We start from the raw sequence: 57671 nt of genomic DNA on the forward strand, positions 1-57671 counted from the left end.
TAGAACTTCATCATTTAACGCTCTATACAGGTCATTTTCATTTTTTAAATTTGCACTTCGATATATATCATTCATAAATTGTTTTAATGATGGATCCTGAGCAGACTCATCTTTTGTTTTAGGCTTAATTTGAGTACTACTTTGTACCGGTGATTTATTATCATCAAGCCAAGGTTGTTGAACAATAAAAAATAACATTGTACAAGCCAAAACAACTACAATAGGCAATACTTTTCTACGAAATGGTCTTTTGTATGTTGCAGAATCTACTTCACTATTTTGGTCTATCGATTGCTTTATTTTATAAATAAATTCTTTTTCATCTTTACGATTCTCCATTGGACCGTTTTTTAATTTGCTATACCAGTCGGGATTTTTTTTACTGTTCATCACTTCTACCCTCCCCTATTAATTTTGAAACCTTACTTCTCGCTCGGCTTAATCTAGATTTGACTGTTCCAATTGATACACCTAAAGTTTCAGCCATTTCTTCATAAGATAATTCATATTTCGCGTCTAATATTATTATTTCACGATGTTTTTTAGGTAGTTTTAATACAACATCCCACACATCATTGATTTCCTCTTGATTAAAAAATTCTTGTTCTGCCGATGGAGATTGCTTATCGTCACTAGAAAATCCCACTAAAGATATCCTTTTAAAATAAGAGGATTTCAAATAGTTTATTGCCGTATTTCTTGTAATTTTTAATATCCACGTTTTAATAGATGACTCCTTTCGAAACGAATGCCAATGTTTAAAAACCTTTATAAATACATCTTGTGTGATGTCATCTGATAAGTGTGGATCTTTCGTAATAATAAAGGAATAATTCCATACATCTTGCCAATAGTCTTTTATAACATAGTCAAGCTCATCATGATTACATTTTTCAATAAACTTCTGTTCCATTTCCACACCTCAAACTTATTTGAATAAACATAAAACTGCCCTCACTTTTAATATGGTTTCAATATATAGACATGATACAAGTTTCATTTGTTCCATTGTTTATCTTTTTTTTGATAGAAGAACCCTCCTAAAAAATGTAAAGGTGTGCAATAATTTTCATTAGATAATCATTTATACATTCTCTTAAATGACAGGCTCCTACAAAACAAGTAAAGCATACAATGTCAAAAATACACTCATAAAAATCTGATTATTATTTTTGAATTTTACGCAACACTCCACTTGTATCACCTATTTTTCTAAGAGCATACTTATTTGTGTGCTCTATTTATTTTTTACTGAATAACTGTTTTGTTAAAGTTTAAAATCTGCCTCGCTTGTCCATTTCAATTTGTTCTTCTTTTATATTTACTATTAGCAACGCCAAGATTTCAGATATGAAAATAAAAATGAACAAGTTTTTTATCACCAGCTGCATTAGCGCCTGGACCAATCGGATCCGCACTCCCAGCTATGCAATTTTACACTTCCTCTGGTTTTAAATCAGTATTTAGGACAAACTACCAATCAGCCGGTACTTGCAAATATGATGAGGTATCAGCTTTCTAGAGCCACAACAAAATAAAAAAGCATTCTCGATTAGGAAGAATGCTTTTTTTGAAATTTAATTGTTCTTTATTTTGCCCAATTTATACCTTTGAGTTAAGCAAACATATAATAAATTTAGTAAAAGATTTCACCTTCTAATTAAGTATTATTTCTGAAAAACATGTTTTACTTTTTCGCCTGGAACATTGCTCCCTCCTCTTCCTTTTACATCTTCGATCATCATGGTAACAATCATGTCTGGCGCATTTGCATCAAAAGCTGCAAACCATCCAAGTTCTTTTCCGTCTGCTTCTTTCGACTCCTTCAGTTCTGCTGTACCGGTTTTACCAGCAAGAGTTACACCATCAACCTTAGCAATTCTCCCCGCGCCATCAGGGTCATTAATGACTTTTATTAATGCACTCTTTAATATCTCTTGATTCTTTTTAGAAACCACATTTTCTTTCCAATTCCCCGCTACTTTTGCTTCTTTTAAAAGATGAGGCGACGGAATATTCCCTTCATTCACAATCGGGGCATATGTTAATGCTAAATGAAGTGGTGTCATCAATACTTGTCCTTGTCCATATCCCGTGTCTGCTAGTTGAATATCATTTTTTATCCCATCTTTTGCAATTATTGAAATAGGAAATTCGTATTCGATTGGTAATTTTTCATGAAACCCGTACTTCTTAAATTCACTTACATACTGATCTTTTCCCATTTTCAAAGCTTGTTGAGCAAAATAAATATTATCAGAGTACTTCATTGCCTTATCAAAATCAATTGGACTAGCATCCTTCACACGTGTTACATAATAATTTCCCCAAGATGAATCTTTTGTCCACTTTAATCCTTGAATTTTAAATTCTTCCTTAGGATTTATTGTGTTTGTTTCCAAACCAATTGCACCTGTAATCGTTTTAAATACGGAACCTGGTACAAATGCTTGTGTGAAGCGATTCATCATTGGCAGTTTCGAGTCGTTATTCCATGCTTCTCGTTGGGCTTTTGATGCTCCTCTAACAATTATATTTGGATTATACGCGGGGCTACTTACAAGTGCGATTGTTTCACCCGTTTTAGGATTGACCGCTGCACTAGATCCTGCTTCATTTTTCATCTCATTAAAGATTTTTTCTTGAATTGCAGCATCAATTGTTAACGTAACATTTTCCCCTTCTTTTGCTTCTTTTTTTGCTACGTTTTTAATCTCTTTCCCATTCTCATCTTCCATAAATACGCGTCCACCCTTTTCACCACGCAATTTATTCTCTAATACTTTCTCTAAACCTGTCTTACCTACTAAATCATCTGCTTGATAACCTTTTTTTTGAAGCGATTTTAACTCCTCTGCATTCACCTTTCCTATATATCCAGTTAAGTGTGCCGCTGCTTCTCCTAATGGATACGTACGAATATTTACTGGGCGAGATGAGACTCCTTCTAATTCAATATAATCATTCTGTCTGGTTCCCTCTTTCAAAATACCAATTGGTACAAAGGAGTCTGGTTTTATCCATTTCGCTGCGAGCTTCTGATCGACCTCTTCTGTAGACATATCAAGTAATTGTGCTACTATTTCTTTTGTTTGCGCTGCCGTTTCGCCTAGTTTCTCTGGAATAATTCCAACCTCAGTCGCTTTACCATTCGTTGCAAGCCCTTTCCCATTTCGATCATATATTTCTCCGCGTTTTCCTTGCTCTGTTTGCATACGTACTTTGTAATCTTTTTTCATACCTGGGAAAATGAAGTCTGGTGTCCAATCTATTTTCCAAGATTCCTTTTCTTTCACGAGTTTTGCTTCATGGATGAATGAAACCGTTCCTCCATCCGTATCCATATTAACTTCAAAAAGAAAAAGTTCTTTATCTTTAGCATTCTCTCCCTTCATTTTAATTTTTAAATTCTTAACTCCAATACCCTCATAGATTTTTTGATATTTCTCTGTGAAATCCTTGTTAGAAATCGTTTTTTTTGCATGTTCTGATAAATGATCATACATATTTGTAAATTTTTTATCATTCCATAAATTGATATATTCTTCAAATGCTTGTTTTGGTGGTTCGTTTTTATTACATCCTACCAACATAATTCCGAAACAAAAGAAAAGCAGCATCCATATTTTTTTCAATTCAATCTTCTCCCTTAGTTATAAATGATTATTCCTTTCTTAATTTATTAAATAAAAAATGTTTTAACGCTTAATAGACAGTGTAAGTAATGAAATTGTTCCACATTTACAAAAAAATTAAATTTATGGTTAAGTTGCATTCGAAGGGGAAGATTTTAAGATTCTTACAAACAAAAGAAGCGAATCTATTTAGCAATCGGTATCATTATTAGTGTTGTTTTAACAATTTTATTTAAAATACCTTTTAGTTCGGGTTCGCTGCTCTCATCTTTTTTTGTAGATATTTGATACAAAAAAAGAATCCTTATACTAAGGATCCTGCAACATAAAATAACAAAAATATAAACAATAAAAAGAATTACTTAAAGTATAATTTATAGGCACTCTATATCCTTCTTTTTCGCATCAAAACCCCCTGCGCTGTATGCGACAGGGGGTTAGTTCATTCTACAGCTTATTTAGAAGAGTCATGTACAGGCAAACTACTCAAAATCAATTCAGCAACTTTTACATATCCTTTTGAGTTTGGATGAATTAAATCCGTAGACCAAAGCGTATTGTCATTAACTAAATGATGATTCCAAAAGTCAACATGATGAAGCTTATACTCTCTACTCAGTGAAAGTATAACTTCATTTGCCTCTAATAATTGTTCTCTTAATACTTGTTTTTTTTCAGAAGAAAGAGGAAGCCTAACTGTAAAATCTGGAAGGTTTGCTATAATAATATCAGCACCTGTTTTACTTAATGTATCTATCATAAATTCCATATCGTTCTTATATGCATGATGATTCCAACTTCCCTTTAAAACATCGTTTGCACCTGCAATTAGACTAACCAAATCTGGATTAAAAGTTAATGCCTTTCCCAATTGTTGCGAGCGAATTTCTTTAGTTACTAACCCACGTTTTGCAAAATTAGCATACTTTAAATCGTTTTCACACAGTTGAACAAAATGATCTACCCAGCTTTTTAATGCTATCCCCTCAACTTCATCCCCTATCCCCTCTGTAAAACTATCACCAATCGCTACAAATCGCTTCCACATATCTATTCCCCCTTTTTTATTATTCATATCTACACTATACAATAGCCCACAGCGTAATATAAGAAAATTCACGTTATTTTCTCGCGGAAATAGGTTGAGACCAACTATCTTTGTCATTATCATTTAATCGTACTTGAAAAACATATATAGGTTGAGAAAAGCCTTTTGTATCAGCGTAGTAACCTATATTATAATCTGTAATGACTAATGTATCACCTGCTTTGAAAGACATTATAGGATCAAAGTCTCCTTGTTTTAGTTTTTGAAATGCTTCTTTGGGAGACAGAATTTCGACATCTCGAATATGTAATTTTTTTGTAATTTGCTCATTGTCATCAGGCATTTTTGTAATTTGCTCTTTGTAAACAGGCATTTTTTTACCTTCGTCTTTTAACTCTATTGATGTTTTTATAGTGACATCAGACATATCTGTTTTTGTAATGGGATCAATAGGCGTATTCCCAAATTCCTTCATTTGATACGAAATAATTATTCCAAATGCAACGAAACTTACTGTAATCGGAAGGAATACATATTTGATCATTTGTGTATCCATTTCTTTTTTCTTCAACAATATAAGAACTATATTTAACATAGAATATCCTAGCATCATTCCTAAAGTATTATGAAGTAAATCGGCTAGTTCCATACTTCCACGTTGCATTGTAAATTCAAGGATTTCAATCAATAAACTTGCTATAATTGAACCGATTAACATCCATTTTGTTTTTTGAAAAACATTACTAAATAAAGGTAATAAAATTCCTAACGGAAAAAGCATACCTATATTTACAATGATATGGAAATAAGAAGAAAATGAAAAGGTATTCCATGCTTTTTTATAAATACTAAGTACATCAAAGTCAATTGTTCTTGCAAAGGTTATATCATCTGAACGGCCAAATGAAGTAGCTGATAATGCGAGGGAATAATATCCTATTATAAATATAAACAATATAATTTGTTGTACGGTAAATTCCCCCCCACCTTTACATACCTTTTTGTATACTACAAAGTAGCTAAAAACAAACATGAGTAGTAACAAGAATGTGAGTTGTATCGTAGGAATTGCAACGGTAACAAGTAGTTCGGAAATAAAGTTCATTTTACACCTCTGTTTTTACGAATAAAATATTCAATAGTTTTATATAACATTTTAGATATAGATAGCGATGTGTTGTTACCTCTAATAATTATTAATACAAAATTAAACCTGTATCCATTGAGCATTTCTTCCTCTTGAAACTAACGTTTTACAAGTTATACTTTCGGCTATGTCTGGATAAACGTTACGAAGATTCTCTTTAGTAAGAGGATTTTTGGAGTTAAGTATAAAATTAAAAATTTGTTCAATTTTAGTATGTTTACATTTAGAATCCAAAATTGACCGATTCCTAATATACTTAGGAACCGGTAATATTCGTATATTTACTAAAGAAATAAGATTCCTCCAAGTATTACACTTTTTTTTGACAATTTGCTGTTCTTTGTTTTGCCCAGTTGATACATTTCTTTTCAACTAAATGATACGAAACTATAGAAAAAAGTATTGTCATTGTAATACACAAAGTAAGAAGGAAAAAGATAGGTATCTTTGTATACAAAAGTTTAAATAGTACCATCATGATTGGAAAATGACACAAATAGATACTGTATGAAATTTCTCCTAAGTATACAAATACACTCTTATTTAAAAATGCTTTTACTTTTAGGTTACTCATGGCCATAATAATAAATATACTAACACCGATTACGACACCCCAATCTTTTAATAAGAAAGTAGTATCATTACGGGAAAAACCGTAAATTAAAATGGAATATAAATATAGAATAATCCCTAGTGCAATAAGAAATCCTTTATTAAATTTTTTCATATTCCTATATAAGTAGATAAGTTTTTCCTGATGCTTAAAAAGTAACATTCCAACCATAAACATAGATGTGAAATGCAATGTATCGGCATAGCCATTATAAAATCCCTCTGCTTTCCCAATATGCAACATATTAAGGAAAATACTAATTAAAGAAAAGCTTAAAGCAAATAATATCGTTTTCTTCCAACTCAGTTTATAAAAAAGAAGGAATAACAAAGGAAACACAATAGATATACGCATTTCTTGAGCCAATGACCAGATAACTGGATTATAATTTTCCGTAAAGAAGTTATTAAGAAGCACAAAGTGGTTTATAATATCTATTTTTGTTATAGACCCTTGCCACCTATCATAGAACCAATCCCGTAGTCCTGCCACTTCATACGACGAAAACAAAATAAATAAAGCAAAGGTAATGATTATCCAAAAATAATAAGGGATATAAATTCGTACAAATCGCTTAATTAAATATCCCCAATAATTTGTTTTTGAATGATAAAGTGCCATAGATAACACAAAACCACTTAGTACATAAAAAACGATTACAGCTTCTCCACCCGCCCATAAAAACCTAAGCGGGGAAAATTTAATAGAATTAGGCAACGATGGTAGCATTAAACAAAAATGTCCAAATACCACTGTAAGTGCCGCTAACCCTCGTATGGAATCTAATTCTTTTATTCTCTTACTCATAAAATGTTCTCCTTGTAAATTGTAGATTTTGCTGTTAATAAAGGCCACTATACTAGTGTAGTGGGAGAATTATACATAATGTTTCTTTAAATTCCTAATATAAGCAGTACAAAGTCAATCTATTTGTCTGTTTAAGGGAACTTTCATATTTAGGCATAAGTTATATAATAATAGAAAGAAAAAAGAAATTTCATTCTATAAAATCGTATTTTCGTTTAGAAAACATTTTAAAACTTTTTTCTAAACCCTCGTTATAGTCTGTCTGTTTATCTGTCCATTGAACACCCTTATTTCCAGGCCACCCTGAGGTATTAGCAACATGTTTTAATAGCTCTGGTCCTTTTAAATTTTGCTGTAAACCACGATTATATGCATTTATCATATTAGATATTGCAATTCGAGTATTTGTTTCTGCATTTTTCAAATCTTCGTTCGTTAAATCTTTAGGTGCTAGTCCACCTCGATGAAGCTGAAACAGTCCAAATGATGTGCCTTGATCTCCGACTGCATTTTGATCAAACTTACTTTCATGGAATGCAATCGATAATGGAATCCATGGTGGTATACCATGCTCTATTGATATTTGTTGAATCGTGTCTCTTACTTTAGCTCGGTTAGTATGATGGTCATATGCGTATTTTGTAAGATATAGCCCTACTGTTAAAACCAAAATAAATACTCCACTTTTTATTAATGTCCCTCTCATCGACGTCACCTCACTTGTCAGTATCAAAGATTGTCACTAGTAATCATATCTTTTTGGGATATGAACTCGTAATCATCTATCATTTTGTTATTCTTTGTTTCATTAATTACCGATTTTCAGGTGAGATTATTAGGGGGCCCTCCATATAACATTCGCTTTTATCACTTTCGGTACATTTACTTTTGTATGGGAGAGAGTTTTCTCTGTATGGTACCATCCATTAAAATCGTACTTTTTTCTCGAATACCTTATTTTTTATTCGATTGAAATTAAAGAATAACTATATAAATAGGGATAAACACTATAAAAAGATATTTAAATTTCTTTAAAATATTCATTTTTTGGCCTCCATTTCTTTATATAAATAATTTAAAACAAAATATTTAATACAAAGAAAAGATTTTATTAAATTTTTATAAAATTTAATAAAAGAAATGAGTACCAGATATTAATTTTTTATTGTCACATGATGGAATAATGAATGTTTTTCCATCACATAACTTTATTAAACTAACCTTGCACCAGAATCCTTTGAATCGAAAGATTCATAATAAACGCCATCCTTTCTGTATATTTCTACAAAAAGAATAGCGTTTTTTAATTATATGGATACAAATTTATCTTAGCTTGATAGCAATATCAAAAGTTCCGAAGAACCAAATTTGAGAATTAATGCAATCTTCCATTCCAAGCTATCCACATAAGAATCTATAATACCTTGAAACTCTTTGTTTCAGATTAATATTTAGTTTTATCCTATAAAGTTAGCTTTTTACTATATCAACCGTACTATCCCACATACCGCTAAAAAAAGATCCGATTTCGCGCATAAAACGTGTAAACCAATTTGCTTGTTCTACATCAGATTTTGTTACAAGGTCTACTTGTAATGATTTACCTGATAAAAAACCAGGATCTGTACTATCTTTAGGTGAGATAATCATTTTACTAATTGTTACATCTTTTTTAATAGGTGCTTCTTGTTCTTTATTCGATACTATAAATTCATTTGTATAAACATCTTTGTTGCCCTTCGGCATTGGAAGTGAAACAGCTTGCTTCGTTTGAACAACTACATCTTTGTCCTTTGCATTTGCTACTCGTACTGTTTCATACCCTTTTACTACTGAATCTTTTCCATAGACCTTCTTCACTTGAAAATTCGCAAATCCATAATCATATAATTTCTTTGTTTCATCAAAACGTGCTGTATGAGAGTTTGCTTTTATCACTACAGAGATTAGACGCATACCGTTTCTTTCTACTGTACCAGTAAAACAATCTCCAGCTTCTGGAGTAGTTCCTGTTTTCAAGCCATCTACACCTTCGTATTGCTTAATTAAACCTTTTAACATCCAGTTAAAGTTCGTCATATCAATCGGATACTTGCCACCATTTTGGAATGTTTTTTTAGGGATTTTTGCTGTATCTAATATTTTCGGGAAATCTTGAATAAGACGTTGTGCTAAAATTGCACAATCTCTTGCAGACATTTTATTTTTCTCGTCTGGAGTTGTCCCTTCTGGGTGATGTCCTTTTAAATCTTGGTTTGTTAAACCTGTAGAGTTTACAAATTTATAATTTTTCATTCCAAACTCTTTTGACTTATCGTTCATCATTTTTACGAAATCAACTTCTTTTCCAGCAATCTCTTCAGCTAAAGCAATTGTTGCACCGTTTGCAGAGTAAATTGCCATTGCCTCATATAACTCTTTGACCGTATAAGAGCCACCATTTTCTAATGGAACGTTTGATAATGAGCGATCTTGCGAAATCTTATATGCATATTCAGAAATTTTAACTTTTTGATCCCATTTAAGTTTTCCTTTATCCACCGCTTCATGAACTAAGTATTCACTCATCATTTTTGTCATACTAGCAATTGCTAATAATTCATCTGCATTTTTTTGATATAAAATTTTTCCGGAATTTGCTTCTACTAAAATTGCTGATCCTGCTTCTACGTCTAAAACAGGGACTGTTTCCGCTGATGCTCTTCCAGATGTAACAACCATGCTACAAAATAGTGTAAGCACTGTTACTATTGCAATAAATCTCTTGCAAAACATACCTTTCACTTCTGTTACCTCCAATATCTTTGTACTCAAAAAAACGTTATTTTAACATAATCTCCCAAAAATAGACAGTGTTATCAAATTCTATATACATATAAGACATTAGGATCACTTTCATATAGACCATCTCATTTCACCCTTTTAGGCGCACTGACACTTAGTATTCCCACACACATCCCTATTTTTAATACCTTTGTATTTTTCAAAATGATCCGTACTTTCATATTTTTTAGGATTACACTTAATAGACAATCTAAATAATGCATTTGTTCCGCATTTACCAAAAAATAAAACCAGTGTGCCCCGATTAAATATCGAGACACACTGGTAGCCTAGCATTAGTTTATTGGCTATCAAGGGTTTTAATTATTCAATCCAACTATTTGCTAGACTCATACCAGATATGAATTTTTCTTATTCTAAACTAGTAGTTTTTTATAATAAGAAAACTACATCCTATATTGAATGTAGTTTTTCTAGATAATTTATTTATATTTCACTTCATTTTTATAAAAAGCAAATAATGGTTCAATGGTCGGACTAGATAAAAGAGGAATTGCCTTCTCAATCAATTCTCTATCCCAATCAAACCAACGCATTTCCATTAGCATATTCATTTCTGTATCAGTGAATCGTTTCTTTATTTCCTTAGCAGGATTTCCACCAACTATTGTATACGGCGGAACATCTTTACATACGACAGATCCTGCTGCAACGATTGCACCTTCAGCGATTGTAACGCCAGGCATTATTATAGCATTCATTCCAATCCAAGCATCGCTTTTAATGACTGTGTCGCCCTTTGGTTCATATGATTGTTCTATTTGCTCAGCGAATGGATACACTGTAATCCATTCTGAGTGATGATTATGATTCCCACCCATTAAAATGATAACTCCACTTGCAATACAAACATAATTTCCAATTATGAGTTTATCAAGATGCCAACCCATCTGTTCAATTGGATTGAAAAGTGCTTGGGACTTAGCATCGCCCCATAAATATCTTACACAACCATCTTCAAAATTTTGATGTCCATAATATCCTGAATAATAGGAGTACTCTCCTACTTCAATAAGTGGATTTGTTACTATATCTTTTAAATACTTTGTTTCAGACCAATGATTAAATAATGGGTGCTTCATAACTATATTCCTCGCTTCTAAGTATTATAGATTTTTGCAATTCACTTAGAAGCTTAATACGACAGCGACATTTTTTAGCTTTCTCAAACGACGAATCATTATCTTCAAGCCTTTCTTTTATAATAAAAGCATCTTAACGTGATAAATTACATAAGTCAAATTGTAAAATTATGTACTCAAACTAAATAGTATTATACCGAAATATGAGCATTAAAACGATTAAGCTTTACATAAATCCCCTAATCAATTGATTAGGGGATTTATGAGTACCTATACAAAATTTCATAATCCTTAAATTAATATTTATGTATAAAATAATAAATTGTTCAACATTTTCCTTTTATTTTAAAGCTTTAAAACTAATTTCTTTCTCGATTTAATAACCTCGTATCTTATGTAAGGTGACTTTTCTTATTTTAAATTTTTTGGTTGGTTCCCTCTATTTGTAACAATTAAACAACGTGTGTTTATAATAAAAAAAGTCCCCTGAATGATAGAGGACTTTCTTTACAAGTATATTTTATTTTAAAAGATATTGCTGTAACTTCTTTATTAACAGTTCTGTTCCCTCTGGACTTACAACAATCTTCCCATTCGCTAACGATATATTCCTGTCTGAAATATCACCTGTGATTGCACAAGCTTGTGAAGATTGATATTTCCGCAAAATAATCTGATCCTCTTCCACAAACATTTCTAGAGCATCTTTTTCTACAATTCCTAAACTCCGTCTTATTTCCATTGGAATAACAATACGCCCCATGCTATCTGCTTTACGAGTAATCCCTCTTGATTTCATAAAATGCCACCCTTTATTTTTATCTACTATTACAGCAATTAGTTTAACAGTAAACCTCAATAAGGAATAGTTCGTATTACAGCAATTTTTTCAAAAAATAAATTATAATAAAGGATAGTTCATATCAAAGTTGTCTCTTTTTTATTCTTGTTTTTCAATATATTTATCTCTAATCATTTTTATATAATGTTCTTTTTCTGTTAGTTCAAAAATAAATAAAGCCTTATTAAGGCAATTAAACCCCTCTTTACTAGATTGCTCAAGTTTTAAAAAATTCCAACCTTTTTCAAAGTATAGTTCACCTAATAAGTATAAAGTATTTAAATTAATAGCTAATTTGATGCCCTTATCACTGCATTTTATTGCTTCTTCATGTTGATCTGTTAAGCCTAAAGATTTTGTTAAATTAAAAATGATTTTTAATTTAATTTCTTTATCTCTAGGAAAATCTAACTTATTAAAATTATTTAAACATCTTCTTAATATATTAATACTTTTTTCGTATTCTTTGTTTTCTGCATGAAAAATAGCCATTGTATGCATAATATCTATTTCTCTTTCTGATAAAAAATCAATATTGGTTAAAGTTAGTTGTAATGCATTATTTAAAAGATTTAAAGCAGTTTTTGTTGATTTTTTCACAGTAAATATAGCAATTGCTTCATGCCATATTAGAAATTGTTTATCTTCTTTTGACTGGAAATTATTTTCGTTTTTCTCTTTTTTCACTATTTCATAAAGTTCTTTATATTGTTTTTGCTTTATGCAATCTCTTATTACACATTTTACATTTTCTACATATTTTAATTTTTTGTTTTGAGTTAGCGCAAATATATAATTCGGATCAATACCAAGTCTTTCAGATAATTGATACAACAATATGCTAGATGGATAAATAATACCTTTTTCTATCTTACTGATTTGACTTTGTGAACATATTCCATGACATAATTCAGATTGTGATATATTTTTTTTCTTTCTAAGTTCTTTAATAATACTACCGAGATTGTAGAATTCCATTTCTCCCCCTCAAATGTAACAATTTATGAGTATAAGAATATTTTCTAACTTTTAATGTAATGTAAAATTAGTATAGTTGCAATTACTAATTATATTGATTTATAGTTTCTTTTACAAACTTGTATCGCAATGAGAGAAATTATTACACTTAAAAGGAATAAAGGGTATTGAATATGATTTTTAGCTTTATTTCAAATAATAGTTTCTTTTGATTTTTATTTTAATCATTTCGAAGGAGCTTATTTTATGAACAAAATGTTAACCGAAAGAGAGTTAGAAGTGGCTATTTATGTAGCACAAGGATTAACGGATGCAGAAATTTCCAGTAAAATATATGTTAGCCCTAGAAGAATTTCAACGATTATTAATCATATTAAAGAGAAATGGCATATTAATTCTAGAGTGGAATTAGGTATTTTAGTTTATCATTATGGGTTTATAGATGCACCTTTATTTTCAAATAAAGACAGTCGTTTATTCGAAAAGATTGCACAATAAATGGCGAAATATAATGAGTTTAAGTTATAAATAAAAATGGAAGAGCCGATAAACTTTTATTATTTGGGTAACTCCACCACTTTTAATATTTCAGGCATTAATATAAAAAGGTTAGAGAATTAGCTTCTCTAACCTTTTTATTTGCACTATAATGTTTCCAAAAGTAAAGATGAGATGCACTAATGCTACCATTAATCTTTTTGCTTGTTCCCTGTTCAACCTTGTATAAATAACAAAAAAGAATCAACAGATTCACCCCGTGCGCTTCAATTCCTGCGGAATGTACTTTCCACTTATCACCTAAATATTTTTTTCCCCAAGCTTAAATGATAATGGAAGGCAACATGCCGCACGACATGTACATAAATGTATTACATATCGAGCCGATGACGAAAACTGTGTATTGTACAGATGCATTTGAACTGAATACTGAGGTTAAGTTTGATGAATTAGTGAATATAAATTTAAAAAATCCGCCCATCAACCAGGACGGCTCTTGTTTTTACTTCACTTACACATAGGCTTCATTTGCTGTTATATAGTATGTTTTACACTTACTATTGTGTACTTTGTATTGATACGAACCATTCACCCTTACTTTCGCATCAGTTGCAAATCCCAACCCTGCATCTACAGAACCAGCGACATCTTTCCCCTGCCAAGCAGGGTATATTATTGAAACGTAGATTATTAACCTTAGCAACAACACGCTTACCTACAAAGGGACTACACAGTAATTTCTCCTATTATTTATATAAATCATGCTTAGTTAAATTGGTTTGATGTTATAAGGAGCAAAAAACCTCTAAATGTTTATTTTATAATTACATAAACAATCCCAACATCTCCAAAATTTGATATAATGATACAGTTATTAATAGCAATTAGGGAGATATATAGCATGAACGATACAAATATGCCAAAAGGAAAAGAAATGGTTAAGCGGACTCCATTCGCTTCGGTACCGAAGAAATTCATCGGTATTGGTAAGATTGTTAAAAAACAAACAAAAGTGGAGCGCCCTACATTAACCCAAGACGAACAAGAAATTATTGAAAACAAGTTATTATGTTCATTTCTTTCTGAAGAGAAGATATTGATTACTTATTATAGAGATGGTCATTTGCTTACTAGATATATGACTGTAACTGACATAAATCCGATAAAGAATTTAATAACTTGCACTGATGCATCTTATAACAGAATTTTTCTTAAATTTATAGATATAATTAATTTGAGATAAAAAACATACTATTTTTTCAAATATAGCCGGTAATAAAAATGAAAGAATTTTGTATTCTAGGTTAAATACAGATAGAGAAAGATTGAAAATTTCTTTGGTATTATTCAATCTAATTATTGTTTATTTAACAGCGTTTGAGAGTATAGAACACTTTAAACAAGAGTTTGAAAAATGTATCCATTATTATCACAATCGGGTTAAGTCAAAATTAAAAGGCATGAGTCGGTTGAATACCGAACTCATGCCCTAAAGGATGGCGAATGAAATACGCAGTCTAACGTTATGGAATTAGTTCATTTTTTATAGTCTGCTTTTCATTTCATCGTTTATTACTTAGCTAACTCTTTCGTCCCCTTCATTACATCAACGAAGAATCCCCAGTTATTCACAACAGAAGAAATACTAATATGTTCATCTGGAGTATGGACATTGAAAATATCCGGTCCAAATGAAATCGCATCTAATTCAGGCATTTTTTGAACGAATACACTACATTCAATTCCTGCATGTACAGCGAAGATTTCAGCATCTTTGTTGTATTTCTCTTTATGCACTTTTTCAAATAAATTGCGAATCTGTGAGTTTGGATTGTATGGCCATTCTGGATACTCTGACTCTTTTTCAAATCTTGCACCAACTAATTCGGCAATATATTTAATTTCATCTGCAATATGTTGTTTTAAACTACTTACAGAACTTCTTACTTCGTTTCGTAATTTAATTTCATCTTGCAATGTTTCAATTACTCCTAAATTTGTTGAACTTTCTACAAGACCTTTAATATCCATGCTCATACTTTGAATACCATTTGGAATTAAGAATAATGATGAAATAAGCTGCTTTTGTGTTTCTTTAGCAAATACTTTTTCTATTTTCTCATCCAATTTTGTAAGTGTAACATGAACATCTGGATCAACAGCACGCATTTCTTCTTGTAACACTCGTGTCCATGATTCTAGCTTTCCTTCTACTTGTTGCATATCTTCTGGACGTAATAAAATTGTAGCTACACTTTCACGCGGAATTGCGTTTGTTTTTAGGCCGCCGTGAATCTCACTTATATTAAATTGAATGTTAGTTGATAAATCACGTAAAACTCGTCCTAGTACTTTGTTCGCATTTCCGCGTTGTTTATCAATTTCCATACCAGAATGTCCGCCCTTAAGTCCTCCGACATATAGACGGTATGCGCCCATATCAATTGGTGCCTCATCCCAAATTACCGAAATTGTTTCAACCGCTTTCGCACCACCTGCGCTACTTACAAGTAATTTATGGTCTTCTTCAGAATCGATATTAATAAAAATCTTTCCATCAAAATGATTTGGATCAACAGCGAAAGCTCCACCCATTGTCGTTTCTTCTTCCGTTGTAATGACAACTTCTAAAGCTGGATGCGGAATATCTGCTGAATCTAATAAAGCTAATGCATATGCAACAGCGATACCGTTATCAGCACCTAAAGTTGTTTCGTTTGCATATAACATATCTCCAATAATTCTTAGTTCAATCGGATCTTTCTCAAAATCATGAACTGTTGCTTGGTTTTTTTCGCACACCATATCAGAATGCCCCTGAATGATAATAGCTGGAACATTTTCATAGCCAGCAGTTGCTTCTTTTTTAATAATGACATTTAATGCTTCATCTTGAATCACTTCTAAGTTACGCTCTTTCGCAAAACTCACTAAATAATCACTAATTTCCTTTTCATTACCTGACCCTCTAGGAATCTTTGAAATTTCTGCAAAATGATAAAATACAGGGTGCTTTGTTAATTGTTCTAAAGTAGAATACATTTTTCAAGCTCCTCTCCAAATGAAAAAATAATATGTAAGTCCTTTATCATTATAACATGATTCATTATTTTACCTTCCTTTTAACTTTTTAAAAATTTGTTATATTTTGTACACCTTATCCCCCTATACTCTTACAACATTGTAAGAGTGTTGTAATCTTAATCAATTTTTCTAATAAAAAAATAGTCGTATACTTTTTAAAGAAACAATTCGAAGGAGATAAAGAGTATGAAAAAGTTTTTTGCTGTTATTACACTATGTTTATTATTTTCTAGTTTTACGATTGGCTGTGAGAGAGCGTCATTAAATAGAATTGGCAAAGATGTATATTACGTGCAGATAAAAGGTGAAGGCGCTATCGAAAAAGTAGAAGGTAGAAGCTTACGGAATTACACGTTGCCCGCATATGATGAAGACGGAGTCAAAAAACAAATTACATTTAGAAGTACAAAAAAAGAAAACGACCATAAATTAAATGAAAACGCGTTTTTACGCCTTTATGTAGATCAAGAGGATAAAGATAAGAATGAAATATCATCTATTGAAGTGAAATCCTATGAGGAAATTCAGGAAGCAGATTTACCTAAAAAAGTAAAAGGAAAGTTTAATGTTAACTAAATTGAAACTAATCCACAAATAACGGAATAAAAAATAAAAGAAAATGCTCTATGCATTTTCTTTTATTTTTTTCACTTGTATATATTTCGAACTATTATTATTCATAAGCTTTTCTAACCGATTTATATTTTCCGTTAATGCACCTTTCACAAGAGAGAAATCTGTATTAGCTTCTTCTTTTTTTTCTTTAAAAAACGAAGATTTTTGTACATTTAATTCTGCCATCTCTTCTCCCCCTTTATAAAAAGATACAACCTTGTATTTATATTATATAGCAAATGCAGACAGAGTGTACACTTATGATTTTCTTTTTAATTCTTCTTCTAACTCTTCTACTTGTTGTAAAGTATCTCCTTTTATTAAAGAAAAATCTGTTGTATCTTCATTTTCTTCTTTAAAAAAATCATTGTCATAATCTTTTATCACTACAATCACCTCTACGTGCTAGTGTAGGAATGATTGTCCCATTTTATTCAACTTTGTCGGATTTTGTTCTAAATTTATGTATAGAAGAAAAGGACAGAAAACGATTCTGTCCTTACTTACTAAAATAACTATGATGTATTGTTAAATTATATACATTTTCAAAATCTCGATCTTGTAGATTATTCTTCTTCCCATCAATAACAATGAAAACATCACTAACTATTTTTGCTGGTATAATCCCAACGTTCTCTACTTGAACTGCTTTTTGTTCATTCAATTGCTCTATATATTCTAAAGGTATTGTAATACTAAATTGAGAGCGGATACCACGGAAATTCGTATTTAATTCATTCGCTGCTTCAAATACAACAATTTTCGCTCCAACCTTTTCCCCATATGAATCTAAAAATTCATTTAGACTTTTTGTATATGACTCTTCCGTATGCCATTCCATTGTACCGAATACTGCTGGATTTACATTTTGAATAATTGTCGTGTATATTTCTCCTCTCGCTTTTGAAGCAATTAATGACCGTTTAATTGATTGGACCGTCTTTCCGATATCGCTAAATTTCGCACCCCATATTTCTGAAATGTTAGGTGTCAAAATGAATGCAATATCAACGAAAATTACCATCGCGGTGAACATTAATAAGTTTTTCCAGAGGGTTAAATCGATTCCTTTTATCATGAAATAAACTGTGACTGATGTTATGAATAATCCATACCAAGTTTTTCGAATTCGTTGTTTCTTCTCCTCATACAATTCTTCATTTTTCCAATAAAAGAAAATAAGAACGACAAAGACGATTGCTAGAATAAATAAGCCGATTCGAATGTTAGAGATCGTCAATCACATCACCCTCCATTCAAAAACTACTCACGATATCATTACATGCGCAAGCAGCTCTCTTTATGACAAAAGACGTGGACAACCTTCTAAAATTAGCTACATCGCATATACATTAGAAAGAGGCCACGTCTTTTATCATGAATCTACATTGTATATGTAGACAAGCATGCGTTTCAAATTTTCATGTTAAAAAGAAATATGTTTCGGAATTTCTCCTTCAGGTACTTCTCCGTCCATACTTAAGTAATAATGACGAATCGGACGTAAATTTTCGTTTAGTTCATAAACGAGCGGAATGCTAGTCGGAATATTTAATGATACTACTCCATTACTTGAAAGATTATCTAAGTATTTTACTAGCGAACGAATTGTATTACCGTGTGATGAAATAATTACTTTTTCACCATTTTTTAATGACGGCGCAATTTCTGAATGCCAATAATCAAGTACTCTTTTTTCCGTATCCTCTAAACATTCAGTTAATGGAAATTCACCTTTTTTGAGTGTTTTATATCTTGGGTCAACCGCCTCATATCGAGGATCATCTTCAGTAAGAGCAGGTGGTCTCACATCAACACTTCTTCTCCATATATGAACTTGTTCTTCTCCATATTTCTTTGCAGTTTCTTCTTTATTCAATCCTTGTAGTGCTCCATAATGTCTTTCATTTAATTTCCATGATTTATGTATAGGCACCCAAGTAAGATCCATTTCATGCAGAACAATCCATAAAGTCCGGATTGCTCGTTTTAACACAGATGTATAAGCAACATCGAAAGTATATCCGTTTTCCTTTAATATTGCCCCTGCTTCTCTTGCTTCACTTAACCCATTCTCTGATAAATCTACATCTGTCCATCCTGTAAATCGATTTTCTAAATTCCATAAACTTTGTCCGTGACGAATAAGTACAAGTTTTATCATTATAATTCCCCTCTCGGAAATATGGATTTTTAATGTTCCAATACGTACACATATAAAGTTTTTGGCAATGTATTTTTTTTATCCATACATACTATGATTTATCCATATTTGCCAAATGCATGGATAAAATTTGTTCTTTTTCACACTATAAAAACAGATATTTTTTCTCGTTATTTTTGATCGACTGGTATTTCCCTTTTCGACATCCATGCATCAAAACCTGAACGACTATTCGCCATTTCATTCATAACTTGATGCCAATTGTCTTCACAAGCTCCGCCGAACTTTGAAAAAATAGCTCCCATTTGCTGTCTTTGAACATCGCTCAGCTTTCTCTCTAAATCTGCACCCTTTTCTGTTAAAGATAGCTGTTTCACACGACGATCATGTGTAGCTTCATTACTCTCAATCAGTCCCTTTTCTAACAGTTGGCGTAATGGTCCGTGAAGAGCTTGTTTACTTATTTCTAACAGCGATAGCAGCTCATTTACACTAATCCCTGGAAAACGAGCAATAAAAAACAGTATTCTATGATGTACACGCTGTATACCGTATTCTTTTATAATTTCATCTGGTTTTTCTGTGAAAGTTTTATATGCAAAGTAAAATAATGCTAATGCTTCATTCATCTGTTCTTCTTTATGTTGTGTCATCTACTTTCCCCCTACATGTAAATTATACCACAATTCAGTAATGAATATTTTAATCAAGGCACTTAACCTTTTTGAGTTTGTTTAATAGTTAATTACAATAACCTAAAACAACTAGGAGATGATTCACATGAAAATGCAATATACTGTAAGTACATATTTATTAGATCGACTACACGAATTAGGAATTGAGCATTTATTTGGTGTTCCTGGTGATTATAATCTTGCTTTTTTAGATGATGTGATTGCACATGAAAATTTAGAATGGATTGGAAATTGCAATGAATTAAATGCTGCATATGCAGCAGATGGATATTCCCGTATAAAAGGCATAGCTGCTCTTATTACCACTTTTGGTGTTGGAGAATTAAGCGCAATTAACGGCATTGCTGGTTCATATGCAGAAAACGTTCCTGTTATAAAAATAACTGGTACGCCAACAACAAAGGTAATGGAAAATGGAGAACTCGTTCATCATACTTTAGGTGATGGAAAGTTCGATCACTTTTCAAATATGTATCGTGAGATCACTGTAGCACAAACAAATTTAACCCCTGAACATGCCGCTGAGGAAATTGACCGTGTACTTCGTGCATGTTGGAATGAAAAACGTCCAGTTCATATTAATTTACCGATTGATGTATATAATAAACCAATTAATAAACCTACGGAACCAATTTTAAACAAACCCACTTTAAGTAATAAAGAAGCATTGGATAAAATGCTTCTACATGCCACTTCAAAAATAAATAGTGCAAAAAAACCTGTTATTTTAGCAGATTTTGAAGTGAACCGATTTCATGCTGAAGAAGATTTACAGCATTTCGTAGAAAAAACTGGGTTTCCTATCGCAACGTTAAGTATGGGAAAAGGTATATTCCCAGAAAAGCACCCGCAATTTATAGGGGTTTATACAGGTGATGTTAGTTCTCAGTACTTGCAAAAAAGAATAGATGAATCTGACTGTATTATTAGTATCGGTGTGAAATTGACTGATACTATTACTGGCGGATTTACACAAGGTTTTACGAAAGAGCAAGTTATTGAAATCCATCCCTATACTGTGAAAATTATAGATAAAAAATACGGGCCTGTTCTTATGCAAGATGTTTTACAACATTTAAGCGATTCAATCGAGCATCGTAATGAAGAAAATCTTGAAATTAAGCCATTTATCTCAGAATCGTCATCTATAACTGAAAATTTCAATCCAAAAGTACAAATGGTTACGCAAAAACGTTTTTGGCAACGAATGTATCATTTTTTAAAAGAAAACGATGTCTTAATTGCAGAACAAGGAACACCTTTCTTTGGTAGCGCCTCTATCCCTTTACCAAACAACACTACATACGTAGGGCAACCATTATGGGGATCCATTGGTTATACATTACCTGCTCTACTTGGAACACAGCTCGCTGATTTATCACGACGGAACATTTTAATTATTGGTGATGGCTCTTTTCAGTTAACTGTTCAAGAGCTATCTACTATACTACGTCACAATTTAAAACCAATTATATTTTTAATCAATAATAATGGATATACTGTTGAACGTGCGATTCACGGCCCAAATCAACCGTATAATGATATACAAATGTGGGATTATGATAAATTTCCAAATGTATTCGGATCAGAGGAAAAAAGTCTCACATTTAAAGTGAAAAATGAAACAGAGTTGGTAGAAGTCTTATCTAAAATAACTTTTAATATGGATCGACTTATCTTTATTGAAGTTGTAATGAGCCAAGGGGATCAACCTGAGCTGTTAGCTAAACTTGGAAAAAGATTCGGCAAGCAAAATTCTTAATATAAAAAAGCGTGGCCTATTTATATTACGGCTTCAGTTAAGAGGGATAAAACTTGTTTTGACACTTAAAATACACACGAAAAAGGATGGCAGGTGCCATCCTTTTTGACATATATTGAACTTTCACTGTTTTTAAGAACCTTCTTTGGCTAAAGCCCCGTGTAACAAGCAAAATTTTTAATCAACCTTTAACTTTATAGCTTTTGTAGCAATAAAAGTTTTAATATGCTTATCTAATAGCCTTGTTCCACCAAAATCATCCTCATAAAGACCCGTTATAACAAAGCCAGCTTCAATTTGACCTTGGATTTGGTCTTCTAGAGTATGTGCGTATTCTATTGTTTGATTTGAATTGATGTAATCTTGAACCTCATCCTCTGGTAAATAATCCAATGTTGATGAAGGTATTGAATGTTTAACATTAAGAATACCTTTTCGTTCTTGGTTGTCATCAAAAATCCATAGTAAAGGGTTTGTAAAACCAGAAATAAGAATACCTTTATTCTTTAAAACCCTTGAAACTTCATTCCATACAAGATGAACATCTTTTACAAACAAATTAGAAACAGGATTTACGACAATATCAAAATATTCATCTTCAAAATCACTAAGGTCTGACATATCTCCTTGTACTGTTTTTAAAGTCAAACCATCCCGTTTTGCTACCTTTTCATCTTGTTCCAATTGCTTCTTAGATATATCAGTAACTGTTACATCTGCTCCAGCAGCAGCCAGAACTGGTGCTTGTTGCCCTCCACCTGATGCTAAACAAAGTATCTTTAATCCCTCTAATGACTTTGGAAACCAATCTCTAGGAACTGATTTTTCCGTGGTGATCGTGATTTCCCATTCACCTGATTTACTTCTTTCAATAACCTCGCTACTTACAGGCTGAGTGTATCTAGAGCCTTCTTCAACCTTCTTATCCCATGCGTTACTATTTTGTTGTGTAGTATCCATTATGATTATTCCTCCTAACGATCTAGTTGCAATTTAAGTGTAAGATTATTAACTGTTTATACATTCCCTTTTTCTATTAACCTACCAGATAGTAAATACATAGTTGTCTATATTTATTTTAACAGATAAATGAAAGTAACTATAAAAAAATTCTAAATAGACACAAAATTCAACAACTATTCAATTTATTTAAAATAAACGATCTCTTTCACGGAAAACTTCTTATCAGTCAACCAATCCGTTGTTCAGGAGTCAATTTTTGACCATTCTTGGTTTTATAGATCATGCAAAAATTGTAATATATCCGAAGGTTGGTCAAGGTTTAATAGGCATACCTTGGGGTAAAGTTTTCATAAATGTAACTTTTCCCTAATGGACAGTCTTGCTGCATAAAGGCATTGGTGCAACAGTCATTAACCTTTAGAAACAAATTAGCGATATTTAATTGCCAATTTCAAAAAAAGATTGATATACCAACAAAAAAGCGTTCCATACCTGTTGACAGTTGGAACGCCTTTTCTAATGTTATTTTAATTTTCAACCTCTTAACTGAACCTATTAAATAAGCTACACTTTTTCTATTTTATTCAGCAAGAGTTAACTGCCAAGACACACCATACTTATCATTTAACCAGCCAAACTTTTTACTAAATGGATAGGAACCTAAAGGCATAAGAATTGCTCCATCTTGTGCTAACTTATTAAAAACCGTTTCAATTTCTTCTTCCGTTTCACAAGTTACATAAAGAGACATAGCTGGTGTGAATGTAAAATCATGCTTTACAAAACTATCAATACACATGAACTCTTGTCCATTTAACGTAAAAGTTGCATGAATTACAGTTCCCTCTTTACCAGATCCATTTGCATCGTAACGAGAGATACTTACAATTTCTGATTGATCGAATAGCGACGTGTAAAAATTCATCGCTTCCTCAGCATTGCCCTCAAACATTAAAAACGTAGTGATTTTTTGATTTGTGTTACTCATTTAGAGACATCCCCTTGTTATGTATTTATGCAAAACATACATCGGATAACAAAACCGAACATATATTCTTATAAGTGTATTGTCTATAAAAACGATGAGTTTGTCAATTATCTACTTTTTTATTTCTTCTTAAATAATGCTGTCCAAAGAAATGATTCTCCAAACAGTTCATTCGGTTGTTCAATTTGTTTCATCTTTCTTATTTCAATTACTTCAAATTCTTTAAATATCTCTCTTAATTTTTCTTCTGAATATGTAAGTCCACCTTGTAAACTCCATCCTCTATATACGTCCCAATCAGTTATTTCTGATCCATTTCGCTCATCTAAATCACCTGCTGCAAAACATGTTAATCCGAAATAACCACCCGATTTTAATGAGTTTTTAATTAAATCCACATAATTCATTCTTCTATGCGGCGGAATGTGATGCAAACAACCCGAATCGTATACAAAATCAAATTCATTTTGAGCATCTAAATTAAAAATTGAATCACAAATAAAGTGAATTTCTATTCCTTTTTCTAATGCCCTCTCTTTCGCCCAACTAATGCCTTCTATAGACAAATCCACCGCTGTTACATCAAATCCCTCAGTCGCTAAATAAATTGCATTTCTTCCTGGACCACATCCAAGCTCCAACACTTTCCCCTTGGAAACCCATTCTTTTTGTATATACGAAACTAGGTTCTCATCTGGAACATTTTCAAAAAACGGAACATCCTTTTCTCTATTCGCATAAAATTCATTCCAAAACGGTTCTGCAGGTCTTAATAATGAATCCAACATTTTAAAAATATCTTCTTGTGTGCGTAACGTTTCATTTTTCATTAAAACCACTCCTTTTAAATATTCAGAAAATTATTATATCTAATTTTAGACTTTTAGACAAAGAAAATACTCCTAATTACAATAGGAGCTAATGATACATATTCTTTTAAATTCATACTAAAAGATTATTAAAATCCCATTTCTGTCAACCATTTTAACAGCTTCTCTTCTCGCTCTTTCAAATCATTGTTCCTATACTTACCCATTCTTATTTCGCTAACAATTTCTCCGTCCACCATAAAAAGAACTCTTTCTGTTTTAGCTGCTACCTTTACATCATGAGTAACTAGCATAATTGTAGTTCCCGTACGATTTATATTTGCTAAAATATCCATTACTTCTTCTGTCGCTTTTAAATTCAAAGCACCCGTTGGTTCGTCAGCAAAAATAATATTAGGTTTATTTATGAGGGCTCTACAAATAGATACCCTTTGTAATTGTCCTCCTGATGCTTCAGTTATATTATTAGTTGCAATTTGACTAATTCCCGTTTTCTTCATCAACTCAAGTGCACGTTTATTTATTATTTTCCTACTCTCAACTTTTGCTAAATACGCAGGCAAAACTATATTATCAAAAAGATTCAAATTTCTAAGAAGATTGCTCTGCTGAAAAATAAATCCCATTTCGCTGAGCCGTAATTTTGCTAACGATTCCTCATTCATAAATGATATATCTTTACTAGCAACTTTCACACTTCCTGAAGTCATCCGATCCATACCACTAATATTATAAAGTAACGTCGATTTTCCAGAACCAGAAGGTCCCATGACCGATACAAACTCTCCTTCATTAATCTCTAAATCTATATTTTTAAGCACGTGGCAAAATCTATTTCCATCTATTGAATATATTTTATTTAATTGTTTTACTTCTAAATTTTTTTTCAATTTACACACCTCCTATTCTCCATTTACTTTTAAATCATTTGTTTGTTTCACAGTAAAACTACTGAAAAGTGTTGTTGCGGATACTGCTATAAACAGAATAGCTGGACATATTACATAAGAAACGACCGGATTGACTACAAACTTTATGTGAGCAGCTCCCATAAAGGAACCTAACAAACTTACTAGCATTTCTCCAAACGTAGCAGCTATAAATGTTCCTGTTACGATACCAATTAATACAATGGCAATAGAACGAGTTACATATTGCATACGAATATCTTTGTAAGAAAACCCGATACTTCTCATAATTAAAATTTGTGAGGAGTCTTTTGCCAATAACATTTTAAAAAACATTGCAGTAATTAAAATAGATATCGTTATAGCAATCATAATTGCAACTTGAGTCACAAGTTGTAATTGTTTAATTGTCTCTCCTAAAGTTTGAGACAAATATTCATTCGTATCTGTTATTTTCGCGAAATAAAAACTTTGTTTATATTCTTCCATTTTTTCTTGCATATTCACTGTAGACTTTATATCTATATTTACAATAAACCATAATATATTTTCCTTGTTATATGGTAAGTTCGCCTTAGCTGTTTTTCCACCATTCGTCACATCTTGATATATCCCACTTACAGTTAGCTCTTTTTCTTTTCCTTCTACCATTAGAACTAACTCATCACCTACATTCTTTTTTAATTCATTTGCGTTCATATAAGAAAGAGCAATCTCATTTTCATTTTTTGGTTCCATACCTTCAACATACTCTAGTGGAAATTTAGTAAAATCTCCAACTTCTACATTTATATTTTCATATGCCCTCTCATCGTTCACCAATTTAAATGCACTCGTCACAAATGCTGCGTATTTTTTCACATCATCATCGTTTCGTATATACGATAATACGTCTTTAAATCGTTTCTCTATATCTTCTGATTGCTGTAAATCTATTCGTATATCACTTTTTCCTGTCCCCATATAATTCACAAACTGCGGTGACTTAATTGTATACAAAAAGTTAACTGGAACAATAATCATAAACACCGCTATTATTAAAACAACACTTAATACTCGATATAACTTAAATCGCTTCACTACATCTTGTATACCAAGAAATATATTTACATTTGAAATGTTAGTTTGATAGAGCGAAAAAGATTTACTATACTTTGTTATTCCTATCCTATCTCTAGTTCTTAAAGCATCCATCGCTGTAATTCTCCTGAAATTCCGCAAAATAAGTCGGCAGAACAGTATAACAGCTACAAACATTAATAATGTAGCTATCATGGGCACGATATGATGTAAAATACCTTTATCTGTCACACCCATATAAAGTACGATATTAGTGGTAAAGACTTTTGTAACAAATAGTGAAAGAATATATCCACATATGCAGCCGCTAGCAGAAATAACAACATATTTTGTTACATACAGTTTTTGAATATCTTTATTTTGAATCCCGATCGCTTTCATAACACCTATTTCACGATAATCTTCTTCCATAGACGTAATAATCGTAAATCTAATACATAAAATTGCGATTAGCATTAATAATGCACTTATTAACATAAGTACTGCTGCTATTATTCCATCAGTTAACAAATTGAGAGTTTTAAAGAGAGAATAAGTAATAGATGGTCCTTTTTGAGGTAAGTTCGATGACTGGTATATATTTTCAAATTCGTTTATTTTATTTAAATCTGTTAGCTGAAATTCAATAAGATATTCACTTTCTCCAACATTTCTTTTTACTCTTTCTAAGTCTTCATCACTTATTACGAATCGCTTCGAACTAACAATTGATGGGTTCATTTGAGCATCACGAACAAATGTTGAAATTGTAAATTCCAGTTCAATATTATTTTTTACAATCCATATTTTATCTCCAATATGCAAATCATACTTTTGCATATAATAAATCGGCACACCAATTTCACCTTTTGAAACATCTATTACTTTGTTATTTAAATCTAATAGAAAATCAAAAGAAGTGTTTTGTTTAACGAAACTTATATCCATTACACTATTTTGTTCTGCATGCTCTTTACTTTTTATGAAAACATTAGATCCATTCACTAGGATTGTTTCAGCCGTTTGCTGTTCTTTTACAAATGGTGTTTTCGCTACAAAAGAATCAATTGATTTTTGATTTATTTCTCCAGCGTGCATTTGTACGAAGTGAGGTGCATTTGATTGTTTAAATAATTGATCCATTGAACTGAACAGGTTTACAACCATACTTGAAGCACTAGCCATTAAAAGAGACGATAGTATTATAAACGTAAATAAAATAACGAAAATCATTTTATTTTGAGAGAAATCCCTTTTTAACATTCGCCTAATCATATCAAACTAGTTCCCCTCATTCCGTAATATTTTCTTAGTTACAAAAGCTAATATTATCAATATGAAACTAATACATAATATAGGTAAATAAATTTTCAAACTAAACCCTTCAAACATAAAACCATATACAATTTGCCCAATTGGTGCCATACATTGAGACACTGCTGTTATGATTGCCATTACTTTCCCTAAATTTTCATTCGGTGTTTTCTTTTGTACAACGGTAATTACATAAATGGAGACGATTGTCATAATCATTGCGATAAAAATAGAACAAAGTATAAAGAGGATAAATGGTGGATAGTTTCCCATACTAAGGATAAATGGTGTAACTGATAACGCCATTGGTAGAACTAATAAAGCAATAACGAACATCCAATAATACAGTGTTTTCATCTGCAGCTTTTTAGCAAAGAAACCGATTGACAATGCACCTAATATTGTAGCAAAATCGATTAATCCCATCCCAATTCCGTACATCGTATCACTACTTTGCATAGTTACTCGTAATATAATCGGTCCCCCAATAACAAATAATGGTGTCAAAATTAAGTTTAGTAGAGCTGCAAGTAACATAGCCTTCAAAATAAAAGGTTGCTTTAAAACGTAAAGAAATCCCTCTTTCATATCTTTTACAATTGTCGGTACGATATGATCTTCTTGTATTCTTTTTATAAATGGTATTTTAATAAACATTTCTAATATTGCTGATAGAAAAAATGCAAGGCCACTTATTAAGACAAGCACTTTCAAACCAATTATGCCATATAATACTCCTCCTAATACGGGTGCAACAATATTTGATAATGCTTGCACACCATTTACGATACCGTTCGATTGCTCTAGCTTTTTTTCTGGTACTAATTGCGGAATACTTGCCATTACAACTGGAGCGTACATCGCACTAACAACCGCTAATAGAAACATAACAATTCCAATCCACATAATAGATACAGTGCCATTAAATAATAAAGCAATAAAACCTAATACAATCGCAGCGTTTATAAAATCAAAGATAACCATTAAATTACGACGATTAAAGCGATCTGCAATTGCCCCGCCGAGAGGTGCCAACAAAAATGGAATACTCGTTATTGCATATAATCCCGCAAATATATCTGCACGCCCTGTAATATCTAGCACATATAAAGACAACGCAAAGCGCAAGAGCATCGACCCTAAAATTGTTATAATTTGCCCGGTAACCATTAAATGAAAATCTTTCATAGAAGATTTTGTGCTAATTGACATCATACCCACACCTTTCATTCAATTTAGACCGACTGTCGGTCTATAGTAATCAAACAGAAAATTACTATTTCTGTTTGATTAAAACCTCCAACATATAATCAAAAGATCCTTCCTTCGCTCCAACAGATGCTTCCATCATTTTAATATAAGCTATAGCTCTCCTCATCATTTCTTCAGGCTTCCACTGAAATAATCCATCATCAAATATGACTTGCGCTGAGGAAATTAATAATTCAATCGTTTCTTGAGGATATGGGGTAGAAAATATTCCCTCTTCGATTCCTTGCTTTAAAACCTCTGTTAACACAGGAGATAAGTATATAATTGATTGCACCAAACTTTTTTGATGCATTTCCGCATTATTTGGTTGATGAAATTGTTCAATCATTTTCTCTTTTATATCCCCTGATTTTGGTGATTGTTCCATTAAAATTCGAAATAACTTATCTAAAACTGGAATATTGGGATTAGAGACGATTGCTTTCGCTTTAGCAACATCCGCTTTAATAATCCTCATTATGATTTCATCCATCACTTCTTCTTTCGACTTAAAATAGTGATAGAATGTTCCTTTCGCTATACCGATTTCTTTTAAAATGTCATTTACTGTTGTTTTCGTATAGCCTTTTGTAACGAATAATTTTTCAGCTGTTTCTAAAATCTCGTTTCTACGCTCTTCATACTCCTTTACAATTCTCATTCATGTTCTCCTTCTTAATTGACCGACTGTCGGTCTAATTGAATTATATGCTTAGTTGGTAAAAAGTTTCCTCTTACAGCACATATACGACACCCTACTTTATATTTCCTTTATGAATTTTAAAATTTATTTTTAATACGGTGAATGAAATTTTTAAATTTGCTCATTAAAATCACCCTTGTACTTATATCGACTTCGTTATAAAAATACAAAAAAGAGCCGCAATTTTTTGCGACTCTTTTTTTATTTAAGAAATGTAACGATTTACGAATGCATATGAAATTTTATCGGTGATTTTTCGAATATATCGACCACAACTCGAAATATATCGGCGATTGTCATTATTTAACGACCGCGTCTTTGCTGACCTTGCTTTGTACTACTTTTCTTATTGCTTGGCTTATTAAATGATCGGTTGTTATCATTTCTCGAACTATTTCTTGTATCATTTCTTGAGCTATTTCTTGAACCTTCACGGCTATCTCTTTGACGATATTGACCTGTTTTCTTCGGTTTTTGAGCCGGCTTTTGTATCGGCTTTCCATTTTCATCTACATGTTTTATCTTCGGTTGTTCAATTACTTGTCTTTGCAACGGTGCACCTAGTACTTTTTCAATCTCTTCTAAAAATCTTTCATCTTTCGCTGCAACAAACGTAATTGCAAGACCTGAACCACCAGCACGTCCTGTTCGGCCAATACGGTGAATATAGCTTTCTACATCTTCAGGAATATCATAGTTAAATACGTGAGTCACACCATCTACATCCAGTCCACGAGCTGCTACATCAGTCGCAATTAAGTACTGAATTTTCGCTTCGCGGAAACTCTTCATGACTCTTTCACGTTTCCCTTGAGGTATATCACCATGAAGTTCAGCACAATTATAACCAAATCCCTTTAAATCATCATAAAGCTTACTTGCTCTAACCTTTGTACGACAGAAAATAACTGCTAAAAATGGCTGATCACGATCCATAACAAAACGAAGTGCATCTTGCTTTGCGCGGTCTGTCGTTTCAATGACACGCTGCTCTATTGTATTTACCGTTACTTCTTCACTTTGCACTTGAATCATTTGTGGCTCTTCCATATAACGTTTCGCCAATTTTTTAATATCTTTTGGCATCGTTGCTGAGAATAGCATCGTTTGTTTACTGTCAGGTGTCTCATCTAAAATATCTTCAATATCATATAAGAAACCGAAATAAAGCATTTGATCCGCTTCATCTAGTACAATCATTGAAAGATTACTTAAATCAATTGTTTCACGTCGTATATGATCTAATAATCGTCCTGGTGTCGCAACAACAATATGTGTATTACCTTTTAATTTTCTCAATTGTTGCGCTACATCTTGTCCACCATAAATCGCTAATACATTAATATCTTCTCTTTGAACAAGCATTTTTTTAATTTCAGCTGTAATTTGCAGTGCTAGTTCTCTTGTTGGTGCAACAATTAAAGCCTGAACATCACTAGACTCTGGATCGATTTTTTCTAAAATCGGTAAAACGAACGCAAGTGTTTTACCTGTTCCAGTTTTTGCTTGACCAATAATATCTTTACCAGACAGTATAACCGGAATCGCTTTCTCCTGAATCGGTGTTGCTTCCGCAATTCCATTTTCACGTAATGTATGATTAAAAGTTTCACTAATTCCTAATTCTAAAAAGTTTTTCAAATAGACCACTTCTTTTCCTTATTTTTCACATTAGCTTTCATTGTACCATTTGTTTCGCCAAATATGAAAAATAAAAAAATTCTTATCTTCTTTTTTTATATTCATCGTGTACAAGATAGACAAATTCCTTTTGTTTTTGCTCGGATCTAATTAATTCTTCCATGTTAGCAGTAGATAAAATGTACTTCTTAATCTTTCTATTACTCCAAATTAAACTTGTATACTTCGTATCTTCATGTAGATTTCGAAACCACTCTAATTCGCTTAACTTCGCAATATGATGTTTTAATTTCAAATCATTTCTGGGATAGAATAAAATAATATCCGCTATTACATCAAAGAAAGAGCTCATATTCTCCCCTCCTATAACTTTTTTTAAACATATAAGTTCCCATACATATATATATTACAAATGTCCGGAAATATAGTTACAGGGTGATAAAAGTGAACACTAATTTAATTTGGTAAGTTTCCCTCCGTGATAACAATAATAACTTTCCGCTTTAAGATCTTTAATCTTCTTTAAAGACTGTTCCGCTTTTTCTATATCTAAACAAAAGTTCGGATTCGCAATTACTAATTCTCGATTATCTTGAACAGCTGCGTCTCCCGTAATTACACAGTCCAAATTTGGGAAATATAATGAAATATGCCCCGAAGTATGTCCTGGCGTCGCCACTATTTGACATTCATTATTCAAAATCATTTGACCATCATATACCTTTTCATCAACAGAAATATGTCTTACATTTTTCAACTGCTGTATAAACCATTCACCAAATTCTTTTTCTTCATTTGGCATACGTTCTAGCATTTCTTCAGCTTGAACCAACCTCTCTGATTTTATATCACCACTAATATAGTTAGATTCAATTTCACTAGCAATAATATTAATTTGAGGATATTTCACTTTGAAATCGTATAAAGACCCTATATGATCGTCATCATAATGAGTAATAATTATATTTTTTAAGTTTTTCATCTCATATCCATGTTTTAAAATTGCATCTTCAATTAAAGGTGAAAAATTTGTATAACCTGTATCTACTAAAGTTAATTTATTGTTTAATATAATTAAGCTCGGATAAATACATTGTTTTCTCCCGTTAAATTCGAATTCAATTGGTAGTTCTATTATCTTCATTTCCCTTCCCCCATACCGTTTATCTTATTAAATGTTTAATAATAACTGAATCATCCACATACATTTTACTATACATACTATGTAACAAAACACTGTGAGTCGTTGCGTAACAAACATTATATTATTTTGAACACGTATTTGCTTATACTTATGGAAATATACAATAGGAAAAAATGATAAAATTGATTATTCTTTCGCTTCTTTGTCCATCCTTTTAAAAAATCTATGTTTTTTGTAAAAGGAGTGTTTATATGAAGAAACAGACACTTTGGAAAAAATTCAAAAAAAGCTCAGTAAACCTCGGTAAATCCAGCGTATATGAAAGTATTATTTTATTCTACACAATGAAAAAGAAAGAGTTACCTACTAAAGCGAAACTCATAATATTAGCAGCTTTGTCCTATTACGTATTAACAATCGATTTCATTCCAGATATAGCTGCTATTATTGGAATTGGCCTATTAGATGATGTTTTAGCAATCGCTGTAGCGCATAAATATGTTATGCGTCATGCGGATGCTGAAATTAGAGAAAAGAGTAAACTAAAAATGGAGTCATTATTTACTTCAACACAAGCATAATAAAAAAGGAGCTAAGATGATTTCCCTTAGCTCTTTTTTTATAAAACTAATTTACCCCTAAAAATCCCGATTGATACAATTAATTATCAGTGGGGAAGTTTCACTTTATTACAAATATCATTTTACTTCATTAGCTACAAAAAAGTGCTCACATACACTTGATATACGTTGCAAGTCTACGTTTCCACCAGATATAACCGCTACTATTTTTTTCCCTTTAATATATTGATCAACTTTACCTGCAAGCAGAGCAGCGGTAGCTAAAGCACCTGCTCCTTCTACGACAGCTTTCCCTCGTTGTAATAAGTCTTTCATCGCTACTTCCAAATCTTCTTCTGATACTGTTACAATAACATCTACTAATTCTTTTACAACTTCAAACGTTAAATCCCCTGGTATTTTAACTGCACAACCATCTGCTATAGTAGGTGCATCATAATGTTCCACAATTTTCCCAACATCATAAGAAGCCTTCATTCCATGAACATTTTCTGCTTGTACGCCAATAATATTAATTGATGGATTAAAAGATTTTAATGCAACTGCAATACCCGAAATAATCCCGCCTCCGCCAATAGGTACAATTACAGTATCAACATCCCACATATCATCAAGGATATCTAAACCAATTGTACCTTGACCAGCCATTACCTCTACATCATCATATGGATGTAAGTATGTTTCTCCCGTTTCTCGTATAATTTCCTCACATTTTGCTTTTGCATCATCAAAAGTTTCACCATATAAAACAACTTCTGATCCATATCCTCGAGTAGCCTCAACTTTCGCTTGAGGTGCGGAAACTGGCATCACAATTTTACTCTTAATACCAAGTAAATGCGCAGATAAAGCAACCCCTTGTGCATGATTACCTGCCGAGCACGCAATAACTCCCTTCTCTTTTTCTTGATCTGTAAGCTGCGACATTTTATTAAATGCACCACGGAATTTAAAAGAACCCGTTAATTGCATATTCTCTAATTTCAAGTGAATTTCTCCACCCGTTTTACTAGTCAAATAAAATGATTTAACTAATGGTGTTTTACGAACATTTCTATCCAAAATTTTTTGAGCCTTTTTAATATCCTCTATATGTAATGGTAGTTTTCTAGTTATCATACTAACACCCCTTCTAATTGTATATAATCTAATCTGAGTCTCCTAAGTTTTCGTAAGTAATAACTCCTTTATATGCAACCAACTATGTTATGAAAACATTCATTATATATGCACGCCCTTTTTTAATACCCACATCTGCAAACAATTCAACATCTTCTTCATATCACGTTCTTTATAGTGATTAAGGCATGCAATTTGAATCCAGTTATTCGTTTGTAAATATGCTGATTCATAATGGACAATATATCCTTGTAACGCTAATGCATCGCCTACTGCCTTAGAAGACTGCCCTTCGTTTAATTGAATCGTAAGAATAATTTGCGCGGCATGTTCTTTAGGTGAAACAAGCTTTAAACCCATAGTAGTAATAGCTTGTTCAATATAAGCATACGTCTCTTTTATTTTTACAAATGTCTTTTCATCTTCAAATCTCTTCAATGCTTCTTGCAATGCATAAATTAAATTCCAGGAATGGGAGTATGGAATACTATCACTTATTTCATACATACCAATGTCCATATACGCGGGTATTGCTTCGTTTTTCTCTATAATGTGATTATGAAAAACGAAAGATAATCCTGTAAATGATTTAATCGCTTTTCCGCTTACACCACTTGCAAAGTATACATCCTTCAAATCTATTGGTATTGCTCCAATTGAGCTTGTACAATCTACACATAGTTTCATTTGATTCTTTTTACAAAGAGCAGTTAGCTCTTCTAAATTGTTTAACATTCCAGTTGATGTTTCATGATGAACAAACCAGAGCCATTCATAATTTTCAGTTGTCATTATTTTTTCCAATTCGGTATAAATAAACGGCTCTCCCATTTCTTTTTTGTACGTATCAAAATTTAAATGTACACGTTTTGCCTGGCCAATTAATCTATTACCAAACTCCCCATTCGCTAAAACTATCCCTTTACCTTTTAAAGAGCGTAACTGTAAAGCAATGGCATCATTCGCTAACGTCCCTGTTCCTAACATGAGTTGTACACGTTTTGCTTTCGTCATTTGAAGTAATCGTTTTTTTACATTTTCCATCGTTACTTGAAACGACTTAGAACGATGGGAAATAGGCTTAGTAGAAAATGCCTTTTGAACATTCTCTTCAATGTCTACTGGACCAGGTAAAAACGTATATTCTTTCTTCATAATCCCTCCAACACTCGACTCTTCAAACATAGCAGGTGTAACATACATTGGTTGAAAAGCTGCTTCCTCTGTACCAACTAAAGTATGGAAAGATTTGAATCCCATTTGTTCATATAAAGGCAGCTCACGTGTTGTGGCTGAAATGAGTGCTAATTCATATCCGTTTAGAAGCAAATAACGATGTAAAAAGCGAATTAAGCCTAACAGTGCTCTTCCATTTCGATATTTACGTTCTACTGAGAGTAAACGAATTTCATATACTTTTTCTCCATGCTCTTGTAAATAAAAATCTAAATTTGAAATTTTATAATCTAACGAAAATGGTCGTTTTCCCCGCACCGCGACCATACCTACTAACTTATCCCCATCTAAACAAATTAAATATGTATTTTCTTCATGAAATCGATCTATACGAAAACGTTCTTTTGTTTCTTCATGTTGCGGAATCTCTTCTACAAATGTTTTATAATTCAATTTATGTATACTTTCAAATTCCCAAGCCTGATCAGCAACCTTATAAATTAACCCCATGTCCTATCTCCTTTATCTCTATTTATCCCTCACTATCTAATTCATAAAAATCATAAGTGGAGATTCCCCCCACTTATTAAAGGTTCACTTTATTCTCGATTTACATATAAAATAAGTACAATAATAAGTGCACTTAAAATAGTCGTAACAATAGAGTAAGAATAAAAAATCATGCAAAGTGGTAAACAAGCGATTGTAATTAACCCCGGCTTAGTAAATCCTTTGAATATTAAATAAAATATAATAAAAATACTTACGAGAGTAAGCGCTATCAAATAATCAAATGCGATTAATCCTCCAATAAATGTTGAAATGCCTTTTCCACCCTTGCCTTTAAACAAAATTGGGTAAATATGTCCGATTATAACGGCCAATAATGTTAACATTATGAATGTGGAATCTTCAAAAAGATATTTTGCAATATAAACTACTATTCCACCTTTGATTGCATCACCTAAAAATGTAGTGACGAAGTACCACTTTCCATATACTCGCCCCATATTTCTTGCGCCCGGATTTCCACTTCCTTCTTCACGAATATCAACGTTATGTCTCCATTTTGTTAATATATAAGCGATCAATATGTTTCCAAATAAATAAGAAGCCACTACATACAAAAACTGCATGCTATTAATCATGTAATCATTCACTTTCTTTATGGGAATACATATAAAGTATTCAATTACTACGTATATTGTACTTTTCTTACTCTACATCCCTTTATATATTTTAACATCACATTTTTACAAATCATACAAAAATTCTCATTTAACCATTTACAACGCAAAATATTTATCCTTCAATAAATAGTATGTTCCTTTCGCTGCCATTTCTGATTGTGATACAAATGTAACTTCTCCAATACTTTCCTCACAGCACTTCTTAAATGTAGCATATATTTCAGGAACTAAACGTAATATGCTGCCACTTACTGCAATTGAAGTAGGTAAATCAAATTGCATCTTATTATAAACATCTACCGTAATTCTCGCTAATTCCTTACCAGCTTGCATCATAATTTCATGTGCGTTATCATTCCCATTTTTCGCTTCCTCAATAATTAATGGTGTGATTGCTGCAACCTTATCTTTTGAAGAAGTATATATTAGACTTTTTATATGAGATGGTGTTAAAAGTTGAAACTGATTTTGAATGTTCAAGCTTAATGAACAAAGTCTAACTCCTTGATCAAATTGTAATGCCATTTTCTTTAAAGCTTGTAATGCAATCCAATATCCACTTCCTTCATCTCCTAAAATATGTCCCCATCCACCGCTATATTCGTACACTTCGCCTTTCTTTCCTATACAAATTGCACCTGTACCACCTATAGTTAAAATTCCATCCTTACCTTTTAAGGCAGCTGCATGTGCAATCATTGCGTCATTAAAAACTTCAACTTTTATTCCATACTTCTTTATTAATCGTAATGTTAATTCATTTGCATTTACTCCACTTATACCCGCTAATCCTAAGCAAATACAAACGCAGTGTCCATTTACTACACTTTTCTGGCATTGATCAATCGCCTCCATAATATGCGAAAGTGCTTCTTCAAAATCTATTAATATATTTCCAAACCCACACGTACCTCTTACAACTTCGTTTCCATCTCGATCAAATGCAATTGCCTCTGTCTTCGTTCCCCCACCGTCTACTCCAATCATATACTTCATATGTTCGCCTCATTTTCATCTTCGTATTGGAGGGAATCTTATATTCCCTAAAATCACAGATTCCTTAGCACCTGTTGCGCTCGGCACATTACTCGAATTACGATGATACGTTTCATTTGCTAAAAAACAATCATATAAGTAAACAACGTACATCCTACTGAAAACAATATAAATCTAAAAAACAACTGAGCTTTCGATACAAATGTTCCATCAATGAAAGAAACAACTATCGTAAGCAAAACACTTGTCGCAATGCTTGTAATCAACCATATACTATGCATTTGTGATAGATTTAGCATTCTTAATAAAGGCACAAAAATTAAATTCGAACAAATTACCCCAAATAGTAGTAAAAATACTCCTTTATAACTAAATTTTATATACATTCCTTTTCACCTTCTCTCAATTCTATATGAAAGAAGTGATAGACAAATTGTCTATCACTAATAATTTACTGTATATGCGTTATGCATTCACAGATTCTTCATCACCATTCTTCTCAATTTCAAGCATGTTTTTGTCATACATTTTAAAGAATGGAAGATAAATAAGAAATGAAATTGTTATGTTTATAAATACGAGTACAATCGCTCGCCAATCCCCACCTGTTGCTAAATACGCACCAATTGGAGCGGGTAATGTCCACGGAGGCATTATATGTGTCGGTGTAACAAATCCCATCGCAGTTGCTGAGTATGCAACAGTGGCTGTTACTAGTGGTGTAATGATAAATGGGATAATTAAAATGGGATTTAGTACAATCGGCAATCCGAAAATAACAGGTTCATTAATATTAAAAATACCAGGCACAATACAAGTTCTTGATAATGCTTTCGAATATTTTGATCGACCAAATACAATCATAGCTAATACAAGCCCTAACGTTGCACCAGAACCACCAATCCATATAAACCATTGATATAATGGTTCTGGTGCAATGAATGGCAACTGATCTGCCCCGCTAGCAACTGCTTCACCATTTTTCCCTAAGTATACTTCCCATAATGGACGGGCAACAGTGCCAACAACCGACACACCATGTATACCGAACGACCAAAAGAATGTAATTAAAAATACTGGAATGATTACACCGAAGTAACTATCACCAGCTTTTACTAACGGTGCCGCTAATTTATCAACAACATGATGTAAATCAATGCTAAAAACGACAGTAACTAGACTCATAATAATAATAACGAACGCAGCAGGTATAAGTGCTTCAAAAGAACGTGATACAGACGGCGGTACTTGTTCTGGCATTTTAATCATTACATTTCTCTTCTTACAAAACCTTAAAATCTCAACAGATAAAATTGATACGATCATCGTAACGAATAATCCATGTCCTCCGAGATTTGTCATCGGAAGCATAAATCCTTTTTTATCGATTAATTCAGGCGTCAATGTTAAAAGTAATGAACATACTGCAAGCTGTGCTCCTGATAAGGCATCTAACTTATAACTTTTCGCTAAATTGTATCCTATACCAAATGCTATATATAATGACATAATAAACATAGTTAGACGATATGGTATTAAAATGCTCGCCTGATGTTTCGCTGCCCAAAGCGAAATGAAACTATCTTTCGGAAGTGGCGGAAATGCTACAATTAAAAAGAAGCTCCCTACGATAATAAATGGTAACGCCGAAATTACCCCATCACGAATTGCCTGTAAATGCCTTTGCTCGGACAGCCTTGCCATTGGTCCAGATAAGTTATTCTCAAGAAACGAGACAAACTTATTCATAACACTACCTCCTAACGAATTAATTCATTTACAGCTTTTAATAACGTCGGTCCACCTAGTGGGGTATATGCTTGGGGCGGAATAATACCACATGGAACAGATACCAGTTCTGCAAGCTTTTTTACAGAACCAAAGCGGTGGCGTACTTGAGGAGCAACCATTACAACATCCCAACCATTCTTGACTTCTTCCTCAACCTCATTTGTTCCAATCGCATGCACTTCCATATCGACACCTTTTTTCTCTGCTTCTTTTTTTAAAGCGTTTACAACAATTGCGCTGGACATTCCTCCAGAACACACAAATAACACTTTCATTTTAATATCCTCCTATACTCGTAATTTCATTTCCATCTTGTTCAAAGATTGTGTAACAATCAGTGAAAGGAAGTTTCACGTTACTAACAAGCATATGAAGGATATGTACAGTTTAGTTATATTGAAAGAAAATTTCATCAAAAATACTATTTCTATTAATTTGAAGTTTCAATATGAAACTTTCTCAATTGTAGCTCTCCTATTTCACTATGTTATAGTATTTTAGGTAATAGAATAAAAAGGCAGCGTTTAAATGTAAATGCGCTTGTAAAAGGATAAAATATGGCTATTAAACAAAAAAATCATATATACAGTTTCACATAAGTCCATCTAGTGTATGGAGAAATATTGTTGATGATCCCACCAGCGCTAACACAACTGCTGGACAAAGAAACTATTATGATATATACGTTAATACACGTGAGTGGATACAAAAGGGTATAATGATTATAAATCCCTTATTAAAAAAAACCGCCTTAAAGCCGAAATACTCAGCTTTTAGGGCGGTCTCTTCTATTTATTCTTAAATTTCTCAGTCGCTGCTCTCATTTTCACATTCAAATCATGATCAATGGAGTCGCGAATATCACGTTCTACTGCTTCCATTTCTTTTTGGAAATTTTGCAAGTAAATTTTTAATTCTTCTTCTTTTTCAGGACGTTGTGATGGTGGTAGTTGTACCACTAATGATAACATCGCTGTTAAGTCTTTCATTAAAAACGTTTCAAGTTTATGTTGTTGTTCAAACATACGTTGTTCTTGATAGTATGGAAGTGCATTCAATACTGAAATTGTAATGTCATCAACCGTTCTTTGTAATGAAGGATTAATCGATCGTTTGTACGCTTGAATTGTATTTAATGCATCAGGGTATCGATCATAAAAATACAATTTATAAAACGATAGGTCTGTCGGTTTAACAGTTTGCTGTGTTTCTTGTCTCAAGAAATTTTTCACTTTCATCGTTGCGATATCGATATCTTCATTTGTAAGCTTTTTCGTTGTTTTTGCCATCACATGTACTTTTTTCTGCTTCTCTTTCGGTAACATTGAGAATACTTGCTCTCTCGTACGTTGGCCCGATGTACAGAAAAGTGTATTTAATGTATTTTGTTCTTTCGTTCCTTCAGTACGAATCCAGCGATAAAAGAGTGGGTGCTGCGTAAATTCTTGTAAAAACGGTGTTGATTTATTCGATAACTTCTCAATAGAATCTTGCGCTCTCTTATATGGTTTCGTCCATGAAAAATAAAGTTTACGTCCGAAGTATACAACTAAAACAACGACAGAAAATGCTATTAATAGTAATGAACCTAATAGTAATAATACTCCTTGAATGAAACTCATTTTTTCACCTCCTCTAATGATCTGTTATTTCTTTGGATGTTGTATGAGTTTCTGCTTCATCTCATCATTAAATGTGTCAAGTTCAATTACAAACTTCTTACTAGACTCGATAATACGTTCTGACGATTTCTCAGATGCTTCAATAGCAGCGAATACATTTTGGAATGATTCACGTAATTTATCCATGCTAATGGCAGGATTTTCTAGAAGTTTTGTTGTTTCTTCTGTATTTTGTTTCAATGCTTGAGAATTGCTTAGTACCATTGATTCGATCGCTTCATTTGTCGCGTTAACTGCATCGATTGTTTTACGTTGATTTGTTAATGCAAGCTGTATTGCAGCTGAAACAGTTACTACATTTTGTGTCATCGTAATCGCATTACGAATTGCCTCTGTTAACTTTTCATTATTTTTCTTAATAATATCTACAGATGCGATAGATTGTAATAACACACTTTTTGCTTGTTGCATATTACGTGTACGTACAAGTATCTTTTCTAATGCATCGTTTATTAATGGAATATCCCTTTGACGCTCTGGATTTTGTTTCTCAGCCTCAAGCATTCCAGCAAGTTTTCTACCTAAGTATACTTGTTTATCAAGAGCGTGAATTTTATCATGTGATTGTTCTTTTAACATTTCAAGACCAACAGTATCCTCTTGCAAGTTATCACGGCCAATTAGAAGTGATCTAATAATCTCCTCGATTTGCTTATCTATAGATTGATATTTATGCACGTAATTTTCAAGTGGATTTTTCTTGAACACTTTAAACATAAGTTTCTTCATACCAGTTGCCTTTAATGAGTTCGGATCAAGTTCAGATACCACTTTTCGCAATTCTAACAATGTATTTGGAATTTCTTCATTCTTTCCATTCATCATCGCTGTTACAGGACGTTTTAATGCCGATAGCGTTTTTCCTGCCGCTTGTTGCTCTTTATCTCCCAAGTCTCCAAGCTGGGACAATACTTTTGATAAATCTGTATTTTGCTCGCTATTTAACTTTTGTACATAAAGATCCGCTTCTTTATTCAATTCTTCAAGTTCTGCATCTTTTATTACTGTATCAACCACTACTTCTACATTATTATCTTTTACAATCGATACAGGTTCCTTTTTCTCGAGTTCAGTCAACAAAATCGCTCCTTTATTTATATGTGCGAATTTATGTGCACTATATTTCGTCTAAAATATCGTATTTCATATACATTTTTCTTGTTTGAAATCGATTTTTCAAGAAATACCTGCTTATGCAGTCATTCCCTGTTTCTTAGTATAAGTATACCTGTTCTCAACATTATTTTCCTCAGACTTAAGACCTAGAGAGCAACATGCTAAAGGCCGATTCTTCATGGGTTACCTTTATTAATCCCATTTATCAACTTCCTTAAAATCATACAGTACTCTATTTTTTGACATATGTTATCTTTCAATGTGATAATAATATTAAGCTCACATCTAATTATTCTTTCGCGCAACAAATGCTCCCTTTTGAAAAGCTAATAACACCGTTTCAAACGTATCATCTTCTTCAATCATCTTTATAAATTCTGCTAGTTCCTCCGCATGAGAAGTTGCATTATCAATAACAAGAAAACCTTTTGGTTCTAACATACGTTTTATATGTTCCCACCACCACATGTATTGCGTGCGCTCTGAATCTAGGAAAATAAAATCAAATGAACGATCTACTTGAGAATCTAAAAATGCCCCAGCCTCTTGATTATGAATATCGATTCGCTGTGTAAGATTTGCCTTTTCAAAATTTTCAAGTGCCTCTCCAACCCGTTCTGAAGAAAGTTCTACAGTTGTAACATTTCCATTTGTTTCATCTACCGCATTTGCTAGCCACAATGTAGAATAACCATTTGAAGTTCCAATTTCTAAAATGTTTTTTGCATTGCACCCCTTTACTAAAACTGATAAAAACTGTCCCATTTCGCGAGAAATATTTCGTAATTTTTCTTCTCGTTTTTCTTTATGTCGATCATGCTCTTCCCCATATTGTTCAAGTTGCAATAATAATGAATCTAGAGTATTCATTTTCTCCATCGCCTTTCCAAGCAATATGATGAAAAAGTTCATGATGCACGTCTACTTTTCATTATATGCGAAATGTAAACCTTTTTCCTGTTATATGACAAAGAATTAAATTTTTTATAGCATATTGTTTCGTTTTTTGGTAAAGTTAATTTCTACGTGTAATTATTTCGTTACATTATTTTACAATCAAATTGCAATTATAAAATAATCTATACCCCATTTAAATGAATCGGTATTTCTAATTCAACTAAGCGCCCTTTTCGGACGCATTTTCTTTTGTTTATATATTTCTGTGAGAAAGGATGCTTACACATGAACGTGATTAACTTAGATGCTGCTAGAAGACGTAAACAGCATAAAAAACTAATGATAACTATACCGATTATTAAACGCATTTATGAAGAAGACGGGGAAATTAAATTTGAGGTAGCTGGCGAAAAAGATGTACCTCTTGAAATGTTAGAGAAATAAAGTAAAGCTTTGTCTACCTAGCCTTTTTACTTTCACCAAGTTTTGAGGCTGGAGTCATATTTCTCACAAATAATGCAGTGAATGAATAAAGACGCGCTTCAACTGAAGTACGTCTTTATTTATTTTTATTTAAATGCATAAGTTTTTCTGGATTAACCATCATATAAATGTTTGAAATTTTCCCATCATGAAATGCAAATGAAAGCACATAATTCACCTTATTATTTATTTTTACAATAACACCCGGTGCACCATTTACCATTTTGAAATCAACAGCATACTCGCCTGGTAACCTTTTTGCAATTCCAAAGAACAAACGTATAATTCTATCTGCAGAATAAATCGGATTTATAGCAGTAGTAACTTTCCCGCCACCATCTGCTTTGAATATCGCATCTGTTTTTAAAACTTCTAACATCCCTTGTGCATCTCCTCGTTGTAATGATGCTACAAATTTTTCAACATAAGTGGCCATTAGTTTCGTACTTAATTTCTGATGCTTCGGTTTATCCAAAATACTCTTTCGTGCACGCTGAAATATCTTCCGGCAATTCACACTACTCTTACCAACTATTAAGGCTATTTCTTCATAATCATAACCAAAAACTTCTCTTAATATGAATACAACCCTTTCTACTTCAGATAACTGTTGTAAAAGTAAAAGATATGCTGTAGAAAGAGATTCCTTCATTACGAATGACTCAAACGGGTTATCATTTTCTTCCACAAGCGGCTCAGGTAACCACATTCCAACATATACGTTCCGCTTATGTGCCGCGGAACGTAATTTATCAATTGAACGATTAGTTACCATTTTACATAAATAAGCTTTTATATTTTCAACAGACTGACTATCATCCATGTTATTTAATGAAATGAATACGTCATGGACTATATCTTCAGCGTCCATAACACTCCCCAGTATTCGATAAGCTAAAGAAAATAATAAAGGTTTATGCGCTTCATATAATTGCTCCGTTTCCATGCTGAATAGCCTCTCTTTCTAATTGCTTTAAAATGTGTAATGCCGCTCGTTTCCCACTTGCTACTGCTGCATCAGCTAATACTTCATTGTGCCCAGCCCAATCTCCTGCTACGTATACGCCTGGCATTTCAGGAATTGCAGGCCCCGGATTTTCTCCTCGGCCAATATGCGGAAAATCATGAACAACAGTTATTTTAGGTAAATATTGCTTAACAACAACTTCTCGTTTCCAATTAGGATGTAATAGCTCCATCGCTGTTTCTAACTGTTCTTTATCATTATTAATACTATTTATCTCTTCCATAGGATTATGATACTTAATCAAACTTACAACTATCGATCCATCTTCACTTAACTTTGCTGATCTCGATTGGTTCGTAAAAAATACAGGTTGATCTAACCCTAATGCAAATTGATGTGTAGGATTAGGTAATCGTTTCAAACCCATATCTAATGCAGCTGCTGTCACTTGTAACGATTGTTCACTCCATACGTGCAAACTAGTTTTCTCTGCACCTTTTATTATTTTACAAGCTTCTTTCACTGGAATCGTCACGATAACAGCATCAGTTTCGAATATATCATCGTCTAAACAGCGTATTTTTTGTATATCTTCACAATGTTCTATTTCCAAAACATGCTTACTTTCCTGAAATTTAACACCAGCATTTATAGCTATATCTTTTAATTTTGTTATAATTGTCTCCCAACCACCATCTACATAAAAAACTCCTTCTTTCATCGAACGTTGTATTTGTTTTAATACAGACGATGCTAATTGGATGGTAGGAGCAAATGTGTATGTCGTTGTTCGGCATAACGCATAAAACATATTTCGTACCATAGGATCCTGTATTTCTTTTTCTGCCCATACAGAAAGACTCATTTTTGGAATCACACTTATATCCAATTTCCCTAAATGAATCATAAGACGAGAAAATTGTATTTTAGCTGACCATGAAAGTAACGGCGTTGATAAAATGGTACGGAAATCAGTTGGGATTGTATATACCTCATCTTTCCATATTCCGTGTGCTTTCGTGGACGGTATTCCTCCCGTAAGATTCATACCAAGCTCGTTAAATGTTAAGAACGCTTCTCCTCCGCGGTATAAAGCATGTGCTCCAAGATTCATATAGATGCCATTTTTATTTATTGTCATCGCTCTGCCACCAAAACGGCTAGATTTTTCTAATACAACAACTTTTCTTCCTTTTTTCGCTAAATATATAGATGCCGTTAACCCAGCAAGTCCCCCGCCAACAATTGCTATATCAAATTTATTCATAAAAAATCCCTCCTTCTCGTTCTACTTACAAGACGAACGATGATGGAAGGATGTGACATATAAATGCATTTTTATATTATCCACTTTATTTATAATCCGGTTATATTGTTTTTGAAATAACTTAATAGCAAACAAAGTATCTTCTTTTACTTTTAAAGCATTACATTCTTTTACAATTTCATTGCCATTTTAAAAGGTCTTTATCATATTATATAGAATTATTATTAGAAATAACTTTAAGGGATGGATTTATATGAATGAGGTTTTATTACAAAAGGCAAATTATCTACAACCTGAAGAATTAAGGCTAATGAAAAAAGCTATACAATTTGCCAAGCAAGCACATGATGGACAATACCGTCAAACAGGAGAACCATATATTATTCACCCTTTTGCTATTACAGAAATTTTATTACATTATAAAGCTGATGCTACAACTTTGATTGCTGCGTTATTACATGATGTCGTAGAAGACACCGATCATTCTTTAGAAGAAGTGGAGTCGCATTTTGGTACGACCATTCGATATATTGTAGATGGTTTAACCAAAGTAAATAAACAACAAAATCCAGAGAAAGCATTATACGAAGCAACTAATTTTAAAAAGTTATTACTAGCTTCTCAACAAGACATACGTGTTAGCATTATTAAAGTTATAGATCGTCTTCATAACATAAAAACTTTGGGTATAAAAAAACCAGCGAAACAAGTAGCTTATGCAAATGAAACATTAACATTATTTGCACCACTTGCAAAGCGATTAGGTTTATACGATATCCAGCATGAATTGGAAAATCTAGCTTTCAAACATCTCCATAAAGAGCGATATGAAAACATGCGAAACTTTTTAAACGGCTACGTAAAACAAATTCAACAAAATATAGTCGAATTAAATAGAGGTATTAATAACTTTTATGATACTAACCTTTCATTTGAATTACATTATAATTTCACCCCCATTTATTCTGCTTACTCGCAACTTCAAGAGGCACAAGACATATCGAAAGTTTCTCAAATATATATCACAACTTCAAGTGTGCTTGATTGCTATAAAATCCTTGGAATAATTCATCAATTATATAAGCCTAATATAAAATCTTTCGAAGATAATATAGCGCTTGAAAATAACCATTTCAACTCTAATTTAAAAACTAAAATTACTATTAATGATGTTGAACAAGTAATTATTATTCAAACACGATTGGCAAAGAGGATAAATAATAGTGGCGTTTTTTATTTATTAAATAATTTCGATAATGATATCAAAAAGATTTCATATAGCATACTTGATGATACAATTTTTAATAACCATTTATTAACGAAAGATCCTATCATCTTTCATGACCTAGTCTCATATGAGCTATTTGAAAATACTATTACTACTTATACCACTAACTTAAGGCCCATTTATTTGCCTGAAGGTTCTACAATTATTGATTTTACATTTGCTGCTTTTCCTGAGAAAGCACATTATATGTACAGTACTAAATTAAACGGTAATCCCGTTTCAATTAATACGGAATTATCTCATTTAGATGTAGTTGAAATCTATTTCAATACAAAACAAAACGTATCAATAGACTGGCTAAATTATGTTCATACAGCTAAAGCTCAATTAATGATTGAACAGAAATTATCGTAAAGAAAAAAGCAATGCCCTCTAATAAAGGAAGCGTTGCTTTTTTTATGGCTGTTTTTAATTTTGCACTTCAAATCCGAAACCGTTATAGTAAAATTGCTAGTTTTTTATCCTACTAATCTAAAAATGCAGTAAAAGCAATAATAACTAATAAAACACCACTAATAAGCGTCCCAAACTGTCCAATCGTGAACTTTCCAATTCTTACATTTGCTACTTTTTCTCCTAGTACTACGCCTGCCCACACAGTTAAAAAGCTAGCTATTGATGCAGCTAAACAAATTGCAATAGGTGATAATCCTAATAAACCAGCACCTAATCCATTTGTAAGAGCATTTGCTGAAAGAGCGACACCAAGGAAAAGAGATTCAACAAATCCAATACTTCCAGACTTATCAATATCTGCCTTCGTTGGATCTTTCATAATTGTTTTCAGACTTCCGGAGACTCCATCTTTATTTGAAGTTTCTCCCTCTACTTCTCTTATAGATGCTACTTCTTTATTTTTTCTTGGCATGGCGAGTAACATAATACGAATACCAATAATCACTAACAGTAATGAACCAACGATTACCGGAAATATTCCTGGCAATACTTTAGATAGCCAGACACCAAAATAAATTCCTGCTGCACTAAAAAGAAAGCAAATGACAGAAATAATAAAATTTGAGAAGGCATTTATTCGAATACCACGTATTCCATATGAAATACCTACACCAAAATTATCAATGCTTGAAGATATCGTAAGTGCTAGTATCATCATCCATGCCATTATATTCAACCTCTTTTCACAATTGATACATCTTTCTTTTGAAACGTGGTTTTTAACAGCATTTCAAATCACCTAGTTTCATTCTCAGTATTAAAACAACTCTTCACTTCCTTTTTAATATTTTCTTGTTTGCTTTTAATTCCTTTACTTCATATAAGATTTTTTATTTAGCACCGTATTTAATTAGATAACTAGAGTATTTGGAACATTTTTTTGCACAAGAGAAATTCTTTTTAGATAAAGCAACTAAAACCATATTATGTGGATATAAAATGAAGTATGTTAACATTTTTTTGTTTTTTGCTAATTTGTTGATTATTTATTGCAAATTAGTTTAATATTTAATCTCATTTTCAATAAATTATTGAAAATTCATTGTGATTTTTGTTCAGTATTCAGTAAGACAATCACTATTTTTATTGAAAGTTAATATACTTTAGAAACTAAGCGAATAGGAGTGTTTTTTTATGCTGCGTAATTGTAAACATATATTTTTTTATCATTTTACCACTCAATTTCGTTACTTTATAAAAAACATACTTGTCGCATTTTTTGCTGAACTCATTATTTTTTGTATGTTTTTTATGTTACCTAAAAAATTACACAGGTTTATCCGTTTAGCTATATAAAATCAATATATTAAGTTATTTCCAATTTAGACAAGATTGTTTAAAAACAATTCCATCACCCCTTCCTCACTGATAGTACATTCCTTTAAACTCTATTACATATATAGGAAATGCTACAAAAAAAGAGACAACTACAATTAGTTGCCTTCCTTTTCAATTCATTATGATAAGTACAAATGCACACTCCAAAAACTAGACTCATATCCTAATTTTGTACAATGACTTTCAAATAGAAAGGCAGGTAATACAATTGACTTCTAATGTCGACTACACTTCCCCATCAACCAATTTCACTCATGATTTAAGTAAAAGTAATTTTTTTAAAAAAGATGCTCAAAATTATATAAACGTACTTAGCATTAAACAGTTAAATACATTAGAAAACACTTCTTTGTTAGATATTTATTTAAGTACAGGTAATGTTGTAGAACCACACGTTCATCAAAATGCAGCTGAACTCGTGTATTGTATTTCAGGGTCCGCTGTCGTTTCGTTACTTAATCCGTTCACGAATCAAATTTTAAACTTACCTATAAAACCAGGGCAAGTTGCAAATGTCCCGCAAGCTTGGTGGCATTATGAGATCGCAACAACTGATAACACACATTTATTAGCTATTTTTGATGCCCCTACCCCTGAAGTTATTTTTGGATCTGATATTTTAAGATTAACCCCAGCTAATATGATGGCTCATACTTATTGTCTCGATGAACAGCAATGGAAACAAGCAATATCGCCTATTCAATCCACTACAGTAATTGGACCTCCCGCAAACTGTAATCAAAACCGAGGTATGATAAACCAATCACCCCCCCCTACTCAACAACAAAATTTATATTACCAAGATTCATATTATTTCCCTCTTTACTGGGGATATTAATTTATACATTTTCAAAAAAATACCATTTGTCTCCTCGGAAAATACCTAGGAGATTTTTATTGTATATCTTCTTTTCTTATTCTTTATCGTAACAATTAATAGAGTACATACATATAATATTTATATATTATATTGGAGGTGAAAGTGCTATGAGTAATTATAACTATCGAAAAAACTACTCTCATAATAAAACTAGTAGCTCTTCAGCATCCTCTCAAACTTCGAATTCTCAATCTTCCAATTCCCAATCGCAAAGAGATTTAGCTCAACAAGGCTATGTAAAGAAAAAAGGGTGTAATTGTAATAAAAACAAATAGTATATAGCTTATACAAAACGACTTTATCGCATCCCTTAAATGAAAGACTTTCCTGATAAATATTATGATTTTTCAAAAGATGAATTCTGTAGGGAACAGGATTCATCTTTTTTATTATAATGATAAATAAATTCAAATGTATAGTAAAAATCCAAATTTTAATTTTTCTTCTATATCCAATAATTTCTCAATTTCATTATCCACATTAATTATTAAAAAAATTTATAATATACTTTCCCCTACCAACAAAAGATTCCCTTATAACAATAGTAGAAACTATCTATACTAAATATTCCGTATAAACATTATCAATTTACTTCATCCCTTACCGGTGTTACATTAAATGTGAAGACAGTTTCTCTTTTACTAATCATCTCTCAATTTGTATTCGAGAAACATTCTCCAATCCTATACGCGAGAGCAATACTGTGTTGACACTCAAACGAGTGTCTTTTTTTATAATTTGTCACAAAATAAAAACCACCTTATATAGATGGTTTTATACTTACGAATCTCATTATAATTTTTATGTAAATACCATTTTATGAAACTGGATAATATATTGTCATACTCAACCGCGTTAGAATGTCTCCTGAATTATAATAACTATGTTGTCTATCCGCTTTAAACCTAATTGAATCTCCACTATTTAATTTATATTGGCAATCATTTACTTCAATTGTCAATTCACCATCAAACACCGTTATAAATTCTTCAGTTCCTTCTTTATGCGCTTCAGAATTTAACTTTCCTTCAGTGTCAATTTCAACAGTATAGATTTCAAAATGTCTATCATCTTGGAAAGGAAATGATGGATAAACTTTATATCTCCCATTGTCTTCAGATAATACTTGAACATCATTTCGTAAAACAACTTTCGTATCTGGCTGTGGATTATTGATTAGAGAAGTAAAAGACACTTTCAGTCCATTAGCAATTTTCCAAATGGTTGTAAGTGTCGGACTAGATTCTCCCCTTTCAATTTGTCCGATCATCGTTTTACTTACACCACTTAATTGAGAAACTTTTTCTAAGCTCAGCTTTTCTTTCTCTCGAATAGCTTTTAAATTTTTTGCAAGGATAAGTTGAATTTCCTCTATAAAAAACACCCCTATACCATATACAATATAACGTCCATTATGTATAATAAAAAGCGCACGTTATATTGTTCTTTTCGGTCATTATAACATACGAATTACAGGGAGGGTTTGAAATGTCTATATTTTCTTTTTTTAATATTCGTCTTTATTAGCAGCTTCACACCAGGCCCTAACAATTTTTTAGCTATGACATACGCCAACCAACATGGATTAAAAAGAAGCATTAAATTTTGTTTAGGAGTGGCTTTCGGTTTTTTCATCATCACTTCTTTATGTAGTTTCTTTAATATCGTACTTATAAACATTTTGCCAATAATTGAATTCCCCTTAAAATTTTTAGGTGTAGCTTATATGCTGTATTTAGCTTTTAAAATACTCACTAGTAAAAGCAACATAGATACAAAGAAAAAAAGTAATAAAAATTTATTTTTGGTAGGAATTACGCTTCAATTCGTTAACCCAAAAGGAATTTTATTCGGACTGACTGTAGTATCAACTTTTATTCTTCCTTACTACAATTCATATTCTAGTTACCTTCTTTTTTCATTATTTTTAGGTGTAGTCGGTTTAATGAGTACGTTTAGTTGGTGCCTATTCGGTTCGATGTTCCAAAAACTTTTATTAAAACATAACCAACTATTTAACATCATTATGGCAATTTTATTAGTTTTTAGTGCTATTTCAATTATTATCAACTAGGTCCATAGCTATGCTAATTTTTAACTGTAGATCCTCTCACCTATCCTTTTTACTTTTGAAGTCGTAAGGTGGGCGCCTTCTAGCAACAAAATCCCCACCATATCATACTAAATAAGAAGAGGTTTATATAAGGAGAAGGTTTTCATTAAGCCTACTTTGTTTTCTCATTTTTATAATGAAGAATATTTATTTGACAACACTTGAAAAATTAGAAAAAAACTATAAATACTATGCAACCTTAACTACTGATCTTCGATTAATCCAGAATACCAAACTGTATTTTCCGATTTATGTTTTCCTAACAATTAATACTACCAAAAGATTAGAAATCCATACTTATATAATTAAAAATGCGGTTTCTCTTTTACGAGAAACCGCATTACATCAATATTTTGTTAAATTTTAAACTGACTCGTATACAAATCGAAGTAAAATCCTCTATCTTCCATTAGAGATCCATGATTCCCTCTTTCAAAAATACTACCATCTTTAATAACAAGTATTTGATCTGCTTTTTCAATGGTTTTAAGTCGATGAGCGATTACAAAACTTGTTCTCCCTCTCATTAAATTATTTAATCCTGCTTGAATTTGCAATTCTGTTCTCGTATCAATATTAGATGTTGCTTCATCGAGAATTAATATATCTGCATCGGCTAAAATCGCTCTCGCAATTGCAAGGAGTTGTTTTTGTCCTTGACTTAAATTCGATCCTTCTGAAGCAATTTCTGTTTCATATTGATTTGGCAAATGCTTAATAAAAGAATGAGCTGAAGCTGCTTTAGCTGCTGCAATTACTTCTTCATCACTTGCATTTAAACGTCCATAACGAATGTTATCCATTATTGTTCCTGCAAATAAATACGTATCTTGTAAAACAACCCCTATTTTACTTCGCAAAGAATTAATATCATAATTCTTTATATCTTTTCCATCAATGTTAATTTGTCCTTTTTGAATATCATAAAAGCGAGTTAACAAATTAATAATTGTTGTTTTTCCTGATCCAGTTGGACCAACTAAAGCGATTGTCTCACCAGGTTTTGCCTCAAGATTCACATCTTTTAAAATCGTTTTATTTTCCGCATACCCAAATGAAACTTTCTCAAGCACTACATTTCCTTTCAATTTTTGTACAACTAATGCATCTTTTTTATTTTGAATTTCTGGTACTTCATCCATAATTTCAAAGACGCGTTCTCCTCCAGCAACTGCAGCTTGAATCGTATTCATTAAAGTTGCAAATTGGCTAAGAGGTCTTGAAAATTGACGAGAATAGTTAATAAAGGCCGCAATAACACCTACTGTTGTCATACCATTTAAAACCATAACGGATCCAGCACCAATTACAAGCCCCATTCCTAAGTTATTAATAAAGTTCATGCTTGGAAAAATAAAAGCTGAAAACGTATCAGATTTTGTAGCTGAAACTCTTAGCTGTTCATTTATCTTATTAAAATTCTGTACTGTTTCTTTTTCTTTTCCGTACAATGTTGTAACATCTGCACCTGTAATAGCTTCCTCGATAAATCCATTCAATTCACCTAAATCTTTTTGACGCTTCGCAAAGTTTTTACCACTATATGCAACTAGTTTTTTTGTAACGAAAAACATAATTGGCACTGTAATTAAAGTTACAATTGCTAAAATCCAATCTAATGAAAACATCGCGATCGTTACACCTATAAATGTTAGCGCTGATGAAATAATTTGTACAACGCTTTGTGTCAAAGCTTGATTTAAGTTGTCAATATCGTTTGTCACACGGCTCATTAGATCACCTTGAGAACGTATATCAAAGAAACGTAGAGAAAGTGTTTGGATTTTCTCAAAAATATCTTGACGTATTTTTTGTATCGTCTTTAACGCAACGTTAATCATTACAAATGTTTGTAGCCATGTTAAGAGCACTGTTATACCATAAATTGCGATAAGTAGCATACACATTCTCGCAGTACCACTTAAATCTTTTGGCACAATGTATTGGTCAATAATTACTCCCATATAATACGGACCTAATAATCCGAGTAATGTAGTAACAAATACTAGAAAAATAACGAACATAAGCGAGGCTTTTTGATACCCCATATAGTTCCATATCCGCATTACAGTTCCTCTAGTATTCTGCGCTTTTCCCATCTTCGGTGCGTTACGTCCACCCTTATTAGCAAATTGTCCTTGAAAATTACGCATTTTCTTTCCCGCCTTCTTTCTGTATATTGCCACCTTGGGAAAGATAAGTTTCCTGATAGACTTCACATTGTTCTAACAGTTGTTCATGAGTACCATTTCCAACTAATTCACCGTTATCTAGTACAAGAATTTTATCGGCATCCATTATAGAAGAGATTTTGGATGCAATTAATAATGTCGTTGTTCCTTTATACTCTGTTCTTAATGCTTCTTGTATGTTTGCCTCTGATTTTGCGTCAACTGCTGATGTAGAATCATCTAATATAAGAATTGATGGCTTTCTCACAAGCGCTCTTGCAATGGATAAACGTTGTTTTTGACCACCAGATAAATTCGTTGCACCTTGTGTTAAGTTATATTGATAAGAGTCCTCTAGCTTATTAATAAACTCAGTCGCACAGGCAGATGAAGCAGCTATTTCTAATTCATCATGTGAGGCATCCTCTTTGCCATAACGCATATTCTCTTCTATACTCCCGGAGAACAACAATGCCTTTTGAGGTACAAAGCCGATTGATGCGCGAAGTTTTTGGAGATCATATGTTTTTATATTTATACCATCAATACATATTTCTCCTTGATCAACATCATAAAGACGTGGTAGTAACTTAGCTAATGTAGACTTACCGCTTCCTGTAGATCCTATAATCCCTACTTTTTCACCTTTACGAACATTAAATGAAATATCCTTTAAAACATATTCATTATTTTTTGTGTAGCTATAGCTGACATGATTAAACTCAATACTTCCTTCTACACACTCAGGGTCAAATGCATTTGTTTCACTTACAATATCAACTTCAGTATCTAAAACTTGCTGTACACGATCCGCAGATGGAAAAGCACGAGCGATTTGAATAAATACCATACTAATAGACATAAGTGACATTAAAATGATATTTAAATAGTTAATAAAAGCTAAAATAGCCCCTACTTGGAGTGTACCATTAAATACTTTTTCTCCACCTATCCATAAAGTTGCAACGATCCCGCCATTTACAACTAGCATAATAATCGGCATCATTAACGAAATGAGCTGCACAGCTCGAATATTTATCTTCGTTAAGTTTTTGTTAACATTTCCAAACTGTGAGATTTCATATTTCTGTCTTACATACGCTTTTATAACACGTACTCCAGATAAATTTTCTTGTAACTTTGTATTTACTTTATCCAATGCTTCTTGCACCTTTTTAAACGATCCGCTCGCTTGACTCGCAATGAGTACAATCGCAATTAATAAAATCGGTACAACTACAAGTAAAATAGGAAATAACTCTCTCGCTGTTACAAAAACAATAATTATACTTCCAATAAACAATAACGGACCACGAACGAGGACACGTAACGTCATAGTCATCGCTGATTGAATAGATGTAATATCATTTGTTACGATTGTTAATAATTTACCTGTTCCGAATGAATCACGATTTTTACTAGAAAATGTTTCAATTTTTGTAAACACTTCTTTTCTTATATCTGTAGCAAAATTAACAGCTGCTTTTGTAGAGTACATCATACAGCCAAGCCCACCAATTAATCCAAGCGCCGCCGCCCCTATCATTAGAAGCCCCATTTTTATTACATAATTCAAATCCCGATTTGCAATGCCAACATCAATAATATGCTGCATTATAGTCGGTTGAATTAGGTCCATCGCAACTTCCAGTACCATAAATAATGGTCCGATTATAGCGAAGAACATGTATGGTCTTAAATATTGTAATAACTTGCGGAATGATTTCATACATAATCTCCTTTTTTATTAAATTATTATTGTATAATTCAAATCCCTCCTTCTTTAAGTCATATAGACTGTTATTTCCTTACTATTTCTAGTTTATTATGCAAATTAATATTTAACATTATTAAATGATAAGTATTAAATCATTTTTAGTCAATAAAACGGAACTTTATTCCACGGAGGATTTTTACTGCAGTTGATACAATTAATCTTTAAATTAATAAAAACCGCATTCTCATTTAATAAGAATGCGGTTTTCCCATCTATATTTCTTCAATTGTAAAATCGAAAAACTCTGTCTCGAATCCATTATTTTTAGAAGGACTACACGTGTAAAATCCTATTTTCACAGGCACATTACCTATATCCTCCATCAAATGAGCGATTCTTATTTGTTCCCATTGCTGATTTGTTTTCACATATATCGTATAATCACTAAGTTTTCGAATAATTCGAAAACTTAGTTGTTTCCTCGCAAACTCATTTGGATAGTCTTGCGTTGACCAATCAGAATATCCATTATTCGTTACGACAGCCCCTAGATGAGATGGACCTTCAGGAATATATTCTAAAGATGTTTTTAACCAACAGTTTTCAGAAATCATAACAAATAGACCAGCTTGATCATATGTAGAATTTGGATTCATGCGCAATTGAACTTCGGCCTGAAAATCTGTCATTATCTCATCATAAAATACATGGCCATTCATTACTTCAAAACCATAATGTGTTTTCAGCCAAAAATCTGTTTCTTCTTTCGAATGGACTATGAATGTATGATTGTCTTCAATTTTGGAATATTTAGGTGTGTTCATTACAGTAAGTTGCTCAATATGATTTGGTATATATGATGTTTTCATAATTCCTCCATAAAAAAGCGTTTGAATTACTATTTAAAACTCCGTTAAGACCGGGAATTTATAACCTTTAAAATCTAGCTCTTTATTACTTCGAACCATTAAATATTTACTAGATTGTAATTCTGTTAATTGCACATCATCAATTCCTAATTGATCTGGGTAAAAATAAAATTCAATCTCCTTAAACGATTCAGAAATTTCCTCGCATAACTCATCTAAAATTGGAAGTACCGAAGCAAATACTCCAAATAATTTTAGCTTTTCATTTTCTACTTCATAAACGATCATCGTATCTAGTTTCTTAGAATAATACAGTTTTTCATTCCATTTCGAATCATACATATTTAAATAAAAAGAAGGTTGGTAGTTTAATGTTGAAAACATATTAGAAAGCCTTTGACTATTAGCAACGGTTTCACTTATTAATTGTCTATCCTCTTCATTATAAAAATCTAACTTTCTAAGCAAAGAATCTTTATTATTTTTTTTATCGTATGGTACAGTCATCAGATATTCCTGCACAATTTGAAAACCAAATGATGTATATAGTTTCGGATTTTCAGTAAACAATAGAATGCATTCACATTGCTTATCTATTTCTTCTATTAACTTATTAAGCAATTGTGTCATAAGTCCTCGTCTACGAAAATCCGGATGTGTCATTACTGATTGAATACCCGCTGCACTTATTTTTTCACCATTAATTAAAAGCGGAAGTGAAAATGCCGCAACATTTGCAATCACATTATCATCTTGTAAAAATGATAATGCTTTGTATGTATAATCCCAATATCCTTTCGCTGAAAAATCATGCCATGTTTGACTTGTAATCCCAAACACTTCTTCAAATAAAGGAAATAACTGCTCCCTTTTCGGTTCTTCTAATAGAAGATTTGCAAAATTATCAACATTCCCCATGTTGTCCCTCCATACATCAATTCCATTAAATTAAATATACTT

At 32.2% G+C, this 57671-nt stretch carries 54 protein-coding genes and 6 pseudogenes (1 of these 60 only partly in view); 12 read left to right on the forward strand and 48 right to left on the reverse strand.

The genetic code is table 11. The annotated features are described in order from the left end of the window. From ACTFQM_RS03025 to ACTFQM_RS03075, 11 genes are all read right to left on the reverse strand, one after another. Window positions 1–390: the 5' end (the start) of an SH3 domain-containing protein gene (locus tag ACTFQM_RS03025; RefSeq protein ID WP_440033400.1), read on the reverse strand. It extends 438 nt beyond the left edge of the window; only the first 390 of its 828 coding nucleotides appear in the window; the start codon lies at window positions 388–390; the stop codon falls past the left edge of the window. Next, window positions 380–913, reverse strand: coding sequence for an RNA polymerase sigma factor (locus ACTFQM_RS03030; RefSeq protein ID WP_440033401.1), 534 nt, complete (start codon window positions 911–913; stop codon window positions 380–382). The genes ACTFQM_RS03025 and ACTFQM_RS03030 overlap by 11 nt, the downstream gene beginning before the upstream one ends. 754 nt (window positions 914–1667) lie before the next feature. Next, window positions 1668–3635, reverse strand: a complete 1968-nt coding sequence (locus tag ACTFQM_RS03035) for a penicillin-binding transpeptidase domain-containing protein (RefSeq protein WP_440033402.1) — start codon at window positions 3633–3635, stop codon at window positions 1668–1670. 454 nt (window positions 3636–4089) lie between these two features. Next, the gene (locus ACTFQM_RS03040) at window positions 4090–4683 is read right to left on the reverse strand and encodes an SGNH/GDSL hydrolase family protein (RefSeq protein WP_002172007.1); all 594 of its coding nucleotides are present in this window, start codon (window positions 4681–4683) and stop codon (window positions 4090–4092) included. Between the two features lie 73 nt (window positions 4684–4756). Further along, entirely contained in the window at window positions 4757–5788 is a 1032-nt protein-coding gene (locus tag ACTFQM_RS03045) for a VanZ family protein (RefSeq protein ID WP_440033403.1), read from the reverse strand. 352 nt (window positions 5789–6140) lie between these two features. Continuing rightward, window positions 6141–7298, reverse strand: coding sequence for an acyltransferase family protein (locus ACTFQM_RS03050; protein WP_440033404.1), 1158 nt, complete (start codon window positions 7296–7298; stop codon window positions 6141–6143). 142 nt (window positions 7299–7440) lie between these two features. Then, window positions 7441–7956: a transglycosylase SLT domain-containing protein gene (locus tag ACTFQM_RS03055; protein WP_071719556.1), complete on the reverse strand. Its 516-nt coding sequence runs from the start codon at window positions 7954–7956 to the stop codon at window positions 7441–7443. A 764-nt stretch (window positions 7957–8720) separates the two neighbouring features. Further along, window positions 8721–10034 carry a D-alanyl-D-alanine carboxypeptidase family protein gene (locus ACTFQM_RS03060; RefSeq protein ID WP_440033405.1) on the reverse strand — a complete coding sequence of 438 codons (1314 nt, stop codon included), beginning with the start codon at window positions 10032–10034 and terminating at the stop codon, window positions 8721–8723. Between the two features lie 482 nt (window positions 10035–10516). Next, on the reverse strand, window positions 10517–11176 hold the full coding sequence (locus ACTFQM_RS03065; RefSeq protein ID WP_440033406.1) for a CatB-related O-acetyltransferase: 660 nt from the start codon (window positions 11174–11176) through the stop codon (window positions 10517–10519). Between the two features lie 520 nt (window positions 11177–11696). After that, window positions 11697–11975, reverse strand: coding sequence for an AbrB/MazE/SpoVT family DNA-binding domain-containing protein (locus tag ACTFQM_RS03070; protein ID WP_002171992.1), 279 nt, complete (start codon window positions 11973–11975; stop codon window positions 11697–11699). Window positions 11976–12116: 141 nt separating this feature from the next. Next, window positions 12117–12995, reverse strand: a complete 879-nt coding sequence (locus ACTFQM_RS03075; protein ID WP_440033407.1) for a helix-turn-helix domain-containing protein — start codon at window positions 12993–12995, stop codon at window positions 12117–12119. A gap of 246 nt (window positions 12996–13241) precedes the next feature. Between ACTFQM_RS03075 and ACTFQM_RS03080 the strand changes: the two genes are divergently transcribed. Continuing rightward, a complete protein-coding gene (locus ACTFQM_RS03080; protein ID WP_440033408.1) occupies window positions 13242–13493 on the forward strand; it encodes a response regulator transcription factor in 252 nt (83 codons plus the stop codon). A gap of 250 nt (window positions 13494–13743) precedes the next feature. On the opposite strand, the pseudogene ACTFQM_RS03085 reads toward ACTFQM_RS03080, so the two are convergent. Continuing rightward, a pseudogene (locus ACTFQM_RS03085) lies at window positions 13744–13815 on the reverse strand (arsenate reductase); the annotation flags it as partial. 189 nt (window positions 13816–14004) lie between these two features. After that, window positions 14005–14221, reverse strand: a pseudogene (locus ACTFQM_RS03090) (N-acetylmuramoyl-L-alanine amidase); the annotation flags it as partial. Between the two features lie 173 nt (window positions 14222–14394). Here ACTFQM_RS03090 and ACTFQM_RS03095 point away from each other — a divergent pair. Beyond that, a complete protein-coding gene (locus ACTFQM_RS03095; protein ID WP_002171988.1) occupies window positions 14395–14736 on the forward strand; it encodes a YolD-like family protein in 342 nt (113 codons plus the stop codon). A gap of 81 nt (window positions 14737–14817) precedes the next feature. Beyond that, window positions 14818–15000: pseudogene (locus tag ACTFQM_RS03100) on the forward strand (IS3 family transposase); the annotation flags it as partial. 65 nt (window positions 15001–15065) lie between these two features. Here ACTFQM_RS03100 and pepD read toward each other — a convergent pair. Then, window positions 15066–16535, reverse strand: a complete 1470-nt coding sequence (gene pepD, locus ACTFQM_RS03105) for a beta-Ala-His dipeptidase (RefSeq protein ID WP_440033409.1) — start codon at window positions 16533–16535, stop codon at window positions 15066–15068. A gap of 228 nt (window positions 16536–16763) precedes the next feature. Here pepD and ACTFQM_RS03110 point away from each other — a divergent pair, with 228 nt between their 5' ends. After that, on the forward strand, window positions 16764–17153 hold the full coding sequence (locus ACTFQM_RS03110; RefSeq protein ID WP_440033410.1) for a YxeA family protein: 390 nt from the start codon (window positions 16764–16766) through the stop codon (window positions 17151–17153). A gap of 48 nt (window positions 17154–17201) precedes the next feature. Here ACTFQM_RS03110 and spoIISB read toward each other — a convergent pair whose 3' ends face one another. The 5 genes from spoIISB to ACTFQM_RS03135 form a co-directional block, all read right to left on the reverse strand. Further along, window positions 17202–17378: a stage II sporulation protein SB gene (gene spoIISB / locus ACTFQM_RS03115; protein ID WP_098308070.1), complete on the reverse strand. Its 177-nt coding sequence runs from the start codon at window positions 17376–17378 to the stop codon at window positions 17202–17204. Between the two features lie 72 nt (window positions 17379–17450). Next, window positions 17451–17579 (reverse strand): hypothetical protein, encoded by a 129-nt coding sequence (locus tag ACTFQM_RS03120; protein WP_002171984.1) that lies wholly within the window; start codon window positions 17577–17579, stop codon window positions 17451–17453. A 112-nt stretch (window positions 17580–17691) separates the two neighbouring features. Next, the gene (locus tag ACTFQM_RS03125; RefSeq protein WP_440033411.1) at window positions 17692–18432 is read right to left on the reverse strand and encodes a type II toxin-antitoxin system SpoIISA family toxin; all 741 of its coding nucleotides are present in this window, start codon (window positions 18430–18432) and stop codon (window positions 17692–17694) included. A 186-nt stretch (window positions 18433–18618) separates the two neighbouring features. Next, the gene (gene gpmA, locus ACTFQM_RS03130; RefSeq protein ID WP_071719758.1) at window positions 18619–19356 is read right to left on the reverse strand and encodes a 2,3-diphosphoglycerate-dependent phosphoglycerate mutase; all 738 of its coding nucleotides are present in this window, start codon (window positions 19354–19356) and stop codon (window positions 18619–18621) included. Window positions 19357–19526: 170 nt separating this feature from the next. After that, window positions 19527–20009, reverse strand: coding sequence for a MarR family winged helix-turn-helix transcriptional regulator (locus ACTFQM_RS03135; RefSeq protein WP_048374516.1), 483 nt, complete (start codon window positions 20007–20009; stop codon window positions 19527–19529). A gap of 127 nt (window positions 20010–20136) precedes the next feature. On the opposite strand from ACTFQM_RS03135, the gene ACTFQM_RS03140 reads away from it, so the two are divergent. Next, window positions 20137–21813 (forward strand): alpha-keto acid decarboxylase family protein, encoded by a 1677-nt coding sequence (locus ACTFQM_RS03140; protein WP_440033412.1) that lies wholly within the window; start codon window positions 20137–20139, stop codon window positions 21811–21813. 177 nt (window positions 21814–21990) lie between these two features. Here ACTFQM_RS03140 and ACTFQM_RS03145 read toward each other — a convergent pair whose 3' ends face one another. The 10 genes from ACTFQM_RS03145 to ACTFQM_RS03190 all read right to left on the reverse strand — a co-directional run bounded on the left by ACTFQM_RS03145 (window position 21991) and on the right by ACTFQM_RS03190 (window position 32614). Beyond that, the gene (locus tag ACTFQM_RS03145; RefSeq protein WP_440033413.1) at window positions 21991–22773 is read right to left on the reverse strand and encodes a class I SAM-dependent methyltransferase; all 783 of its coding nucleotides are present in this window, start codon (window positions 22771–22773) and stop codon (window positions 21991–21993) included. Between the two features lie 583 nt (window positions 22774–23356). Further along, the gene (locus ACTFQM_RS03150) at window positions 23357–23764 is read right to left on the reverse strand and encodes a VOC family protein (RefSeq protein WP_440033414.1); all 408 of its coding nucleotides are present in this window, start codon (window positions 23762–23764) and stop codon (window positions 23357–23359) included. 119 nt (window positions 23765–23883) lie between these two features. Further along, the gene (locus ACTFQM_RS03155) at window positions 23884–24594 is read right to left on the reverse strand and encodes a class I SAM-dependent methyltransferase (protein WP_440033415.1); all 711 of its coding nucleotides are present in this window, start codon (window positions 24592–24594) and stop codon (window positions 23884–23886) included. Window positions 24595–24722: 128 nt separating this feature from the next. Beyond that, complete coding sequence (locus tag ACTFQM_RS03160) at window positions 24723–25484, reverse strand: ABC transporter ATP-binding protein (protein WP_440033416.1); 762 nt, start codon at window positions 25482–25484, stop codon at window positions 24723–24725. A 12-nt stretch (window positions 25485–25496) separates the two neighbouring features. Beyond that, complete coding sequence (locus ACTFQM_RS03165) at window positions 25497–27836, reverse strand: ABC transporter permease (RefSeq protein ID WP_440033417.1); 2340 nt, start codon at window positions 27834–27836, stop codon at window positions 25497–25499. A gap of 6 nt (window positions 27837–27842) precedes the next feature. Then, window positions 27843–29090: an MFS transporter gene (locus ACTFQM_RS03170; RefSeq protein ID WP_440033418.1), complete on the reverse strand. Its 1248-nt coding sequence runs from the start codon at window positions 29088–29090 to the stop codon at window positions 27843–27845. A gap of 61 nt (window positions 29091–29151) precedes the next feature. After that, complete coding sequence (locus ACTFQM_RS03175; RefSeq protein WP_048374524.1) at window positions 29152–29787, reverse strand: TetR/AcrR family transcriptional regulator; 636 nt, start codon at window positions 29785–29787, stop codon at window positions 29152–29154. A gap of 345 nt (window positions 29788–30132) precedes the next feature. After that, on the reverse strand, window positions 30133–31479 hold the full coding sequence (locus ACTFQM_RS03180) for a DEAD/DEAH box helicase (protein ID WP_193412293.1): 1347 nt from the start codon (window positions 31477–31479) through the stop codon (window positions 30133–30135). Window positions 31480–31552: 73 nt separating this feature from the next. Continuing rightward, the gene (locus ACTFQM_RS03185; protein WP_440033419.1) at window positions 31553–31822 is read right to left on the reverse strand and encodes a hypothetical protein; all 270 of its coding nucleotides are present in this window, start codon (window positions 31820–31822) and stop codon (window positions 31553–31555) included. 99 nt (window positions 31823–31921) lie between these two features. Next, window positions 31922–32614: an MBL fold metallo-hydrolase gene (locus ACTFQM_RS03190; protein WP_440033420.1), complete on the reverse strand. Its 693-nt coding sequence runs from the start codon at window positions 32612–32614 to the stop codon at window positions 31922–31924. A gap of 251 nt (window positions 32615–32865) precedes the next feature. Between ACTFQM_RS03190 and ACTFQM_RS03195 the strand changes: the two genes are divergently transcribed. Continuing rightward, the gene (locus ACTFQM_RS03195; protein WP_440033421.1) at window positions 32866–33195 is read left to right on the forward strand and encodes a YkvA family protein; all 330 of its coding nucleotides are present in this window, start codon (window positions 32866–32868) and stop codon (window positions 33193–33195) included. A gap of 117 nt (window positions 33196–33312) precedes the next feature. On the opposite strand, the gene tdcB is transcribed toward ACTFQM_RS03195, so the two are convergent. The 8 genes and pseudogenes from tdcB to ACTFQM_RS03235 all read right to left on the reverse strand — a co-directional run bounded on the left by tdcB (window position 33313) and on the right by ACTFQM_RS03235 (window position 39742). Continuing rightward, window positions 33313–34314, reverse strand: coding sequence for a bifunctional threonine ammonia-lyase/L-serine ammonia-lyase TdcB (gene tdcB, locus ACTFQM_RS03200; protein ID WP_440033422.1), 1002 nt, complete (start codon window positions 34312–34314; stop codon window positions 33313–33315). Window positions 34315–34416: 102 nt separating this feature from the next. Continuing rightward, a complete protein-coding gene (locus tag ACTFQM_RS03205; protein WP_440033423.1) occupies window positions 34417–36000 on the reverse strand; it encodes an aminotransferase class V-fold PLP-dependent enzyme in 1584 nt (527 codons plus the stop codon). An 89-nt stretch (window positions 36001–36089) separates the two neighbouring features. Then, complete coding sequence (gene plsY / locus ACTFQM_RS03210) at window positions 36090–36638, reverse strand: glycerol-3-phosphate 1-O-acyltransferase PlsY (protein ID WP_440033424.1); 549 nt, start codon at window positions 36636–36638, stop codon at window positions 36090–36092. Window positions 36639–36776: 138 nt separating this feature from the next. Then, on the reverse strand, window positions 36777–37676 hold the full coding sequence (locus tag ACTFQM_RS03215; RefSeq protein WP_440033425.1) for a BadF/BadG/BcrA/BcrD ATPase family protein: 900 nt from the start codon (window positions 37674–37676) through the stop codon (window positions 36777–36779). Between the two features lie 15 nt (window positions 37677–37691). Next, window positions 37692–37799, reverse strand: a pseudogene (locus tag ACTFQM_RS03220) (anhydro-N-acetylmuramic acid kinase); the annotation flags it as partial. Further along, a complete protein-coding gene (locus ACTFQM_RS03225; RefSeq protein WP_002171965.1) occupies window positions 37796–38062 on the reverse strand; it encodes a hypothetical protein in 267 nt (88 codons plus the stop codon). The gene ACTFQM_RS03225 and the pseudogene ACTFQM_RS03220, both read right to left, overlap by 4 nt. Before the next feature lie 79 nt (window positions 38063–38141). After that, entirely contained in the window at window positions 38142–39425 is a 1284-nt protein-coding gene (locus ACTFQM_RS03230; protein ID WP_327903690.1) for a PTS sugar transporter subunit IIC, read from the reverse strand. A gap of 11 nt (window positions 39426–39436) precedes the next feature. Then, entirely contained in the window at window positions 39437–39742 is a 306-nt protein-coding gene (locus ACTFQM_RS03235) for a PTS sugar transporter subunit IIB (protein WP_002171963.1), read from the reverse strand. Window positions 39743–39985: 243 nt separating this feature from the next. Between ACTFQM_RS03235 and ACTFQM_RS03240 the strand changes: the two are divergent. Further along, window positions 39986–40182, forward strand: a pseudogene (locus ACTFQM_RS03240) (family 10 glycosylhydrolase); the annotation flags it as partial. 73 nt (window positions 40183–40255) lie between these two features. On the opposite strand, the gene ACTFQM_RS03245 reads toward ACTFQM_RS03240, so the two are convergent. From ACTFQM_RS03245 to ACTFQM_RS03255, 3 genes are all read right to left on the reverse strand, one after another. Further along, window positions 40256–41089 carry a DUF3974 domain-containing protein gene (locus ACTFQM_RS03245; RefSeq protein WP_002171962.1) on the reverse strand — a complete coding sequence of 278 codons (834 nt, stop codon included), beginning with the start codon at window positions 41087–41089 and terminating at the stop codon, window positions 40256–40258. A 24-nt stretch (window positions 41090–41113) separates the two neighbouring features. After that, window positions 41114–42226 (reverse strand): toxic anion resistance protein, encoded by a 1113-nt coding sequence (locus ACTFQM_RS03250; RefSeq protein WP_440033426.1) that lies wholly within the window; start codon window positions 42224–42226, stop codon window positions 41114–41116. Between the two features lie 324 nt (window positions 42227–42550). Further along, on the reverse strand, window positions 42551–43144 hold the full coding sequence (locus ACTFQM_RS03255; protein WP_098475295.1) for an O-methyltransferase: 594 nt from the start codon (window positions 43142–43144) through the stop codon (window positions 42551–42553). Window positions 43145–43447: 303 nt separating this feature from the next. Between ACTFQM_RS03255 and ACTFQM_RS03260 the strand changes: the two genes are divergently transcribed. Further along, a complete protein-coding gene (locus ACTFQM_RS03260) occupies window positions 43448–43606 on the forward strand; it encodes a hypothetical protein (RefSeq protein ID WP_002085567.1) in 159 nt (52 codons plus the stop codon). A gap of 115 nt (window positions 43607–43721) precedes the next feature. Here ACTFQM_RS03260 and ACTFQM_RS03265 read toward each other — a convergent pair whose 3' ends face one another. Further along, window positions 43722–44591 carry a sigma-70 family RNA polymerase sigma factor gene (locus tag ACTFQM_RS03265; RefSeq protein ID WP_440033427.1) on the reverse strand — a complete coding sequence of 290 codons (870 nt, stop codon included), beginning with the start codon at window positions 44589–44591 and terminating at the stop codon, window positions 43722–43724. Further along, window positions 44569–45879, reverse strand: coding sequence for a phytoene desaturase family protein (locus ACTFQM_RS03270; RefSeq protein WP_440033428.1), 1311 nt, complete (start codon window positions 45877–45879; stop codon window positions 44569–44571). The genes ACTFQM_RS03265 and ACTFQM_RS03270 overlap by 23 nt, the downstream gene beginning before the upstream one ends. Before the next feature lie 253 nt (window positions 45880–46132). On the opposite strand from ACTFQM_RS03270, the gene ACTFQM_RS03275 reads away from it, so the two are divergent. Then, window positions 46133–47521 (forward strand): HD domain-containing protein, encoded by a 1389-nt coding sequence (locus tag ACTFQM_RS03275; RefSeq protein WP_440033429.1) that lies wholly within the window; start codon window positions 46133–46135, stop codon window positions 47519–47521. Between the two features lie 112 nt (window positions 47522–47633). On the opposite strand, the gene ytaF is transcribed toward ACTFQM_RS03275, so the two are convergent. Then, window positions 47634–48293, reverse strand: a complete 660-nt coding sequence (gene ytaF / locus ACTFQM_RS03280; protein ID WP_440034377.1) for a sporulation membrane protein YtaF — start codon at window positions 48291–48293, stop codon at window positions 47634–47636. 876 nt (window positions 48294–49169) lie between these two features. Here ytaF and ACTFQM_RS03285 point away from each other — a divergent pair. Further along, window positions 49170–49799 carry a cupin domain-containing protein gene (locus tag ACTFQM_RS03285; protein WP_440033430.1) on the forward strand — a complete coding sequence of 210 codons (630 nt, stop codon included), beginning with the start codon at window positions 49170–49172 and terminating at the stop codon, window positions 49797–49799. Between the two features lie 859 nt (window positions 49800–50658). On the opposite strand, the gene ACTFQM_RS03290 is transcribed toward ACTFQM_RS03285, so the two are convergent. Next, complete coding sequence (locus ACTFQM_RS03290) at window positions 50659–51216, reverse strand: helix-turn-helix domain-containing protein (protein ID WP_440034378.1); 558 nt, start codon at window positions 51214–51216, stop codon at window positions 50659–50661. Window positions 51217–51324: 108 nt separating this feature from the next. Between ACTFQM_RS03290 and ACTFQM_RS03295 the strand changes: the two genes are divergently transcribed. Together ACTFQM_RS03295 and ACTFQM_RS03300 are read left to right on the forward strand one after the other, a co-directional pair. Beyond that, complete coding sequence (locus tag ACTFQM_RS03295; protein ID WP_440033431.1) at window positions 51325–51915, forward strand: LysE family transporter; 591 nt, start codon at window positions 51325–51327, stop codon at window positions 51913–51915. Between the two features lie 187 nt (window positions 51916–52102). After that, window positions 52103–52224, forward strand: a pseudogene (locus ACTFQM_RS03300) (glycosyltransferase family 2 protein); the annotation flags it as partial. 86 nt (window positions 52225–52310) lie between these two features. On the opposite strand, the gene ACTFQM_RS03305 reads toward ACTFQM_RS03300, so the two are convergent. From ACTFQM_RS03305 to ACTFQM_RS03320, 4 genes are all read right to left on the reverse strand, one after another. Continuing rightward, a complete protein-coding gene (locus tag ACTFQM_RS03305; protein ID WP_440033432.1) occupies window positions 52311–54107 on the reverse strand; it encodes an ABC transporter ATP-binding protein in 1797 nt (598 codons plus the stop codon). After that, a complete protein-coding gene (locus ACTFQM_RS03310; RefSeq protein WP_440033433.1) occupies window positions 54100–55854 on the reverse strand; it encodes an ABC transporter ATP-binding protein in 1755 nt (584 codons plus the stop codon). Before ACTFQM_RS03310 ends, ACTFQM_RS03305 begins: the two co-directional genes overlap by 8 nt. A 260-nt stretch (window positions 55855–56114) precedes the next feature. After that, window positions 56115–56711, reverse strand: a complete 597-nt coding sequence (locus tag ACTFQM_RS03315) for a DUF1349 domain-containing protein (protein ID WP_440033434.1) — start codon at window positions 56709–56711, stop codon at window positions 56115–56117. A gap of 33 nt (window positions 56712–56744) precedes the next feature. Then, entirely contained in the window at window positions 56745–57629 is an 885-nt protein-coding gene (locus tag ACTFQM_RS03320) for a GNAT family N-acetyltransferase (RefSeq protein WP_440033435.1), read from the reverse strand. Between the last annotated feature and the right edge of the window lie 42 nt (window positions 57630–57671).

It is taken from the genome of Bacillus cereus group sp. MYBK30-2 (genome assembly GCF_051915945.1).
In the GTDB taxonomy this organism is placed as follows: domain Bacteria; phylum Bacillota; class Bacilli; order Bacillales; family Bacillaceae_G; genus Bacillus_A; species Bacillus_A paramycoides.

What these genes read in the sequence shown, in the direction of transcription:
- ACTFQM_RS03030 (WP_440033401.1), bottom strand. Translation starts at nt 913, where the DNA reads ATGGAACAGAAGTTTATTGAAAAATGTAATCATGATGAGCTTGACTAT.
- ACTFQM_RS03040 (WP_002172007.1), bottom strand. Translation starts at nt 4,683, where the DNA reads ATGTGGAAGCGATTTGTAGCGATTGGTGATAGTTTTACAGAGGGGATA.
- ACTFQM_RS03045 (WP_440033403.1), bottom strand. Translation starts at nt 5,788, where the DNA reads ATGAACTTTATTTCCGAACTACTTGTTACCGTTGCAATTCCTACGATA.
- ACTFQM_RS03055 (WP_071719556.1), bottom strand. Translation starts at nt 7,956, where the DNA reads ATGAGAGGGACATTAATAAAAAGTGGAGTATTTATTTTGGTTTTAACA.
- ACTFQM_RS03065 (WP_440033406.1), bottom strand. Translation starts at nt 11,176, where the DNA reads ATGAAGCACCCATTATTTAATCATTGGTCTGAAACAAAGTATTTAAAA.
- ACTFQM_RS03070 (WP_002171992.1), bottom strand. Translation starts at nt 11,975, where the DNA reads ATGAAATCAAGAGGGATTACTCGTAAAGCAGATAGCATGGGGCGTATT.
- ACTFQM_RS03075 (WP_440033407.1), bottom strand. Translation starts at nt 12,995, where the DNA reads ATGGAATTCTACAATCTCGGTAGTATTATTAAAGAACTTAGAAAGAAA.
- ACTFQM_RS03080 (WP_440033408.1), top strand. Translation starts at nt 13,242, where the DNA reads ATGAACAAAATGTTAACCGAAAGAGAGTTAGAAGTGGCTATTTATGTA.
- ACTFQM_RS03095 (WP_002171988.1), top strand. Translation starts at nt 14,395, where the DNA reads ATGAACGATACAAATATGCCAAAAGGAAAAGAAATGGTTAAGCGGACT.
- pepD (WP_440033409.1), bottom strand. Translation starts at nt 16,535, where the DNA reads ATGTATTCTACTTTAGAACAATTAACAAAGCACCCTGTATTTTATCAT.
- ACTFQM_RS03110 (WP_440033410.1), top strand. Translation starts at nt 16,764, where the DNA reads ATGAAAAAGTTTTTTGCTGTTATTACACTATGTTTATTATTTTCTAGT.
- spoIISB (WP_098308070.1), bottom strand. Translation starts at nt 17,378, where the DNA reads ATGGCAGAATTAAATGTACAAAAATCTTCGTTTTTTAAAGAAAAAAAA.
- gpmA (WP_071719758.1), bottom strand. Translation starts at nt 19,356, where the DNA reads ATGATAAAACTTGTACTTATTCGTCACGGACAAAGTTTATGGAATTTA.
- ACTFQM_RS03135 (WP_048374516.1), bottom strand. Translation starts at nt 20,009, where the DNA reads ATGACACAACATAAAGAAGAACAGATGAATGAAGCATTAGCATTATTT.
- ACTFQM_RS03140 (WP_440033412.1), top strand. Translation starts at nt 20,137, where the DNA reads ATGAAAATGCAATATACTGTAAGTACATATTTATTAGATCGACTACAC.
- ACTFQM_RS03145 (WP_440033413.1), bottom strand. Translation starts at nt 22,773, where the DNA reads ATGGATACTACACAACAAAATAGTAACGCATGGGATAAGAAGGTTGAA.
- ACTFQM_RS03150 (WP_440033414.1), bottom strand. Translation starts at nt 23,764, where the DNA reads ATGAGTAACACAAATCAAAAAATCACTACGTTTTTAATGTTTGAGGGC.
- ACTFQM_RS03155 (WP_440033415.1), bottom strand. Translation starts at nt 24,594, where the DNA reads ATGAAAAATGAAACGTTACGCACACAAGAAGATATTTTTAAAATGTTG.
- ACTFQM_RS03165 (WP_440033417.1), bottom strand. Translation starts at nt 27,836, where the DNA reads ATGATTAGGCGAATGTTAAAAAGGGATTTCTCTCAAAATAAAATGATT.
- ACTFQM_RS03170 (WP_440033418.1), bottom strand. Translation starts at nt 29,090, where the DNA reads ATGATGTCAATTAGCACAAAATCTTCTATGAAAGATTTTCATTTAATG.
- ACTFQM_RS03175 (WP_048374524.1), bottom strand. Translation starts at nt 29,787, where the DNA reads ATGAGAATTGTAAAGGAGTATGAAGAGCGTAGAAACGAGATTTTAGAA.
- ACTFQM_RS03185 (WP_440033419.1), bottom strand. Translation starts at nt 31,822, where the DNA reads ATGAGCTCTTTCTTTGATGTAATAGCGGATATTATTTTATTCTATCCC.
- ACTFQM_RS03190 (WP_440033420.1), bottom strand. Translation starts at nt 32,614, where the DNA reads ATGAAGATAATAGAACTACCAATTGAATTCGAATTTAACGGGAGAAAA.
- ACTFQM_RS03195 (WP_440033421.1), top strand. Translation starts at nt 32,866, where the DNA reads ATGAAGAAACAGACACTTTGGAAAAAATTCAAAAAAAGCTCAGTAAAC.
- tdcB (WP_440033422.1), bottom strand. Translation starts at nt 34,314, where the DNA reads ATGATAACTAGAAAACTACCATTACATATAGAGGATATTAAAAAGGCT.
- ACTFQM_RS03205 (WP_440033423.1), bottom strand. Translation starts at nt 36,000, where the DNA reads ATGGGGTTAATTTATAAGGTTGCTGATCAGGCTTGGGAATTTGAAAGT.
- plsY (WP_440033424.1), bottom strand. Translation starts at nt 36,638, where the DNA reads ATGATTAATAGCATGCAGTTTTTGTATGTAGTGGCTTCTTATTTATTT.
- ACTFQM_RS03215 (WP_440033425.1), bottom strand. Translation starts at nt 37,676, where the DNA reads ATGAAGTATATGATTGGAGTAGACGGTGGGGGAACGAAGACAGAGGCA.
- ACTFQM_RS03225 (WP_002171965.1), bottom strand. Translation starts at nt 38,062, where the DNA reads ATGTATATAAAATTTAGTTATAAAGGAGTATTTTTACTACTATTTGGG.
- ACTFQM_RS03230 (WP_327903690.1), bottom strand. Translation starts at nt 39,425, where the DNA reads ATGAATAAGTTTGTCTCGTTTCTTGAGAATAACTTATCTGGACCAATG.
- ACTFQM_RS03235 (WP_002171963.1), bottom strand. Translation starts at nt 39,742, where the DNA reads ATGAAAGTGTTATTTGTGTGTTCTGGAGGAATGTCCAGCGCAATTGTT.
- ACTFQM_RS03245 (WP_002171962.1), bottom strand. Translation starts at nt 41,089, where the DNA reads ATGAGTTTCATTCAAGGAGTATTATTACTATTAGGTTCATTACTATTA.
- ACTFQM_RS03255 (WP_098475295.1), bottom strand. Translation starts at nt 43,144, where the DNA reads ATGGAGAAAATGAATACTCTAGATTCATTATTATTGCAACTTGAACAA.
- ACTFQM_RS03260 (WP_002085567.1), top strand. Translation starts at nt 43,448, where the DNA reads ATGAACGTGATTAACTTAGATGCTGCTAGAAGACGTAAACAGCATAAA.
- ACTFQM_RS03265 (WP_440033427.1), bottom strand. Translation starts at nt 44,591, where the DNA reads ATGGAAACGGAGCAATTATATGAAGCGCATAAACCTTTATTATTTTCT.
- ACTFQM_RS03270 (WP_440033428.1), bottom strand. Translation starts at nt 45,879, where the DNA reads ATGAATAAATTTGATATAGCAATTGTTGGCGGGGGACTTGCTGGGTTA.
- ACTFQM_RS03275 (WP_440033429.1), top strand. Translation starts at nt 46,133, where the DNA reads ATGAATGAGGTTTTATTACAAAAGGCAAATTATCTACAACCTGAAGAA.
- ACTFQM_RS03305 (WP_440033432.1), bottom strand. Translation starts at nt 54,107, where the DNA reads ATGCGTAATTTTCAAGGACAATTTGCTAATAAGGGTGGACGTAACGCA.
- ACTFQM_RS03310 (WP_440033433.1), bottom strand. Translation starts at nt 55,854, where the DNA reads ATGAAATCATTCCGCAAGTTATTACAATATTTAAGACCATACATGTTC.
- ACTFQM_RS03315 (WP_440033434.1), bottom strand. Translation starts at nt 56,711, where the DNA reads ATGAAAACATCATATATACCAAATCATATTGAGCAACTTACTGTAATG.
- ACTFQM_RS03320 (WP_440033435.1), bottom strand. Translation starts at nt 57,629, where the DNA reads ATGGGGAATGTTGATAATTTTGCAAATCTTCTATTAGAAGAACCGAAA.